Origin of the sequence: Nocardia altamirensis NBRC 108246 (genome assembly GCF_001612685.1) — a bacterium.
In the GTDB taxonomy this organism is placed as follows: Bacteria; Actinomycetota; Actinomycetes; order Mycobacteriales; family Mycobacteriaceae; genus Nocardia; species Nocardia altamirensis.
The window spans coordinates 1-57,671 of the sequence record NZ_BDAY01000042.1 but is presented as its reverse complement, the minus strand read 5'-3'; the positions used below and the strand labels follow the sequence as shown (position 1 = coordinate 57,671).

Annotated in this window: 17 protein-coding genes (1 of these 17 running past the window's edge); 5 read left to right on the top strand and 12 right to left on the bottom strand. The window is 68.5% G+C overall.

Annotated features, from left to right (window positions below):
• From NA11_RS45760 to mftA, 9 genes are all read right to left on the bottom strand, one after another.
• Nucleotides 1-9, bottom strand: partial view of a hypothetical protein gene (locus NA11_RS45760; RefSeq protein WP_167837704.1) — the 5' portion only. Its footprint begins 153 nt before the window's first position; only the first 9 of its 162 coding nucleotides appear in the window; it begins with the start codon at nt 7-9; its stop codon lies off the left edge, out of view.
• Nucleotides 10-145: 136 nt separating this feature from the next.
• Complete coding sequence (locus tag NA11_RS22385; RefSeq protein WP_069163921.1) at nt 146-25,453, bottom strand: non-ribosomal peptide synthetase; 25,308 nt, start codon at nt 25,451-25,453, stop codon at nt 146-148.
• Nucleotides 25,453-28,491 carry a non-ribosomal peptide synthetase gene (locus NA11_RS46705; RefSeq protein ID WP_245746058.1) on the bottom strand — a complete coding sequence of 1,013 codons (3,039 nt, stop codon included), beginning with the start codon at nt 28,489-28,491 and terminating at the stop codon, nt 25,453-25,455. The genes NA11_RS22385 and NA11_RS46705 overlap by 1 nt, the downstream gene beginning before the upstream one ends.
• On the bottom strand, nt 28,488-43,400 hold the full coding sequence (locus tag NA11_RS44010; protein WP_245746056.1) for a non-ribosomal peptide synthetase: 14,913 nt from the start codon (nt 43,398-43,400) through the stop codon (nt 28,488-28,490). Before NA11_RS44010 ends, NA11_RS46705 begins: the two co-directional genes overlap by 4 nt.
• A gap of 487 nt (nt 43,401-43,887) precedes the next feature.
• Nucleotides 43,888-45,243, bottom strand: coding sequence for a GAF domain-containing protein (locus tag NA11_RS22375; protein ID WP_069163920.1), 1,356 nt, complete (start codon nt 45,241-45,243; stop codon nt 43,888-43,890).
• 126 nt (nt 45,244-45,369) lie between these two features.
• Nucleotides 45,370-46,827 carry a mycofactocin dehydrogenase MftG gene (gene mftG / locus NA11_RS22370; protein ID WP_069163963.1) on the bottom strand — a complete coding sequence of 486 codons (1,458 nt, stop codon included), beginning with the start codon at nt 46,825-46,827 and terminating at the stop codon, nt 45,370-45,372.
• Between the two features lie 127 nt (nt 46,828-46,954).
• Nucleotides 46,955-48,355 carry a mycofactocin biosynthesis glycosyltransferase MftF gene (gene mftF / locus NA11_RS22365; RefSeq protein WP_069163962.1) on the bottom strand — a complete coding sequence of 467 codons (1,401 nt, stop codon included), beginning with the start codon at nt 48,353-48,355 and terminating at the stop codon, nt 46,955-46,957.
• A gap of 230 nt (nt 48,356-48,585) precedes the next feature.
• The gene (mftC, locus tag NA11_RS22360; protein ID WP_084654950.1) at nt 48,586-50,151 is read right to left on the bottom strand and encodes a mycofactocin radical SAM maturase; all 1,566 of its coding nucleotides are present in this window, start codon (nt 50,149-50,151) and stop codon (nt 48,586-48,588) included.
• 16 nt (nt 50,152-50,167) lie between these two features.
• Complete coding sequence (mftA, locus tag NA11_RS46350; RefSeq protein WP_069163919.1) at nt 50,168-50,314, bottom strand: mycofactocin precursor MftA; 147 nt, start codon at nt 50,312-50,314, stop codon at nt 50,168-50,170.
• A gap of 267 nt (nt 50,315-50,581) precedes the next feature.
• Here mftA and mftR2 point away from each other — a divergent pair, with 267 nt between their 5' ends.
• Together mftR2 and NA11_RS22345 are read left to right on the top strand one after the other, a co-directional pair.
• Entirely contained in the window at nt 50,582-51,205 is a 624-nt protein-coding gene (gene mftR2, locus NA11_RS22350) for a mycofactocin system transcriptional regulator MftR2 (protein ID WP_084654947.1), read from the top strand.
• Nucleotides 51,206-51,311: 106 nt separating this feature from the next.
• Nucleotides 51,312-52,394 carry a ferredoxin--NADP reductase gene (locus NA11_RS22345; RefSeq protein WP_069163918.1) on the top strand — a complete coding sequence of 361 codons (1,083 nt, stop codon included), beginning with the start codon at nt 51,312-51,314 and terminating at the stop codon, nt 52,392-52,394.
• 40 nt (nt 52,395-52,434) lie between these two features.
• Here NA11_RS22345 and NA11_RS22340 read toward each other — a convergent pair whose 3' ends face one another.
• The 3 genes from NA11_RS22340 to NA11_RS22330 all read right to left on the bottom strand — a co-directional run bounded on the left by NA11_RS22340 (nt 52,435) and on the right by NA11_RS22330 (nt 55,265).
• On the bottom strand, nt 52,435-53,175 hold the full coding sequence (locus NA11_RS22340) for a DNA alkylation repair protein (RefSeq protein ID WP_069163917.1): 741 nt from the start codon (nt 53,173-53,175) through the stop codon (nt 52,435-52,437).
• 19 nt (nt 53,176-53,194) lie between these two features.
• Nucleotides 53,195-53,956 carry a glutamate racemase gene (locus tag NA11_RS22335; protein WP_069163916.1) on the bottom strand — a complete coding sequence of 254 codons (762 nt, stop codon included), beginning with the start codon at nt 53,954-53,956 and terminating at the stop codon, nt 53,195-53,197.
• A 97-nt stretch (nt 53,957-54,053) separates the two neighbouring features.
• Nucleotides 54,054-55,265, bottom strand: coding sequence for an NAD(P)/FAD-dependent oxidoreductase (locus NA11_RS22330; RefSeq protein ID WP_245746054.1), 1,212 nt, complete (start codon nt 55,263-55,265; stop codon nt 54,054-54,056).
• Between the two features lie 155 nt (nt 55,266-55,420).
• On the opposite strand from NA11_RS22330, the gene NA11_RS22325 reads away from it, so the two are divergent.
• From NA11_RS22325 to NA11_RS22315, 3 genes are all read left to right on the top strand, one after another.
• Nucleotides 55,421-55,780, top strand: coding sequence for an SPW repeat domain-containing protein (locus NA11_RS22325; RefSeq protein WP_069163915.1), 360 nt, complete (start codon nt 55,421-55,423; stop codon nt 55,778-55,780).
• A 5-nt stretch (nt 55,781-55,785) separates the two neighbouring features.
• Nucleotides 55,786-56,433 carry a TetR/AcrR family transcriptional regulator gene (locus tag NA11_RS22320; RefSeq protein ID WP_069163958.1) on the top strand — a complete coding sequence of 216 codons (648 nt, stop codon included), beginning with the start codon at nt 55,786-55,788 and terminating at the stop codon, nt 56,431-56,433.
• Nucleotides 56,434-56,523: 90 nt separating this feature from the next.
• Nucleotides 56,524-57,480 carry a type IV toxin-antitoxin system AbiEi family antitoxin domain-containing protein gene (locus NA11_RS22315; protein WP_069163914.1) on the top strand — a complete coding sequence of 319 codons (957 nt, stop codon included), beginning with the start codon at nt 56,524-56,526 and terminating at the stop codon, nt 57,478-57,480.
• Nucleotides 57,481-57,671: the final 191 nt, after the last annotated feature.

Sequence of the window (57,671 nt, the reverse complement as noted above, 5' to 3'; positions counted from 1 at the left end):
ATTCGTCATACGTCCATGATGCACTGGGGCGCAGCGAAGTACGAGTAGGGGGCGGGGTGTGCCGGTCGGCAGGGGGGATGTGAACCGGCACACCCCGCCGATATGGGTGGATTCGGGGGTTCTCCGCACCCTCAGGGGATTTCGGTCACAATTCGCGGCTCCTTGCGCGATCGGCGCCGGTGAGGCGGGCGGTGAGGACGTGGCCGATCCTGGCCAGCGCCGGTTCCGCGGTCATGCGCCAGTGCGAGGCGTGCACCGCGTGGTTGTGCACGGTGCCGTCGACGGCATCCGCCCAGGTCGCCGCCCCTGTCGCACCGGTGGGATCGTCCAGCGCCGCCGTGAAATAGACGAGATTGCCCTTGTACGGCCGCGGTCGGTAGGCCGCGATCAGCCGCAGCGAATTCGCGCCCGCCGCCACCATTCGCCCGAGCCGTTCGGCGCCGAACGAGGCAAAGGGTTCGGGCAATTCGCCCATGCGCCTGGCCAACTGGGCCGGATCGAGGGCGACGTCGGCGGCCTCGGCCCGGTCACCGAGCAGCCCGCCGAGCAGATCGACGACCGGGATCGTCGCCGATGCGTCGACGGTGACCTGCCGCGAGCTGTCCATCATGGCGAGCAGCGCGACATGCTGGCCCTGGTCCTGCAATTGGACCGCGACCGCATGCGCGAGCACGCCGCCGAGCGACCAACCGAGCAAGTGATAGGGCCCTTCGGGCTGGACGGCGCGAATTTCGCGGACGTAGCGGCGGGCCCAGTCCTCGATCGACTCCGGCAGCGCCGCGGCGGAACTCAGCGCGGGCGATTGCAGGCCGTAGACGCCACGCTGCGGGTCGATATGCGCCGCCAGGCCAGCGAAGGACCAGGCGACGCCGCCGACCGGGTGGAGGCAGAACAGGGGCTCGCGCGACCCACCCGCGCGCAACGGCAACATCACCTCGAACGCGGTCGCCACGTCGACTCGCCCCTGACCGGACCGGAATTGGGCGAGTTGCGCGACCAGATCCCGCGGTGTGGGCGAGGAAAACAGCCAGACCACCGGAATCTGCACGCCGAGAGCGGCGGTCAGCCGGGTGGCGAGCCGAGTGGCACGCAGTGAGTTGCCGCCGTGTGCGAAGAAGTTGTCGCCGAGGCCGATCCGCTCGACGCCGAGCGCCTCGGCGAAGGTCGCGCAGACCGTCCGCTCCAGTTCCGTCGCCGGAGCGTGGAATTCACCGGCCCTCGGCTCCGGCTTCGGCAATGCCGCCCGATCGACCTTGCCGTTCGCGTTGCGCGGCAGCGTCTCCAGCTGCCGCAGCACCGCGGGCACCATGTAGCTGGGCAGCAGATCCGCCACCGCACCGCGCACTTTGTCCGTATCGACGGCCGCGGTGGCGGTGAAATACCCCGCAAGGATGGTGTTCTCGTCGCCGGCGCGGTGCGCGACGACGACCGCCTCGGACACCGAGGGGCACGACCGCAGCGCGTGCTCGATCTCGGCGAGCTCGATCCGATAGCCGCGCACCTTCACCTGGAAGTCGCGCCGCTCGACGTATTCCAGCTGTCCATCGGCGCCCCAGCGCACCAGATCGCCGGTGCGGTACATGCGGGTGCCGCCCGCGCCGAACGGATTCGCCACGAACCGTTCGGCGGTCGACGCAGGCCTGCCGTGATACCCGCGGGCCAGCTGGGCGCCGCCGAGGTACAGCTCGCCGGTCACCCCGGCGGGGACCGGATGCAGCCGATCGTCGAGCACGTAGACCTGGCTGCCGGATTCGGGTGTGCCGATGGGCACGACCGCGTGCCTGGTCATCCGCCCGGTCCGATGGCGAGTCACCGACACCGCCGCCTCGGTGGGGCCGTACAGGTTGTCGATCCGGGCGGCGGTGCGCCCGCGCACCCGGCCGACGATGGCGGCGGGCAGCGGCTCACCGATCACGAGCAGCCTGCGCAGCGATTGTGGAAGCCGAGCCGCGGGCACCTCGGCCAGCATCGCGAGCAGCGAGGGCACCAGTGTGACGGTGGTGACCCTGGTGTGCCGGATCAGGTCGAGCAGCTGCGCCGGATCACGGTGCGCACCGTCGGGCGCCAGCACGATCCTGGCTCCGGTCCGTGGCGCCCACCAGAATTCCCACACCGACAGGTCGAAGGCCGCCGACGTCTGGAGCAGGACGGCATCGTCGGCGCCGAGGGTGTACTCCGACTGCATCCAGGCCAGCTGATGCGCGACGGCGGCGTGCGGGACGGCCACGCCCTTCGGGGTGCCGGTGGAGCCGGAGGTGAACAGGACGTAGGCGGCGTTCGCCGGGGTCAGCGGCGTGGTCCGCTCGTCGTCACGCACCTGGCTCGCGTCGATGGCGTCGTCGACCGCCGAGACGTCGAGCAGCACGGCCTTGTTCGCGACCGAGCCGGGCAACATCGGATGCGCCGCCGAGGTCAGCACCAGTTCCGGGCGCGCGGCGGCCAAAACGCGCGTCGTGCGTTCGAGCGGATGCGCCGGTTCGAGCGGCAGGTACGCGCCGCCCGCCGCGACCACCGCGTACATGGCGACGAGCAGCTCGGTGCTGCGCGGGATGGCCAGCGCGACAATCGATTCCGGGCCAACACCGCGGCCGATGAGCACGCGGGCCAGCCGGTGCACGCGAGCCGCGAAGGCGCCGTAGGTGACCGCCGTTTCGCCGTCGACGATCAGCGTCGCGTCCGGCGTGCGCGCGACCTGTGTCTCGAACGCCGAAATCAAAGTTTCCGACGCGAATTCGCGGTCGGAGCGGTTCCAGGTGACGAGCATGCGCTCGGCTTCCGCCGGGTCGAGCACCGGGAGATCGCCGATCGGAACACCCGGCGCGGCACAGATCGCGCCGAGCAACCGATGCAGCCTGCCGCCGAATCCGGCGACGGTGGCTTCGTCGAACAACGCTGTCGCGTAGGTGATCGACGCGGCCATTCCGGCGGGCGTGCCGTCCATGTCGTAGCGGTCGGTGACCACCAGGTGCAGATCGAATTGGGCGACCTCGGTGTCGAAATCCACTGCGGTGGCCGACAATCCCGGCAGCGCGAAGTCGGCCGCCGCTTGATTGTGGAACGAGAAGCCCACCTGGAACAGCGGATGCCGCGCGGTCGACCGCTCCGGATTGAGCACCTCGACCAGGCGCTCGAACGGGACGTCGGCGTTGGCGAACGCGGCGACGTCCGCGGCGCGGACCTGGTCGAGCAGCGCGCGGAAGCCGTCGGCGGCGTCGACCCTGGCCCGCAGCACCAGGGTGTTCACGAACATGCCGACCACGTCGTCGAGTTCGGCGGCGCCGCGACCGGCGACCGGGGTCCCGACGGCGATATCGGTGCTGCCGGAGAGCCGGGCGAGCAGCACCGCGAAGGCGGCGTGCAGCACCATGAACAGCGTGGCGCCCGAGGTCCGGCCCAGCGCGACCAATGCGGCGTGTGTCCCGGCGTCGACGGCGAAATCGACGTGCCCACCGCTGGTGGCGGCGATGGCAGGGCGCGGGCGGTCGGTGGGCACGGCCAACTGGGCGGGCAGCCCGGCCAAAGTGTCGGTCCAGAAACGGAGTTGGCGCGAGACCAGCGAATCCGGGTCGTCCTCGGCGCCGAGCAGGTCGCGCTGCCAGCGGCTGTAGTCGGCGTACTGGACCGCGAGCGGCGTCCATCCCGGGGCGTGCCCCTGCCTGCGGGCGGCGTAGGCCGTCATCACGTCGCGGGCCAACGGCGCCAGCGACGACCCGTCGGCGGCGATGTGGTGCACGACGACCACCAGCACGTGGTCGCGGGACCGCACGTCCGCGTCGGCGGCGATCGGAACGAGCAGCCGCGCCCGCACCGGAACCGTGTCGGTGACATCGAATCCGGCCCCGACGAAGTCCGCGACCGCCGCGGCCAGGTCGTCGGCGGGTACCGCGATCGGCGTGAGCACCGGCGTGCCCGCCGTCTCGATCGGGAGCACGATCTGCACCGGTCCCGCATCGTGTTGCGGGTAGATCGTGCGCAGTACCTCGTGCCGATCGACCACGTCCGCGATCGCCGCGTTGAGTGCGGTGACGTCGAGGTCACCGGTCAGGCGCACGGCGAGTGGGATGTTGTATGCCGTCGACTGACGGTCGAGCCGGTTCAGGAACCACATGCGCTGCTGTGCCAGCGACAGCGGCACCGGGCCTGCGTCGGCACTTCTGGTCGGTAGCGGAACCGACCGTGCCGCACCGGAAGCGGACACGGCGGCCGCCAGTGCGGCGACGGTCGGATGCTCGAACACCACGCGCACGCCGACGCCGACCGCCAGCCTGGCGCCGAGCCGGGCGGCGAGTTGGGTTGCGGTCAGCGAGTTTCCGCCGAGCGCGAAGAAGTCGTCGGCGGCCCCGATCGGAGTGTCGAGGCCGAGCACATCGGCGATGACCTCGGCGACCGCCTGCTCGGCGGCGGTGTGTGGCGCGCGGAAGTCGGCCGTCCGGAAGACGGGCTCCGGCAGCGCCTTCCGATCGAGCTTGCCGACCGGGGTCAGTGGCAGCGCGTCGAGCACCATGACGGCGGCAGGCACCATGTAAGCCGCCAGCGAGCGGGCGGCGAAGGTCCGCAGTGCTTCGCCGTCGACCGCGTGGCCCGGCGCGGCAACCACATAGGAAGCCAGCGAAGTCGTCCCTGTCGCGTCCGGGTGACCGACGGTGACCGCCATCGCGACCGAATCATGGCTCGTGAGAACGGCATCGATCTCGCCGAGTTCGATGCGCAGTCCACGCACCTTCACCTGCTGATCGGCGCGCCCGACATACTGGATGGCGCAGGCCGAGGTCAAGCGCACCAGATCACCGGTGCGATAGAGCCGTCCGCCCGCGGGGCCGTACGGGTCGGCGACGAACCGCTGCGCCGAAAGACCGGGCCGCGCGTGATAGCCACGGGCCAGCCCTGGACCGCGCAGATAGAGCTCGCCGGTGACGCCGATCGGCACCGGCTGCAACCGGCGGTCGAGGAGCACCGCCGACATCCCGTGGATCGGCGTGCCCATATCGAGCGGATCGCCCGGACGGGTGCGCGTGCTGATCGTGGTGATGATGGTGGTCTCGGTCGGCCCGTACGTGTTGTAGAAGCTGCGGCCGGTGCCCCAGCGCCGCACCAGATCCGGGCCGTAGGACTCGCCGCCGACGGTCAACTGACACAGCTCGTCGAGGCCGGTCGGGTCGACCGTCCGCAGCACCGCCGGGGTGAGGAAGGCGTGTGTCACCCGATGCTCGCGCAGCAGGGCGGTCAGCGCGGCGCCGCCGTACACGTCGGCCGGTGCGATCACCAGCGCCGCACCCGCCGACAGCGCGAGCAGTAGTTCCAGCATCGCGGCGTCGAAGCTCGGCGAGGCCACGTGCAGGATGCGGGCGGCAGCGGTGATCTCGTATCGATCATGTTGGGCCCGTGCGACTCCGGCCAGTCCGGCGTGCGTCGCGAGCACGCCCTTCGGAATGCCGGTCGAACCCGAGGTGTAGATCATCCACGCCGGGTTGTGCACGCGCACCGGCCGAATCAGTTCGTTCACGGCGATCGGCGCCGCGCTGGTATGCCGCATTCTGGTCGCGGTCGCGGCGGCGTCGAGCACCAGCCATTCGGCGCTGTCCGGCATAGCCCGGTGCCATTCGGTGGTCGTAAGACCGAGGACTGCACCGGAATCCGACAGCATGTGCCTGATGCGCTCCGCCGGGTACGTCGGGTCGACCGGGACGAACGCGGCACCGGTCTTGGCGACCGCCCACACCGCGAGCACGGATTCGATCGAGCGCGCGATGGCGATGGCGACCACGTCCTCGGCGCCGATGCCATGCCCGATGAGCATCCTGGCCAGCCGGGACGACCGGTCGTCGAGCGCACGGTAGGTCACCGTGGCTTCCGCCGAAATCAGCGCGATGGCCTCAGGATTCATCGCCACTGCGGCAGTCGCCAACGCCGCGAGGGTGCACGGCTCGACCGGATCCGCGCCGCGGCCATCGAGGAGTGCGGTCCGCTCGGCCGGTGCGAGGAGGTCCACCGCCCCGATCGGCAGTTCCGGCGCGGCGGTCACGGTGCCGAGGATTCGGCCGAACCGGCGAAGCAGCGTTGCCGCGGTGGCTTCGTCGAAAAGGTCCGTGGCATAGTCCACCTCGATGGCAAGGTGGCCGTCCGCGTCCGGTGTCGCGGCCACGGTGAACTGCAGATCGAAGCGGGCGACACGCTCGTCGAATTCGACTGCGGAGAGCGTCAGGCCGGGCACCGAGCCATCGATGACCAGATCACCATCGGTGTTCAGATAGCTCAGCGCCACGGTGAAGAGGGGGTGGCGCGCCGAGGAGCGTTCGATGCCGAGTTCGTCGACCACCCGCTCGAAGGGCACGGTCGCATTGGCGAAGGCCGCCAAGTCGACGTCCCTGGTCTGGGCCAGCAGGTCGGCGAACGATCGATCCGGGTCGGGCCGGGTGCGCAGCACCAGGGTGTTGATGAACATGCCGACCATGTCGTCGAGGGCCGCGGCACCGCGCCCGGCCACCGGTGTGCCGATCGCGATGTCATCGGACCCGGACAACCGAGCAAGGAGCACAGTCAGCGCGGCATGGACCACCATGAACGGCGTCACCCGATGCCGCGACGCCAGCTCGGTCAGCCGGGCGGCGACATCGCCGCCGATCCGCGCACGGACACTCGCGCCGCGTGCGGTGGCGACTGCAGGTCGCGGGCGGTCGGCCGGTAGCGCCAGCTCGTCCGGCAAGTCACGCAGCACCTCGGCCCAGTACGAGAGCTCTTCCTGTGCGGTCGATTCCAGTGCCGTCGTCTGCCAGAGCGCGTAATCGGCATACTGCGCGGTGAGTTCCGGCCAATTCGGCGGTGTGTCCAGGAGATGGGATCGGTAGGCGGCGAGCAGGTCTCGCAGCAAGGGGCGCATCGAGTAGCCGTCCGCTGCGATGTGATGCAGCACCACGACCAGCACGTATTCGGTCTCGCCCACACCCAACAGCACTGCGCGGACCGGGACCTCGGCGGTGACATCGAAACCGGCGGCGAGGAATTCGGCAATCCGTGCGGTAAGCGGTCGCCCGGCGAGCTCCTCGACTGCCAGCGGCACCGGAGTCGGGACGGCAGGCAGGATCACTTGGTAGCCGTCGCCGGCGGCGTCGGCAGGGTAGATCGTCCGCAACACCTCGTGGCGGGCAACCACATCGGCGAACGCGGCGTGCATCGCCGCGACATCCATCCGCCCTGCCATGCGCACCGCGACAGGAATGTGGTGGGTGACCGAGCCCGCGTCGAGCCGGTTGAGGAACCACATGCCGCGCTGCACCGGAGCCAGCGGCACGATCGCGGGGCGCGGGCCCGCGATCAGCGGCACCGAATCCGCCACTGCGGCAGCATCGGTAGCGATTCGAGTCGCCAGCGCGGCCACCGTCGGCGCCTCGAAGACCAGCCGGACCGGGACACGTCGGCCGAGCCTGGCACCGAGCCGGGCGAGCACGCGGGTGGCGATCAGCGAATTGCCGCCGAGGTCGAAGAAGTTGTCGTCCGCGCCGATCGGTGCGGTCGCGAGCACCGTCTCGAATGCCTCGGCCACCAGGCGCTCGGCGGGGGTGCGTGGGGCGCGATAGGCGACGCGACCGAAGACAGGTTCCGGCAAGGCCTTCCGGTCCAGCTTTCCGGAAGCATTGAGCGGCAAAGCGTCCAGCACCACGATCGTGGCCGGGACCATGTAGGACGGCAGTGTCTCGGCAACCGCCCGCAATGCATCACCCTCGGCCACACCGGTGTTGGTGGTCACGTAGCCGACCAACTGATCACCAGTAGCCGTGCTGGCCACGCGAGCGGCGGCCGAGATCACGCCGGGAACAGCCGCAAGCGCCGCCTCGATCTCGCCTAGCTCGATGCGCTGCCCGCGGACCTTCACCTGGAAGTCGGTGCGGCCCAAGTACACCAGTTCGGCGGTGGCGTCGCTGGTCTCCCAGCGCACCAGGTCGCCGGTGCGGTACATGCGTGCGCCCGGCGCACCGAACGGGTCGGCCACGAACCGATCCGCAGTCAGATCCGGCCTCCCGTGATAGCCGCGGGCCAGCTGGATACCGGCCAGGTACAGCTCCCCAGCGACACCGGGCAGCGTCGGACGCAGCCGCGCATCGAGCACGTACACCCGGCTGTTCCACTCCGGGTTGCCGATCGGCAGCACCGCGCGACCGGCCAGCCCGGTGACGTCGCGGTGCGTGATGCTCACCGCCGCCTCGGTCGGGCCGTACAGGTTGTGCAGCCGTGCCTCGCTGACCGCGCCGAAAGCCCGCACCGTCTCGGCGGGGAGGGCCTCGCCGATCACGAAGACGGTACGCAGCGACGCGAGCGCGGCACGCGCCGTTGCGGTTTCGAGGTGCCCGAGGAACGCGCCGAGCACGGTGGGCACGAAATCGGTGACCGTGACCCGGTATTCGTCGATCACCTCGGCCAGATAGCCCGGATCGCGATGACCATCCGGCGCGGCGAGCACCAGGGCGGCCCCGATGCGCAGCGGCAGGAAGTAGCCCCACAGCGACACGTCGAACGTGGTGGCCGTCTTCTGCAGGTAGACGTCCTCGGCGGTCAGCCGGTACTCGGACTGCATCCAGGTCATCTGGTTGACGATCGCCGCGTGCGAGACGCTGACGCCCTTGGGTTTTCCGGTGGAGCCGGAGGTGAAGATCACGTACGCCGGGTGCTGCGGACGCAGCGGCGAGATCCGCTCGCGCCCCGCGATCGGGTCGTCGGCGAGGTGGTCCAGCACCAGGTCGTCCACCCGAACGATCGGTCCGGTGTAGCCGATGTCGGTCTGGTCGGCAACGGTGGTCAACAGTGCGGCGGGGTCCGCACTCTGGAGGATGTGCGCGATCCGCTGAACCGGATGGTCCGGATCGACCGGCACATAGGCGCCGCCCGCCTTCAACACCGCGTACATGGCGACGACGAGCTCAGCCGAGCGCCGAATCGACAGTGCCACCAGCGATTCCGGACCGATGCCTGCCGTGATCAGGTGCCGAGCCAGCTGGTTGCTTCGCCGGTCCAGCTCGCCGTAGGTCATCGTTGTCGCGTTCGTGGTGTTGTCCGCGACGGTGATCAGCGCCGGATCATCCGGTGTCGCTGCGGCTTGCGCCTCGAATTCGTCGAGGAGCAGTTCGGCGACGTAGGCGGTGTGCGCGGAGTTGTTCCACTCGGTCACCACCCGGTGCAGTTCACCGGTGTCGAACAGGTCGATGTCGCCGACCACCTGCTCGGGATCGTCGACGACAGCGGCGAGCAGGCGCAGAAAACGGGACCCGAAGTTCGCGACCGTGTCCTCGTTGAAAAGGTCTGTGGCGTAGGTGAATCGGAGGATGCCGTCGGTGACCGTCAGCTGAAGATCGAATCGGGTCGTCTGGTAGTCCAGCTCGTATTCGGCGACCGCGACCCCGGCCATATCCAGCGCGACGTCGGCGAGATTCTGGAAGAACAGCGCGACCTGGAAGAGCGGATGCCTCGCCTCGGACCGCGGCGGATCGAGGGCCTCGACCAGGCGCTCGAACGGCACCTCCGCATGGGCGAAGGCGTCGAGATCGCCCTCGCGCACACGGCGAAGGATCGCGGCGAACGGATCGGCGCCGGGCACCTCGGCACGCAGCACCAGGGTGTTGACGAACATGCCGACCAGATCATCCAGCGCGGCATCGCCGCGGCCCGCGATCGGTGCGCCGATGACGATGTCTTCGGTGCCGGACAGCCGGGCAAGCAGGGTCGCGAGCGCCGCATGCACCACCATGAAGGGGGTCGCGTCGTAGCGAGCGGCGACGTCGGCGATGCCCGCTCTGAGGGCAGGATCCAGGGCGACCGTGGTGCTGGCCGCGCCGTGGGTTGCGATCGCGGGGCGCGGCCGGTCAGTGGGCAACTCGAGCTGGACCGGCAAGGCGCGCAGCGTTTTCCGCCAGTAGCGCAGCTGGCGGGCGGCCACCGACTTCGGATCGTCCTCGGCACCGAGCACCGCTCGATGCCACAGCGTGTAGTCGGCATACTGCACGGGAAGTTCCGCCCAGACCGGTGCCGTCCTGGTGGCCCGAGCCGCATAGGCGGCGGCGATGTCGCGGGCGAGCGGACCCATCGAGAAGCCGTCGGCGGCAATGTGATGCACGACGAGGGCGAGCAGATGCTCCCGGTCCGACCTGCAGACCAGGCCGACGCGCAGCGGCACCGCACTGGTGACATCGAACGGCGTTGCGATGAAGTCCGTCAGTGCCGCAGCGGATTCCAGGCGCTGCAGTGCGGGAACGTGGTCGCGGTCGCGGATGTGCTGGCAGCCGGTGCCGTCGACGTCCGGGTAGACCGTGCGCAGGGTCTCGTGCCTGCCGACGACGTCGGCGACGGCAGCGGTCAACGTCATCGGATCGAGGTAGCCGGTGAGCCGGACCACGACGGCGATGTTGTGCACCGTCTCGGCCGGGTCGAAGCGATTCAGGAACCACATGCGCTGCTGTGCGGGCGACAACGGCACCCGCTCGGTACGAGCCCCCGCGATGAGCGGCGGCCGGTCTCCGGTCCCGATGTGCCGCGCGGCCCGCCGCGCCAACCCGGCGATGGTCGGTGCCTCGAACAGCATCCGCACCGGGATCTCCGCGTCGAACGCGGCGCCGAGCCTGGCCGCGACCTGGGTCGCGATCAGCGAATTGCCGCCGAGCGCGAAGAAATCGTCGTCCGCGCCGATACGCGCGACGCCGAGCAGCTCGCCGATGATGGTCGCCACCATCCGCTCGATGTCGGTGCTCGGCGCGCGGTAGACCGTCGGGCTGAAGACCGGGGCGGGCAATGCGCGACGATCGAGCTTTCCGGAGGCGTTGAGCGGCAACTCGTCCAGTGCGACGAAGGCCGACGGCACCAGGTAGCCGGGCAATGTCGTACTCAGTGCGGCGCGCATGCTGTCGGCGTCTGCCGAATGTCCCTCGGCAGCAACCAGATACGCCACCAGCTGGTTACCGAGCAATTCGTGGGAACGGAGCACGACCACGGTTTGGGCGATCGACGGGAGGGCCGTGAGGGCGGCCTCGATCTCGCCGAGCTCGACCCGCAGCCCGCGCAGTTTGACCTGGAAGTCGGTGCGGCCCAGGTACTCCAGCTCGCCGTCGGTTCGCCAGGCGACGAGATCGCCCGTGCGGTACATCCGCTCGCCCTGCGCACCGAACGGGTTCGCGACGAACCGATCCGCGGTGAGCTCCGGCCTGCCGAGGTACCCCTGCGCCAGCTGCGCGCCTGCCAGATACAGCTCGCCGGGCACTCCGGCGGCGACCGGGTGCATACGCGAATCCAACACCAGCAGTCGAGTATTGAATACCGGCTTCCCGATCGGCACGGCGCCCAGGTCGGCGTCGGTGACCTCGTGCGAAGTCACGTCGACGGCTGCCTCAGTCGGCCCGTACAGGTTGTGCAGCCGAGCTCGCAGCACCTCGCGTGCCCGCTGCGCAGTCGGCGCGGGCAACACCTCGCCCGAGGTAAATACCGTGCGCAGCATGCCGCACTGCGCTGCCATGGGCTCCGCGATGAACAGCGCGAGCATCGCGGGCACGAAATGGACTGCGGTGACCCGTTCTTCGGTGATCAGCCCGGCAAGGTAGGCGGGGTCTCGATGGCCGTCCGGCCTGGCGACCACCAAACGAGCGCCGACCTGCAGCGGCCAGAACAACTCCCACACCGACACATCGAAGGTGGCAGGCGTCTTCTGCAGCACCACATCATCGGCGGCCAGCCGATAGGTCTGCTGCATCCACAGCAGCCGGTTCACGATCGCGGCATGCGTGACCGCGACGCCCTTCGGACGACCGGTCGAGCCGGACGTGAAGATGACGTACGCCATGTGCGCCGGGGTCAGCACGCCGATCCGGTCCACCGCCGTCAACGGCGTGGCCGCGTAGCCGGTCAGGTCGAGCCGATCGATGCGAATCTGCCTGGCCGCAACGGAATCCAGGTCTGCGCCCGCGGTGAGCACACAGACCGGCTTGGCCGTCTCCAGCACGTGTTCGATGCGCTCGGCGGGATGGTCCGGATCGAGCGGTACATACGCGCCACCTGCCATCGTGACTGCGTAGATGCCGGTCACCAGCTCGATCGAGCGTCGCATACCCAGTGCGACAACGGAATCCGGCCCGACGCCCTGGTTTACCAGCCACCGGGCCAGGCGACGCGCCCGCGCCGCGAATTCCGCGTACGACAGGGTGGCGCTCTCGAACGTGATCGCCTGCGCGTCGGGTGCGGCGGCCACCTGCGCCTCGAACAGCGAGACCAGGGTGTGGTCGGGGTCGACCGGATGAGCGGTTGCATTCCACTGCTCGAGCACGAGTGTGCGTTCCGCGGCGCTCAGCAGTTCGATATCGCCGAGCAAGGCAGCAGGGTCCGCCACCACGGTCTCCAGCACCTGCACGAATCGTGTGGCGAACGACTCGGCCGTCCCTCGCTCGAAAAGGTCGGTCGCATAACGCAATACCGCGCGCAGTGCCAGACCGGTCCCGGTCTCGTACTCGGCGAGCTCCATCGCGAGATCGAATTGGGCGATCTGGTTGTCGATCGGATACGGCGAGACCTCGAGCCCCGGCAGGCACAGCACGGTGTCGTCGCCGTGCTCGAAGGTGAGCAGCGCCTGCACGATCGGGGCATGCGCCGGTGAGCGGACCGGATTCAGTGCTTCCACGAGCCGCTCGAAGGGCAGGTCGGCGTGCGCGAAGGCACGGACATCGGCGTCGCGGACGCGGCCGAGGAGCTCGGCGAAGGACATGCCGGGGGCTACCCGGGTCCGCAACACGAGGGTGTTCACGAACATGCCGACCAGATCGTCCAGCGCCGCGTCGGACCGGCCCGCGATCGGGGTGCCGACGGCCACGTCGTCCACGCCGGCCAGCCGGGCCAGCAGCGTGGCGTAGGCGGCGTGGACCACCATGAACGTCGAAACGCCGTGCTTGCGTGCCACACCGACGATCGCACGGGTCAACTCGGCGGAGATCGCGAAGTCGACGGTGGCGCCGCGCCCGGACGCGACGGGCGGGCGCGGACGGTCGGCAGGCAGCTCGAGCACCGGTGCGAGTCCGGCGAGTTCGGCGCGCCAGTGCGCGATCTGACCGGCAAGCACCGATTCCGGGTCGTCGGCGCCGCCGAGGACCTCGTGCTGCCACAGCGTGAAATCGGCGTATTGCACCGGCAGCGGCTGCCATTGCGGCGCAGTGCCTGCGGTGCGCGCGGTGTAAGCCACCATGAGGTCGCGGGCGAGCGGGGCGGTGGAAACGCCATCGGCGGCAATGTGGTGCACCACGACGACCAGCACATAGTCGTCCGGGGCCACACGGAACAGACCAGCCCGCAACGGAATCCGGCTGCGCAGATCGAAGCAGGCTGCGGTGACCGCAAGCACGGACGCAGGGAGGTCGTGCTCGGTCACATCGACTGGGTTCAGGTCCAGAGCATCGACCTCGGACCCGGCCACCACTAGCTGCCTAGGCCCGTCGGAGTCTGCGGGGAACACCGTGCGCAGCGATTCGTGCCGATCGATCACGTCTGCGAGCGCCGCCTGCAATGCCGCCACGTCGAGCGCGCCGGCAAGCCTGATGGTGATCGGGATGTGATAGGCGGCCGAGTCCGGCTCGAGGCGGTTGAGCAGCCACATCCGAGTTTGGGCCAGCGACAGCGGAATCCGATCCGGACGTGCCATGGACACCAACGCGGGCCGGTGCTCCGTAGTGGTCCGGGGCGCGGCGACCAACTTCGCCAGTTCGGCCACGGTCGGCGCCTCGAAGACGGCGCGCACCGACAGTGCGCAATCGAACGCCGCATTGGCCCTGGCGACGAGTCGCATGGCGAGCAACGAGTTGCCGCCACGTGCGAAGAAGTCGTCCTCGGCGCCGATCCGGGTGTCATGACCGATCAGGTCGGTGATCAACGCGGCGAGCACCGACTCTGCCCCCTCCCGCGGTGTCCGGAATGTTACCGTCGCACTGAGGAATTCGACGGCAGGCAGCGCGACACGATCCAGCTTGCCGACCGTGGTCAGCGGCATCTCGTCGAGGATGCTGAGGTGTGCGGGAACCATGTACGCGGGCAAGAGATCCCGCACCTCGGCCAGCACTGCGCCGGAATCCGTCACCGCGCCGGTGACATAGCCGACGAGGCATTCCTGCCCTGCGGTATCGCGCGCGAGCAAGACGGCGGCATTCGTCACGCCGGTGACCCCGGCCAGCGCCGCTTCGATCTCGCCGAGCTCGATCCGTTGACCACGCAGCTTCACCTGGAAGTCGTTGCGGCCCAGATAGACCAGATCACCGTCTCGATTCCAGCGCACCAGATCGCCGGTCCGGTACATCAATCGGCCTGGCACGCCGAACGGGTCGGCGACGAACCGCTGCGCGGTCAGCCCGGAACGGCCGTGGTAGCCGCGGGCCAGCTGATCGCCCGCCAGATACAGCTCGCCGGTGACACCGATCGGCGTCGGCCGCAACCGCGCATCGAGCACGTAAGCACGGGTATTCCAGCAGGGACGCCCGATCGCCACCTCCCGCCCGGAATCCAGGTCGGCGTCGGTGAACTCGTGATAGACGGCGGAAATCGCCGCCTCCGTCGGCCCGTACGCGTTGTGCACCACACCGCCGACGCAGCCGCGGATCGCCGCAAGCAGATCCGGGGTGAGCGCTTCACCGCCGCAATGCAGGTGCCGGAAGGACCGCAGCGCGTCCCCCATGCCTTCACCGATCAGCGCGGCGAGCACCGATGGCACATATTCGGCGATGGTGATGCGATGCTTGCGCAGCAGTCCCGCGAGGTAGGCCAGATCCAGATGCCCACCGGGGCGGGCGATCACCAAGGGCGCGCCGACCGCAATCGGCAGAAAGCACTCCCACACCGACACGTCGAAGGTCAGGGGTGCGCGTTGCAGGATCCGGTCGGCGGCAGTCACCTCGTAGCGGAATTCCAACCAGCGCAGCTGATTCATGATGGCGCGGTGGGTGACGGCCACCCCTTTCGGGCGGCCGGTGGACCCGGAGGTGAACAGCAAATAGGCCGTATTGTCCTGGCGCAGTGACGCAGTGCGCTCTGCGTCGGTCACCGGTCCGTCGGGAATCTCGTAGAGTGCGAGCTCCGCGACCTCGACGATGCGGACTCCGGCGAGCTCAGGCAGCGCCGCGCCGCCCGCGGTCAGCACGAGCACCGGCGCGGCGTCGGCCACGACCTGCGTGATCCGATCGGCCGGGTGCGCAGGATCTATCGGCACATACGCACCGCCTGCTCGGACGATCGCGAACATCGCCACCAGCATGTCGATCGACCGGTGCGCGGTGAGGCCGACGATCGACTCGGGACCGACACCCACCGAAATCAGCCATCGGGCAAGTCGATTGACGCGTGCGGCGAGGTCACCATAGGTGATCGCCGCGTCCTCGTAATGCACGCCGACCACATCATGGCTTGCGTCGACCCTGGCGGTGAGCAGGTCATCCAGCGTTTCCGGCGGCAGCGCGTGAGCGGTGGCGTTGCGTTCAGACAGCAACATGCCGCGCTCGGCCCGCGACATCAACTCGATAGTGCCGACGAGCGTTCGGGTGTCGCGCACCATTGCCCGCAAGACGCGCTCGAACCCGGCGAGGAACCCCGCGGCGGTCTGCTCGTCGAACAAATCGCGCGCATAGTGCAGGTGCACGTCGACACCGGCGGGTGCACCATCGATGTCGTAACGGTCGGTCAGTGTCCAATCCAGGTCGAGCTGGATCGGAGCCGCGCCGACCTCGAGCGCGGCGATGGCCAGCCGGTGCAGTGTGAAGTCGGGCGCGGATTGGTTCTGCAGGGTCAGCGCGACCTGATAGATCGGCGAGTGTGCCTGTGAGCGAACTGGATTCAGTGTCTCGACGAGTTGCTCGAACGGCACCGCCGCATGCTCGAACGCCGCGAGATCGGCAGCGCGGACGGTGGACAGCACCTCGGCCACGGTGGCGGACGGCCGAATCTCCGTGCGCAGCACCACGGTGTTGACGAACATGCCGACGAGCTCGTCCAGCTGCTCGTCGCCTCGGCCTGCCACCGGGGCGCCGATGACGATGTCGGTGGTCGCGGCGTAGCGGCTCAGCACCACCGCCAGCGCGGCATGCAGCACCATGAACGGTGTCACCCGGTGCGTCGCGGCCAAATCTTGGATCGCTTGGTGCAGCCGGCGATCCAGTCGTCCGGTGACGGCGCCACCGTGCTGCGTCGCGATCGCGGGCCGCGGCCGATCCGACGGCAACGTCAACACCTCGGGGATTCCTGCGAGCCGATCCATCCAGTACCGCAGCTGACGGGACAGCACTGAACCGGGATCGGTGGCGGTGCCGAGCGCGTCGCGCTGCCAGACCGCGAAGTCGGCGTACTGGACCGGCAGCGGGCGCCACGCCGGGGCGGCATCCGCGCAGCGCGCGACGTACGCGGTCGCCAGATCACGCGTCAACGGCGCGAAAGACCAGCCGTCGGCGGCGATGTGGTGCACGACGAAGAGCAGAATGTGCACCTGATGTGCGACGTGGTCGCCGTGCACGGTGGCTGATTCACCCTCGTCGAGGCGCAGCAGCCGGACGCGCAGCGGTACCTCGGTCGTGACATCGAAGCCACCGAGTGCGGCGTTCGCGATGAGCTCGGGCAGTTCCGCCGCGTGCACCGATCGGGCCACCGGCTCTACCAGTCTCGTTCCGGCGGGAAGCACCACTTGTGTTGCCGCGCCGTCGTGTTCCGGATAGATGGTCCGCAGGGTCTCGTGCCGCGCGATCACATCGGCGATGGCCGCATCGAGGGCCTGCACATTCAACGCACCGGTGAGCCGCAGCGCGAAGGGGATGTTGTAGCCGCCGCCTGCCGTGTCGAACCGGTTGAGGAACCACATGCGCTGCTGTGCGATGGAGAGCGGCACCGACTCGGGGCGCTCTCGCACGCTGAAAGGTGGCAGCACAGCGGGTTCGGCATCGGCCGCCGAAGACGTGGCGAGCCGCCGCGCCAACTCGCGCACGGTGGACGCGTCGAAGACCGCCCGCACCGGCACCTCGGTGCCGGTCGCCCTGCCGAGCCGAGCGACGAGCTGGGTGGCGATCAGCGAATTTCCGCCGAGGGCGAAGAAGTCGTCGTCCGCCCCGACATCGGCAGTGCCGAGCAGTGCGCGGAATACCTCGGCGACAAGCGTTTCCATCGGTCCGGTCGGTGCCTGGAACACCAGAGGTGCGGCAACCGGTGCGGGCAGGGCAGCTCGGTCCAGCTTTCCTGAGGCATTGACCGGAAGCCGGTCGAGCACCACAAAGCGCTGCGGCACCAGGTATCCCGGCAGGCGCGCGGCCAAGTCGGCACGCACCGAGTCGATCTCGACCGTGCGGTGCGCCACCAGGTAGGCCACCAGCTGATCACCGGTGCCGTGATCGTCCCGAACCAGCACGACAGCGCCCGCGACACCTGGCACGGCAAGCAGCGCCGCCTCGATCTCGCCGAGCTCGATCCGCAGGCCACGGATCTTCACCTGGAAGTCGTTGCGACCCAAGAACTCCAGCTCGCCGTCGGCGTTCCAGGCCACGAGATCGCCGGTGCGGTACATCCGTCCGCCTGCCGGGCCGAACGGGTCGGCCACGAACCGATCGCCGGTCAGATCCGGCCGCCCCCAATAACCTCGCGCGAGTTGCGCACCCGCCAAATACAACTCCCCCGGCACCGATACCGGTACGGGATGCAGCCTCGCGTCGAGCACATAGACCCGGGTGTTCCAGGTCGGCGCCCCGATCGGGACGGTCCTGGTGTCAGCGTCGGAGACCTCGTGGAACAACACCTCGACCGCCGCCTCGGTCGGGCCGTAGCCGTTGTGCACCCGTGCACCGGTCAGCTCCCGCATCCGCTGCGCGGTCGCGGCGGGCAATGCCTCACCGGAACAGAACACCTCACGCAGCGTGGGCGCTTCGACCTCGTCGGCGACGAACGCCGCCAGCATGGCAGGCACGAAATGCGCTGCGGTGATGCGTTCGGTGCGGATCAACTCGGCCAAGTAGGCCGGGTCCTGATGGCCGTCCGGCCTGGCGAGCACCAGCCGGGCGCCGACCTGCAACGGCCAGAAGAACTCCGGCACCGACACATCGAAGGTGGCCGGCGTCTTCTGCAGCAGCACATCGCCGGGGCCGAGCGCCACATACGCCGACTGCATCCAGCGCAGTCGGTTCACGATGCTCGCGTGGCTCACCGCCACCCCCTTCGGCCGTCCGGTGGAGCCGGAGGTGAAGAGCACGTACGCGACGTTCGCCGGCCGCAGCGGCCCACGACGATCGGTGTCGGTCAGCGGAGCGTTCGAGTATCCGGACAGGTCGAGCCGATCGATACGCACCTGCGGCACGGCGGTATTCAGGTCGTCGCCCGACGTGAGCACACACACCGGCGCGGCAGTATCGAGAACGTGTGCGGTGCGCGCGGCAGGATGGTCCGGGTCGAGCGGCACATAACCACCGCCCGCGACGGTCACCGCGTACATGCCGATAACCAGGTCGAGGGATCGGCGCATGCCGAGCGCGACAAGCGAATCCGGACCGACGTCATGAGCGATGAGCCACCGCGCCAACCGGTGCACCTGCCCGGCGAACGCGGCGTAGGACAGACTCGTGCCATCGAACGTGAGCGCTACCGCCTCCGGGGTTCGGGCTACCTGTGCCGTGAACAGTGCTGCCAGTGTGTGGTTTTCCGCCGACAGCCAGTCGGTGTCGTTCCACCGGCGCAGCATCAGCTCACGTTCCGCGTCGGTGAGCAGCTCGATATCGCCCACCCGCACAGCAGGATCGGACGCCACCGCGGTCAGTACCCGGACGAAGCGGTCGACGAACGATTCGATCGTCGCCATGTCGAACAGGTCGACCGCGAAGCGCAGGCTGCTCGCCAGCCCCGCGCTCTCCGCGCGCTCGTTCACCACCAGGTGCAGATCGAATTTCGCGGTGGTGTCCGCGATCTCCATCGGTGCGATCGCGAGCCACGGCACCTCGAACGCGCCTGCACCGGCGGCAGGTTGGGCTTCGCCGAAGCTGAGCATCACCTGGAACAAGGGATGGGCACCGGCATTTCGGTCGACCGGCACCGCGTCGACCAGTCGCTCGAACGGGAGGTCGGCGTTGGCGAATGCCGCCAGATCAGTGTTGCGGACCTGACCGACCAGCTCGGTGAACGTGGCGTCCGCGGCGACCTCCGTCCGCAACACCAGTGTGTTCACGAACATGCCGACCATGGCGTCGAGTTCGCGTGCACCGCGGCCGCCGATCGGCGCGCCGATGACGATATCGGTGCCGCCGCCCAGCCGGGCCAGCGTGGCCGCGAATGCGGCGTGCAGCACCATGAACAGGGTCGCGCCGCCGCGTTGCGCGATGGCACGCAGCCCGGCGACCGTCGCAGGCTCGATCGCGAAATCCACGGCGGCACCGCGATTCGACGGAGTGGCCGGACGCGGCCGGTCGGTCGGCAACGAGCACTGCGCCGGTGCGCCGTCGAGCACATCGCGCCAGAACCGCAGTTGTTGGTGGGCCGGATCGCCGGGACTGTCCTCCGTGCCGAGGAATGCGCGGTGCCACAGGCTGTAATCGGCGTACTGCACCGGCAATTCGGCCCAGTCCGGTTCCTGGCCGATCAACCTGGCGAGGTAGGCGCGGATCAGATCGCGGATCAGCGGCGGCATCGACAACGCGTCGGCGGCGATGTGGTGGACGGCGAACACGAGCACGTATTCGTCGCCTGCGACGCCGCGCGCATCGTCCACCCGGTCGACCAGCAGTAGCGCAACGCGGAAGGGCAGTTCGCCTGCCACATCGAACCCGCCACTGGTGATCGCCGCGACAGCCGCACCGACTGCGGCCCGCTCGACGGCAACCGGTGGGAGCGTGAGACCGATGTCCGCACTGTCCAGGATCGATTGGTACGGACCCGTTTCGGCCGCGGGATACGTGGTGCGCAGCGACTCGTGCCTGGTCACTACATCCAGCACCGCGCGCTCCAGCGCGGCGACGTCGAGGCGTCCGGTCAATCGGAGCACCAACGGCAGGTTGTAGACGCTTGCCGTGCCGTCCTCGGTCTCCAGACGATTGAGAAACCACAGTCGTTGCTGTGCGGGTGACAGCGGTATCCGATCCGGTCGCTGCCATCGCGTCAATGCCGGACGTGCTTCGCCCGCGGTGCTCAACGCGTCGACGGTGGCGGCGAAGGCGGCCACGGTAGGGGCATCGAACAAGGCGCGCAGCGGGATTCGCGCACCGATGGCTTCGCCTGCTCTGGCCGTCACCTGAGTGGCGTCCAGTGAGCTGCCGCCGAGTGCGAAGAAATCGTCGTCGAGGCCGACCCGGTCGACCCGGAGCACCTCGGCGAACACTGCGGCGACGAGCCGCTGCGCCGCATCGACCGGTGCGCGAAAACGCCCGGCCGCCAAGACCGGAACAGGCAGCGCGGCACGGTCCAGCTTTCCGGTGCTGCCGAGCGGGAACTCGGTCAGCTCGATCAGCACGGCAGGCACCATGTAGGACGGAAGTCGCTGGGCTGCGGATGCTTTGACGGCATCGAGGTCGAGTTCCGCGCCCGGTATGCCGATCACATACCCCGCCAGATATTCACCGGTAGTTCCCGTGACGAGTCGAACGGCCGCCTGGCTCACCTCCGGCGCCGCCAGCAACGCCGTCTCGATCTCGGCGAGCTCGATGCGCTGGCCACGCAGCTTCACCTGAAAGTCCGTCCGGCCCAGGTAAACCAGCTCGCCGTCCTGGCTCCAGCGCACCAGGTCGCCGGTGCGGTACATGCGGCGACCGCTCCGCCCGAACGGGTTGGCGACGAAGCGCTCCGCAGTGAGGTCGACCCGGCCGTAGTAGCCGCGGGCGAGCTGATCACCGGCCAGGTACAGCTCGCCTGGCACGCCGATCGCGACCGGCCGCAACCTCGCATCCAGCACATAGACCTGGCAGTTCCACTCCGGCTCGCCGATCGGCACCACTCGCTCGTCCTGGTCGAGCACTTCCCGGTAGGTGACCGAGACCGCCGCCTCGGTGGGGCCGTACAGGTTGTGCACCCCGGCATCGCTCACCGACCGGAACGCGGCAACGGTTTCCGGCGGCAACGCCTCGCCGATGACGAAAACGTCACGGAGCGAATCGAGTTCGCCCGGTACGGCGCGCCCGGCGAAGACCGAGAGCAGTGTCGGCACGAAGTCGGTCAGCGTGACACCGTGGCGGGCAATGGTTTCCGCGAGGTAGCGCGGGTCGCGATGGCCGTCCGGCGCGGCGAGCAGCAGCGTGGCGCCCGACCGCAGCGGCAGGAAGTAGCCCCACAGGGACACGTCGAAGGTGTCGGCAGTCTTCTGCAGGTAGATATCGCCGGTGCGCGGGCGATATTCGGCCTGCATCCACGCCAGTTGATTGGCGATGGCGCGGTGGCTGACCGCAACGCCCTTCGGCGTGCCGGTCGAGCCGGAGGTGAATATCACGTAGGCCGGGTGCTCCGGATGCAGCGGCACGCTGCGCTCCCGATCGGCGATCTTGGCCGCCGAGTATCCGGACAGGTCGAGTTCATCGAGCAGGAACACCGGGACGGCAGCAGGCAGCGCGAAACCGGCGTCCCGCGTGGTGAGCACGCAGCACGGCCGGGCGGTGTCCAGAATGTGCCCGATGCGCTCGGCCGGGTGGGTCGGATCTACCGGAACGTAGGCGCCACCGGCCCTGACCACCGCATACATGGCGACGACCAGCTCGATCGACCGCGGCATCGCCAGCACGACCAGCGATTCCGGGCCGACGCCGGATTCGATGAGCATCCTGGCCATCCGATTGGCCTGATCGGACAGCTCGGCATAGGTCAGTCGCGCCGTATCCGTCGCCAGGGCAACGGCGTTGGGTGTCTTCCTGACCTGGGTGTCGAATCCCTCGTGCAGGAAGCGATCGGCCACCTTGTGTCCGCTGGCATTCCAGCTCGCGGTCACGTAGTCGAACTCGCCCGCATCGAGCAGAGCCAGGTCGCCGACCGGGGTGCGTGGCTCGGCCACCGCCGCGTGCAACAGCCGGAGGAACTTCGCGGCGAACTCGCGCACCGTCGGCGCGTCGAACAGGTCGGTGGCATAGGTGAATTCGGCGCGATACCCCAGGCCCGCGTCCGACACGGTCAGTTGCAGATCGAATTTCGCGAAGCCGGGGTCGAAGTCGACGAGGGCGGTGGTGAGACCGGGCAACGCGGGCGCGGTGGGCGCGAGGTTCTGCATGAACAACGCCACCTGGAACAACGGATGCCTGGCCCGCGACCGCGCCGGGTTCAGCACCTCGACGAGGCGTTCGAACGGGATGTCGGAATTGGCGAACGCACGCAGGTCCCGATCGCGGGCATGGGCGACCAATTCGGCGAAGGTGGCGGCGCCGCTGACGTCGGTGCGCAGCACCAGGGTGTTGACGAACATGCCGACAACGTCGTCCAACGCCGCGTCGCCGCGCCCTGCCACCGGTGCGCCCACCGCGATATCGGTAGTGCCCGATAGTCGGGCCAGCAGCGCGGCCAGTGCCGCGTGCAGCACCATGAAAGGCGTTGCCTGACACCGAGCGGCGACCCGGTCTATCGCGGTCCGCAATGCCTCATCGATGGTGAACTCGTGCGTGGCACCTCGATAGGAGGACGTCGTCGGCCGCCCCCGATCGGCAGGCAGGTCCAATTGGGCAGGGAGGTCGGCCAATTCGGCGCGCCAGAATTCGAGCTGACGACCGGCGGCCGCGGCCGGATCGGCCTCGTCGCCGAGCAGCCGTTGCTGCCAGAGCGCATAGTCCGCGTACTGCACCGGCTGCGGAGCCCAGCCGGGCAGCTGACCGGCCCTCCTTGCGGCGTAGGCGATGCCGAGATCCCGCACCAGCGTGCCGAGCGAGGCGCCGTCGGCGGCGATGTGATGCACGACGAGCACCAGGGTGTGATCCTGTGGCCCGCAACGCAACAGGCGCACGCGAACCGGGATCTCCTCCGCGACATCGAATCCCTGTGTGGCGATCGCCAGCACGGCGGCGGTGAGCCGCTGCTCGGGCACCTCGGTCGGCGCGAGGTCGATGACGGCATGCACCCGGCGAATCAGCTGTGTGGGGCCTGCCACCGTGTGCGGGTAGACGGTACGCAGGACTTCGTGGCGGGCAACCAGATCGGTGATCGCCGCGGACAACGCAGGCACATCGAGTTCACCGCGCACCCGCAGTGCCACCGGAATGTTGTCGACGGCTGCGGTATCGAAGGCGCGGGCGCCCTCGGTGTCCGTGCCGAACCGGTTCAGGAACCACATGCGCCGCTGCGCAGGCGACAGCGGAATTCGGTTCGGCCGCACCTCGGCAACCAGCGGCGGGCGATCGATGCCAGGCCGCGCGGTGGCAGCGACCGCCGCGACCGTTGGCCGGTCGAAGAAGTCGCGGACGTCGACGGTGCCGCCGAGCGCCACCGAGATGCGGGCGATCGCGCGGGTGGCGAGCAGTGAATTTCCGCCGAGCGCAAAGAAGTCGTCGTCGGCGCCGACCCGGTCGAGCCCGAGCAATGCGGCGTAGACGGCGGCGACGGCCAGCTCGGCGTCCGTCTCCGGGGCGCGGTATTCCGCAGCGCCGACCCCGAACTCGGGCTCGGGCAGCCCGCGCCGGTCCAGCTTGCCGTTGGCGTTCAACGGCATCTCGTCGAGCACCGTGAGTACCGAAGGCACCATGTACTCCGGCAGTTCCCGCCGCACCGCGGTCAGCACCGTCGCGACATCGATCGCCGCGGTGCCGACGACATAGCCGACCAGATGATCACCGCTCGGCCGCCGGTGCAGCACGACGGCGGCCTGCGACACGGCACCGTGACGCAGCAGGGCCGCCTCGACCTCGCCCAGCTCGATGCGCAGACCGTGCAGCTTCACTTGGAAGTCGGTGCGCCCCAGGTATTCCAGCTCGTCCGGTGCGCCGTCCGTCCGGCGCACCCAGCGCACGAGGTCGCCGGTCCGGTACATCCGTTCGCCCGCTGGCCCGTCCGGGTTGGCCACGAACCGATCGGCGGTCAAGCCTGGGCGCGCCACATATCCGCGGGCCAGTTGCACGCCGGCGAGGTACAGCTCACCGACCACACCGGCGGGGACCTGACGCAGATTGTCGTCGAGGACAAGCAGTTCGGTGTCGTCGGCAGGAGCGCCGATCGGCACGCCGGTGACATCGTCGGCGGTCACCTCGTGTGCGGTCACGTCGACCGCAGCCTCGGTCGGGCCGTACAGGTTGTGCAGCGTCGCGCCGCTGATATCGCGGAAGGCCGCGGCCGTCGCGGCGGGTAACGCCTCGCCCGACGCGAAGACCAGGCGCAGTGAATCCACCGCGGCCCGCGCCCTCGGCTCCGCGGCGAATACCGCGAGCATCGACGGCACGAAATGGGCTACGGTGACCCGGCTCTCGGCGATCACCTCGGTCAGATAGCCGGGTGATCGATGACCGTCCGGCGCCGCGATGACCAGCCGAGCGCCTACTTGCCACGGCCAGAAGAACTCCCACACCGAGACGTCGAAGGTGAACGGCGTCTTCTGCAGGACGACATCGTCCGCGCGCAGCCGATACCTGCGCTGCCGCCAGCGCAGGTTGGCCAGGATCGATCGGTGCGAGACCGCGACGCCCTTGGGACGGCCGGTGGATCCCGAGGTGAAGATCACGTAGGCGGTGTTGTCCGCGGACACCCGCGGCAACGATTCGTCCGTCGTCGGCGATTCGATGGCGGTGTCCTCGAATTCGTCGATGACGAGCGTGGCCACCTCGTCGGCGAGTCGTGTTCGGTCACCCGTCGTGGTCAGCACCAGGACAGGCCGGGCAACCTCGAGGACATAGGCGATGCGCTCGGCGGGGTGATCGGGATCGATCGGCACATACGCGCCGCCCGCCTTCAGGATCGCGTACATGCCGATCATCAGGTCGAACGAGCGGCGAACCGCGAGGCCGACCATGACATCCGGGCCGACGCCCTGCGAGATCAATTGGCGGGCAAGCGCATTTGCCCTGCCATCGAATTCGGCATAGGTGAGGGTGGCGCCCGCGTATTCCATGGCCACCGCGTCCGGTGTGTGCCGCACCTGCCGCTCGAACTCGGTGACCAGCGTTTCGACCGGAGCGAGATCGGCCGACAACACGGACCCCGCCGCAGCCAGCGCATCGTCGAGCAGTTCCGTCAGCACCGCGCCGAACGCGCCGTCGGCCGACTCGAGCAGCCCGGGTAGCCGATCCGACACCACGACGGGAACCAGGGCCTCGGTGACGCCGCCCATCACCTCGGCGAGCACTGCCAATTCAGCGGCGAGCGCGGTGTAGGTGATGCTCAAACCGTCATGCCGCAGCGCAATCCGCTCAGGGTGCAGCGCGGCGACCGTCTCGATCAGGACGGGCAGGTCTTCGACGCCGTAGGCGCGGCGCAACGCCGCATGCTGCGCGCTGCGGGGCGCCTGGCTGCCGAGCCCGTTGGCGGTGGCCGAATCTGTCTGCGACATCAGCTGTTTCCTTCCGAATCGACTGCCGACGCCAGGTCGGCGAGCACCGCACGCGTTTCGGCGAGCAGGGTCAGCAGCAGCGCCGCGAGACCGCCACCGCCGAGCGCGGCGAGGATGCCGGGCACCAGCCCGGCGAGCGAAACATTCAGCAGGGCTTCCGGTTTAGCCACCGCACCCATGGCCTTGCCGACCGTGGCGAGCTTGGCGTCGAGCTCGCCGTAGGAGACCGTGCGCGCACCGTGCGTGAACGCGACAGCGTCCGGTCTCACGCGTGCGACCGTCGAGATGAGGGCCGGGAGATCCGCGGGGGTGCCGTAGCGCGGCGCGCGTTCGGCGGCGATGCGGATGTCGATCGCGCGGATCGGGATCTCCGGATCCGCGGCCACCACGGTCAGCACCCGAAGCAGGCGTTCGGCGAACGCCCGCACCGTCGCCGCCTCGAAAATGTCGGCGGCATAGCCGAATACGAGGTCGAGTCCGGTGCGCACGCTGTCGCGGCCGAAGCGCTCGACGGCCGTCAGCTGGAGATCGAACTTCGCCTCGTCGAGTGCCAAGTCGAGTGCCTCGACGTCGAGTCCTGGCAGCGCGACGGTGCTACTCGGCAGGTTCTGGAAGGTGAGCAGCACCTGAAACAACGGCGAGGCGGCACCGGATCGCTGGCGGCCGATGGCATCGACTACCTGCTCGAACGGCACGTCCGCGTGCGTGAGCGCGGCCATGTCCCGCGCACGCGCCTGTCGGAGCAGGTCGAGGAAGCCTGCCCGCGGGTCGACCTCGGTGCGTAGCACCACGGTGTTGACGAACATCCCGATCAGGTCGTCGAGCTCGCGCGCACCGCGCCCAGCGACCGGTGCGCCGATGGCGATGTCGGTCGTGGCGGTGAGCTTGGCGAGCAGCACAGCGAACGCGCTGTGCACGACCGTGAACAGCGTGGTGCCGTGCTCGCGGGCGAGGTCGGCAAGCCGCGCGGTGAGCTCGGCATCGACGTCGAATTCGACTGCATCGCAAGGCCTATAGCCGCGTGCGGTACGTCGGCGGTCGGTCGGGAGCGCGAGCAGATCGGGGCTGCCTGCCAGTTCCCGCCGCCAATAGTCGAGCTGGCGGGCGGCCAGGCTGGTCGGGTCATCCGTCGATCCGAGTAGCTCGTGTTGCCAGGCACTGTAATCCGAGTACTGGATTTCGAGCGGCAGCCAGTCGGGCGTATGGCCGGCCGAGCGAGCGACGTAGGCACGCATCAGATCACGCGTCATCGGACCCACCGAGTAGCCGTCGGCGCTGATGTGGTGCAGCACTACCACGAGGACGTGCTCGGCCGTGTCCACCGCGAAGAGGCGGGCCCGTACTGGTGGTGCCGTCGTGATATCGAATCCGGTGGACACGAATTCGCCGATGCGCCCGGCAATCTCGGCCTGTGTGACGGCCACCGGGGCAAGTGCGAGGGGCAGCGCGGTCGCCGGTAGGACCTCTTGGACTGGACCGTCGGCCGTGTCCGGGTACCGGGTGCGCAGTGTTTCGTGCCGGTCGAGGATATCCGTGAGCGCCGCCGTCAATGCGGCGATGTCCAGCGCACCCGTGAGGCGCAATGCCACGGGGATGTTGTACGCCGCGGAATCCGGTGCCAGCCGGTTCACCACCCACATCCGTTGCTGCGCAGGCGACAACGCCGCCGGGGTGGTTTCGGTCCGGCGCAACAGCGCGGGACGAGCCTCGGCGCGATCCATGGCCGCGAGGTGCTCGGCGAGTGCACCGACCGTCGGCGCCGCGAACACCGCGGAGACCGGCACGTGCGTGCCGAGCGACGCACTCAACCGGGCGGCCATCCGGGTAGCCAGCAAGGAATTGCCGCCGAGCGCGAAGAAGTCGTCCGCCAGACCTGGCGCACTGTCCAACCCTGGTGCCGCAGTGTCGATCACCTCGGCAAAGGCGGACGCGACCAACTTCTCCAGCTCAGTCACCGGAGCGACAAAGGCAGCGGCGGCGAACACCGGGTCAGGCAAGCGCGCACGATCGACCTTGCCATGGGCGTTGAGCGGCAGCGACTCCAGCACGACCACCGCGGCGGGCACCATGTAGGCAGGTAGCTCGGTCGCTAGGGCCGTGCGCAGCGCTGCGGCACATTCGGTGTGCTCGTTCGCCGTTCGCCGCGGCATCGCGACATAGGCGACGAGGCGGGCGCCGGACTGTTCGTCCGCAACGGCCACCGCGACGGCGGACCGCACGCCCTCGTGCCGCAGCAGCGCGGTCTCCACCTCGCCGAGCTCGATCCGGAAGCCGCCGATCTGCACCTGGAAATCGGCGCGCGCCAGGTAGTCGAGCGTGCCGTCCGGCAGCCAGCGCACGATGTCGCCGGTGCGGTACATCCGGCCGGAGGCGAAGGGGTCGGCCACGAATCGGTCGGCGGTGAGCGCCGGTCGGCCCTGGTATCCGCGCGCCAACTGCGCACCAGCCAAATACAACTCGCCGGAAACACCCACCGGCACCGGTCGCAGCCGCCGATCGAGCACGTAGCCACTGCTGTTCCAGGCGAGCGCACCGATCGGCACTGTCGGTCCAGCGTCCGCACCCACCGGGAATGCCGTGATCGATACCGCCGTCTCGGTGGGACCGTAGAGATTGAACAGCCGAGCCGACGTCCGGCGCCGGAACTCGAGCGCCGTCGCCGGTGACAGCGCCTCACCGATGGCGAGCACCTGGCGCAGCGAATCCGGCAGCGGGGCATCGGGTGTCGCGGCCAGGAGCATGCCGATCAGCGACGGCACCGCGTGCAGTGTCGTGACGCGGTGGCGCTCGAGCACCGCGCGCAACCGATCCGGGTCGCGTTCGACGCCCGGCTCGGTGACGATCAATCGGCCGCCGGTCACCAAGGGAGACCAGAACTCCCACACAGACAGGTCGAAGGTAGCCGGAGTCTTCAGCAGCACCTGATCGTCCGGCCCGAGCGCGAACCGTGCACGCAGCCAGGCGAGTTGGTGCACGACCGCCGAGTGCGGGACGGTGACCCCCTTGGGCAGGCCGGTCGAGCCGGAGGTGAAGATCACGTACGCCGGATGTTCGGGACGCAGCCGCCCGCGCCGCTCGCCGTCGCCGCGTAGCCGGCGTCCGCTCGGTCGACTTCTACTGTGGGAACTCCTGTTTCGATCGGCACACCGTCGCGAGACGTGGTGAGCACGACCACCGGGGCCGCTGTCGCTATGACGTGCGCGATGCGGTCCACCGGATGATCGGGGTCGATCGGCACATAAGCACCGCCGGCGCGGACCACGGCATACATAGCGACAACCAGATCGATAGACCGCCGCATCGCGAGTACCACGGTCGTTTCCGGGCCGACACCTGTGGCGATCAGCAAGCGCGCCAACCGATTCACCTGCGCGTCGAACTCCCGATAGGCAATCTCCCTACCGGTAGCCGCGTCTGCGAGCGCTACCGCATCCGGCGTCCGGGCCACCTGCGTATCGATCAAATCGGCGAGCGTCGCAGGCTCGACCGGATGCGCAGTGTCGTTCCACTGGCGCAGAATTCGATCCCGGTCGCCGCCGAGCACATCGATGTGACCGACGGCGTCGTCGGGCCGGGCGACCGCGGCCTCGAGCACGAGCCGGAGTTGGTCTGCGATCCGCCGCGCCGTCGGTGCCGCGAACAGGTCGGTGGCGTAGCCGAGGGTCAGATCGATGCCGTCGGGCATCCCGTCGAGGCGGTATCGATCGACAGCGAACAGATGCAGGTCGAATTGCGCCACCGCACTGTCGAATTCGATCTCCTCGAGCTCGAGGCCGGGTAGTCGGAGCTCGTCCCGCTCGTGGTTCTGGAACGAGTAGCCGACCTGGAACAGCGGATGACGGGCCGTCGAGCGTTCCGGATTCAGCACCTCGACCAAGCGCTCGAACGGCACGTCCGCGTGCGCGAACGCCGCGACGTCGGCGGCCCGCACTCGGCGCAGCATGGCACCGAACGACTCGTCGTCGCTGACCTCGGTCCGCAACACCAGGGTGTTGACGAACATCCCGATGACGCCATCGAGTTCGGCCACGCCGCGTCCCGCGATCGGCGTGCCGACCGCGATATCCGAGGAACCCGACAGCCGGGCGAGCAATACCGAGAAGGCCGCGTGCACCACCATGAACAACGTCGCACCGTGCTGCCTGCCGAGCGTCACGAGCGCGGCGTGCTGCGCGGCATCCAGTGCGAATCGCACTTTCGCGCCGTGCATGCTCTGCCGGACCGGGCGTGGCCGGTCGGTGGGCAGGGCCAGCTGGTCCGGCAGTCCGGCGAGCGTCGCCCGCCAGAACCGGAGCTGTTGCGCACCAAGTGATCCGGCGTCGTCGTCGGCACCTAGCAAGGCACGCTGCCACAGGGCGTAATCGGCGTATTGCACGGCCAGTGGCGACCAGTCAGGCGCGCTATCGGCCGATCGCGCCGTGTAGGCGACCATCAGGTCACGCACGAACGGGACGATCGACGAGCCGTCGGCGGCGATGTGGTGCAGTACCGCGGCGAGCACGAAGTCGCTCGGCTCGGCAGCGCCGCTGATCCGGAAGAGGCGAAGTCGTACTGGCACTTCGGCGGTCACATCGAAAGGTGTGCTGACGAAGTCACGGATCCGGTCCTGTAGTTCGGCTTCCGAGACATGCACCGGCCACAGCGCAGGCACTGCCGCGGCCGCTGGCTGGATCACTTGCACCGGCGCACCGTCGAGTTCGGGGTATCGAGTGCGCAGCGACTCGTGCCTGCCGATCACGTCGCCGATCGCGGCCTGCAACGCCGCGACCGCGAGCCCGCCGGACACCCGCAATGCCCATGGAATGTGGTAAGCGACCGAGTTTCGATCGAATCGGTTCAGGAACCACATCCGTTGCTGCGCGGGCGACAGCGGGATCCCGTCCGGGCGTGCGCCTGCCACCAATACCGGACGTGCGTCGTCGTGGCTCGCGGACACCAGTGCCGCGAGGTCGGCGACGCATGGCGCGTCGAAAATCGCACGGACGCTGACTGTTCGCCCCAGCGCGGCCCCGATGCGCGCGGCCACCTTGGCCGCCAGCAACGAGCTCCCGCCGAGGACGAAGAAGTCGTCATCCGCACCCACCGGCGTGTCCGCCCCGAGCACCTCGCCGAAGATGGCGGCGATGAGCTGCTCGGCCATCGTGTCGGGCCTGCGATAGACGGCTGACTCGAAGACCGGCGCAGGCAGGGCGGCCTGGTCGAGTTTCCCGTTGACCGTCAACGGGATTCGTGCGACAGGCACGATCGCGGCAGGCACCATGTGTTCCGGCAGCCGACGCTCGAGCGCATGACGCAGCCCTGCGATGTCGACAGAGCCTGCGGCAGGGACCGCGTAGGCGACGATGCGCGGTTCGTCCACCAGGTCGGCGCGGACCACGACGACCGCCTCGCGCACCGCAGGATCGTCGAGCAGCGCCGCTTCGATCTCGCCGAGTTCGATCCGGAAGCCACGCAGGTTGACCTGCTGATCCGCCCGGCCGAGATATTCCAGATCACCGTCAGGTGTCCAGCGGGCGAGGTCACCGGACCGATAGGCGGGCGCACCGTCCGTCGCGTAGGGGTCTGCAACGAATCGGCTCGCGGTCAGCGCTGGTCGATTCAGGTAGCCGCGGGCGAGTTGCCCACCGGAGACATAGATTTCGCCGGGCACGCCGACCGGTACCGGCCGCAGCCGGTCGTCGAGCACGCGGACGATCAATCCCGGCAGGGCACCACCGATTACGCTCGCGGTCCCGGTGGTCGCGTCGAGGGGACGGTAGGAGACGTGCACCGTGGTCTCGGTGATCCCGTACATGTTCACCAGGCGCGGACCGTCGGGGTACCGGTCGAACCATCCGGCGAGGCGCTGCGGCTCCAGGGCTTCGCCACCGAAAATCACGTGCCGTAAAGCGAATTCGGCGGCATGCTGCGCGGTGCGGTCGGCGGCGATCAGCTGATAGAAGGCCGACGGTGTCTGATTGAGCACAGTGACCCGCTCGGCGACCAGCAGTTCCAGGAACTGCTGCGGGGAGCGCGAGGTGTAGTAGTCGACCACGACGAGCCTGCCGCCGTGCAACAGCGCGCCCCACAGCTCCCACACCGAGAAGTCGAAGGCGTAGGAGTGGAACAGCGTCCACACGTCCGAGGGCCCGAAGCCGAAGTGCGGTTGCGCGTTGTCCAGCAACCGCAGCACGTTGTGCTGAGGCACCACAACGCCTTTGGGTTTACCGGTCGAGCCGGAGGTGTAGATGACGTACGCCGTGTCAGCGCCATCCAGTGGCGCGCGCCGGTCGGCGTCGGTGATCGGTGCACCATCGATAGCGGCGGCGTCCATCGCGTCGACGTCGAGGACCGGGCCGCCGAACCAGCCGGGTGCCAACTCGGTCGCGGCGCTGGTGACCGCGCAGATCGGCCTGGCGTCGTCCAGGATGTACTCGATGCGGTCGGCCGGATAGGCCGGGTCGATCGGCAGGTAGCCACCACCCGCCTTGACTACCGCGAGCAGCGCGACCACCAACTCGACCGACCGGGGCAGCGCCACCGCGACCAGTGTTTCCGGGCCGACACCGGCGGCGATGAGACGGCGGGCCACCCGGTTGGACCACGCGTCGAGTTCGGCGTAGCTCACCGTGCGCCCGGCCGCCGTGACCGCGATCGCGCCCGGATCGACCGCGGCCGCCTTGGTGAACCGATCCGCGAGGGTGCCCGGCGTACCGGCCCGGTCGGCGCCGGTGCTCGCCCATTCGTACAGCGCCCGATGCTGTTCCTCGGCGCTGAGTAGTTGGATGTCGCCGAGCACCACGGTCGGATCGGCGGCGACGGCGGCCAGCACCTGGGTGAACCGGCGGCCTAGCACCGCGATCGTCTCCGGATCGAAAAGATCGGTGGCGTAGGTGATCTCGATGTCCATGCCGTCGGCGCGGCCGTCCCGGTCGTTCGCCTCGAGCACGGTGAACTGGAGATCGAATTTGGCGGCGGCCGCGTCGATCAGGCAGGACTGCACGTGCAGATCGGCAATCTCGCACGGCGCCAGCGCAAAGTTCTGAAAGGTCAGCGCCACCTGGAACAGGGGGTGCCGGTGCTTGGCGCGCGTCGGCGCGAGCACCTCCACCAGGTGATCGAACGGCACCTCCGCATGCGACAGCGCGTCGATGTCCTGGTCGCGGACGGCGTCGAGGACGGTCTCGAACCGGGCCCTGGAGTCGACGGTGGTGCGCAGCACCACCGTGTTCACGAACATGCCGACGAGATGATCCAGCGCGGCATCCCCGCGACCGGCCACCGGGGTGCCGATGGCGATATCGCTGCTGCCCGACAACCGCGCCAGCAGCACCACCAGCGCGGCGTGCACGGTGCTGAAAAGGGTGGTCTCGCGCTTGCGCGCCAATTCGCCCAGCTCGCTGTGCAAGTCGGAGTCGACACGCAACCGATGGGTCGCGCCACGATACGACGTCACCGCCGGGCGCGGTCGATCGGCGGGGAGATCGAGCTGATCAGGTAGGCCGTCGAGCGCATGCCGCCAGAAGTCGAGTTGCCGGTCCACATCGGCGAAATCCCGCTGCCACAGGGTGTAATCGGCGTACTGGACCGGCAGGGCGGACCAGCTGGGCACCCCTCCGGACCGCCGTGCCGTGTACGCGGCCATCAGGTCACGCGCCAACGGCCCGAGCGACCATCCGTCCGCGGCAATGTGATGAACGACCAGTGCGAGCACGTGCTCGGTATCGGAGACCGCGAACAGCACTGCCCGCACCGGTGTTTCCCTGGTCAAGTCGAAGATGGTCGCGGCAAGCTCGGAGAGTCGTTCGGCCAGTTCACTTTCGGTGACGTGCCGCACGGCCAAGGCCGGAACCGACTGCGCCACCGGCACGATCGCCTGTTCAGGACCGTCGGGGCCATCCGGGTAGACGGTGCGCAGGGTCTCGTGCCGGTGCACCACGTCGACGAAGGCCGCCGCCAGCGCGGCGATGTCGAGCGGTCCCGACAATCGAAGGGCGACAGGGATGTTGTCGACGGCGTCGCCGGGACCGTCCTGCTCGTCGGCCAGATAGCGATTGAGGAACCACATGCGCTGTTGCGCGGGCGCAAGCGGGATCCGCTCCGGACGCGATCGCGGGTGCAGCACCGCGCGACCGCCACGACCTTGCGCGGCCTCCGCGTGCTCGGCGAGCGCCGCCACCGTCGGCGCATCGAACAGCGATCGGACTGCCAGCTGCGCGTCAACGGCCGCGCCGAGCCGCGCCACCACCTGGGTCGCAGTCAGCGAATTGCCGCCCAGCGCGAAGAAGTCGTCGTCCAGACCGACCCGCGCCACACCGAGGATGTCGGTGTAGAGGGCGGCGACGATCCGCTGTACCGGGGTGAGCGGTGCACGGAACTCGGCGGACTCGAACACCGGTGGCGGCAACGCTGGACGATCCAGTTTGCCGGAGGCATTCACCGGGAGCTCGTCGAGCACAACGAACGCGGTCGGCACCATGTACGCGGGTAAGCGCTTGGCCAGGTCGTCACGCACCACGTCGAGATCCAGTGCGGCACTGGGTACGACATACGCGACCAGGTGTTCGCCCGCCGCAGTGTCGGCGCGCAGCACAACGACGGCGTGCGCGATCGACGGCATCGCGGCGAGTGCGGCCTCGACGTCGCCGAGCTCGATCCGCAGCCCACGCAGCTTCACCTGGAAGTCGGTGCGGCCCAAGTACTCCAGCTCACCGTGCGCGTTCCAGGTGACCAGGTCACCGGTGCGGTACATGCGCTCGCCCGCACCGAACGGGTTGGCCACGAATCGGTCACCGGTGAGGTCAGGGCGACCGACATACCCCCGCGCCAGCTGTCTGCCCGCCAAGTACAGCTCACCGACGACGCAGGCCGGGACTGGTTGCAGGCGCGAATCCAGCACGTACACCTGGGTGTTGAATACCGGGACGCCGATCGGCACGGTTCCCGAGTCGGTGTCGACGACCTCGTGGAAGGTCACATCGACCGCGGCTTCGGTCGGGCCGTACAAGTTGTGCACTGCGGCGTCGGTCACCGCGCGCAACCTGCGCGCAGATTCATAGGGCAGCGCTTCCCCCGAGGAGAAGACCAAGCGCAACGAATCACACTGTACTGCTGCGGACTCCGCCTTCCCCGCAGCGTCGGTCAGCGCATTCGTGAAGGCCGCGAGCATGGACGGCACGAAATGGATGACGGTGATCTGCTCGCGGGCGACGAGGTCCGCGAGATAGGCCGGGTCGCGATGACCATCCGGCCGCGCGACCACCAGCCGCGCGCCGACCTGCAAGGGCCAGAAGAACTCCCACACGGAGACGTCGAAGGTCGCCGGTGTCTTCTGCAGCACCGCATCGGCGTCGCTCAGCCCGTACTCGGCTTGCATCCACGCGAGGCGATTGACGATGGCGGCATGCGAGACCGCAACACCTTTCGGACGGCCGGTCGAACCGGACGTGAAGATCACGTACGCGGTGTTCGACGGACGCAGCGGCGCACGCCTCTCCGAGTCGGTCACCGGGCCGTCCGGGTAGCCGCACAGATCGAGCTCGTCGAGCACGAGCTCGGCGAAGTCGCCGAGCGGTCGGTGGGAATCCCGCGACGTCGTCAACACACAGACAGGAGAGGCGGTTTCGAGCACGGCGCGCGTGCGATCGACCGGATGATCCGGGTCCAAGGGCACATAGGCACCGCCTGCCACGCTCACCGCGTACATCCCGATCACCAGCTCCATCGATCGGCGCAGGCCGAGCGCCACCGGCGAGTCCGGCCCGACCCCAACGGAAATGAGCAGGCGCGCCAACCGGTTCACGCGCGCCGAGAATTCGGCGTAGGTCAGCTGGGCATCGCTCGTCACCGCAACCGCGTCCGGTGTCCGAGCAACCTGCACCTCGAACATCGACGACAGGGTCGCCGAGCACGCCGGCGCCGACAGCAACGCGTCCAGGTCGACCGACGTGGCGTTCCAGCTGCGCAGCAGCAGAGTTCGCTCCGCAGCGGTCAGCAGGTCGATGTCGCCGACCACGACCGTCGGATCGGCGACGACCACATCGAGCACCAGCCGCAACCGAGTCGCGAATGCCTCGACCGTCGCCGCATCGAAAAGATCGGTCGCGTATTCGAAGACCGCGGCGATACCGTCGGCAGACTCGGCCAAGGTCAGCTGCAGATCGAATTTGGCGGTGTTCGTGTCGATGTCGAGCTGCGTCGCTTCGAGACCCGCGAGTTCGATGGTCGTCCGCGCGGTGTGCTGGAAGTCGAGCATCACTTGGAACAGCGGGTGTCGCGCCGCGGTGCGCGGCGGCCGCAGCACCTCGACCAGCCGCTCGAACGGGACCTCGGCATGGGCGAAGGCGGCGAGATCGCCGGCACGCACCGCGGCGACCAGCGCGTCGAACGGCAGCTCCTGGCGTATCTCGGCGCGCAGCACGAGCGTGTTGACGAACATGCCGACCAGCTCGTCCAGCGCCTGTGCACCGCGTCCGGCCACGGGCGTGCCGAGCGCAATATCGCGCTGCCCGGACAGTTTCGCCAGCAGCGTCGCGAATGCCGCGTGACAGACCATGAACAGTGATGCGTTCGCCGCTGCCGCGATCTCGCGCAGCCGCCGGTGCGTTCGACCTTCGATGGTGAAGCCGTAGCGAGCGCCGCGCCCCGACATGCTGGCGGGTCGGGGCCGGTCTGCAGGCAATGCCAGCACATCAGGAAACCCGGCCAGCTCGGCTGACCAGTACTGAATCTGCCTGGCCAGCAACGACTCCGGATCATCCTCGACGCCAAGCGTCGCACGTTGCCACAGGGTGTAGTCGGCATACTGCACCGACAGCGGCGCCCAGTCCGGCGCGACACCGTCCCGTCGGGCCGCGTACGCCCGCATCAGATCCCGGGTCAGCGGCGCAAGCGACCATCCGTCGGCGCTGAGATGATGCATGGCGACAACCAGCACGTGCTCGTCGAAGTCGGTGCGCAACAGGGTGAGCCGAACCGGTGGCGCCAGCTCTACCTGGAACGGGATGGCCGCCTCGACGTCGAGCCGAGCACGGAGCTGCCCCGCCTCGACGGGCTCGGGATCCAGCACCACCGCCAGGTCCGACACCGCCCACACCAGCTGGCACGGAACACCCTCGGTAGCAGGGTAACTGGTACGTAACACCTCGTGCCGCGCAAAGACATCGGTGACCGCGGCAACCAGCACCGAGTGGTCGAGTGCACCGCGCAGCCGCACCGCGGCGACCAGATTGTTCGCCACCGAATCGGTATCGAACTGCTGGATGAACCACATCCGCTGCTGCGCGTAGGACAACGGAATCCGCTCCGGTCGTTCCGCCGCAACGAGATCCGCACGAGCGGTGCCGTCACCCGCGGCGTCCAACCGCGCAGCGAGCCCGCCGACAATCGGATGCTCGAAGAGCGTCCGCACCGGCACCTCGATATCGAGCGCCCCCGCGATCCGCGCCGCGATCTGCGTCGCCACCAACGAATTACCGCCGAGCGCAAAGAAGTCGTCGTCCAGCCCGACGCGATCGACCCCGAGCACTCTCCCGAACACCTCGGCAACAATCCGTTCGACCCGCGTGCCCGGCTCCCGAAACACCCCGGCGACAAGCACCGGATCCGGCAACCTCCGCCGATCCAACTTCCCTGCACCACTCAAAGGCATTGCCGCCAAAGGCACGTATGCCGTCGGCACCATGTACGAAGGCAGCACCGCACGCAAGCGCTCCGCGAGCCGCGCGCCGAGTTCAGGCGATGTCCGCCCGACCGCCTGCGTGCCGCCCTGGCAAGTCGCCGCGGCCGCATCTCGCCCGACCGGTTGTACGGCGCCATGTTCCACCACATAGGCGACGAGGAGTTCTCCTGCGGGATGGGCGAATACGCGGACGGCCGCCGCAAGCACCTCATCCAGCGCGAGCAACGCGGCCTCGATGTCTCCCAGTTCGATCCGCTGACCGCGCACCTTCACCTGAAAGTCGGCGCGCCCCAGATACTCCAGCTCATCGGTGCGGGTGTGGCGGACCAGGTCGCCGGTGCGATACATCCGGGCACCGGGCGGGCCGAACGGGTTTGCGACGAAGCGTTCGGCGCTCAGGTCGGCGCGGCCGTGATAGCCGCGTGCTACCTGGATCCCGGACAGATACAGCTCGCCGACCATGGTGTCGGGCACCGGGCGTAGCCGCTGGTCGAGCACCAGCGCGTGGCCCGCGAGCACCGGGCGACCGATCGGCACCGGTCCTCGACTGGCCTCCGCAATGGGCGCGTGGGTGGCATGCACCGTGAATTCCGTTGGCCCGTACAGGTTGTGTAACGATGCCCGGCTGACCGCACGGAATGCCGCTGCCGCCTCGCCGGTCATTGCCTCGCCCGCGACCAACACGGTGCGCAGCGACGTGATGGCGCGGGGCGAGACGGCGGTCGCGAACACAGTCAGCATCGACGGCACGAACGACGTCATGGTGACCCCTTGCGCGGCAATGGTGTCCGCGAGGTAAGCGGTGTCCTTGTGCCCGTCGTGCTCGGCGATCACCACGCGGGCGCCACGCATCAGCGGAGCGAACAGCTCCCACACCGACACGTCGAAGGTCGCCGGGGTCTTGAACAGCACCACGTCGCGTGGTCCGATGCCGTACTCACCCGCGATCCACGCGACCTGATTGACCACCGAGGCATGCGATACCGCAACGCCTTTCGGCTCTCCGGTAGAACCGGACGTGAAGAGGACATAGGCAGTGTTCGCCGAGCGGAGCGGCCCCCGACGTTCCCGGTCCCGGATCGGCACGCTCGAGTAGGCGGCATCGTCGACAGCATCGATCGTGAGAACCGCCCCGCCCGGCACCGACCCGATGTCGCCGGTCGCCGACCCGACTCCGTCCACGACGTCGACATCAAGCGCCCAGCCATCCGCGGATCGGGTCAACACGCAGATCGGTTGCGCCGAAGACACGATGTGTGCCAGTCGCACGGACGGCTGATCCGGATCGACCGGAACGTACGCGGCTCCGGCGGCGAGCACGGCGTAAGCCGCGACGACGAGCTCGAGCGAGCGCCGCATGCCGAGCACGACCCGGTCTTCCGGGCCGACACCCGCCCGGATCAACCGGCGGGCAAGCCGATTGACGTCGGCCGACAATTCCGCGTATGTCCGCGTCCGGTCGCCGTCGACGACCGCGATGGCGTGCGGCGTGCGCCGCACTTGCGCTTCGAACGCGGCGAGCAGGATGCCGTCGTTCGCCCGACGGGGGTCGCGCCCGCGTTCGACGGCCCGGCGCGTGCCCGCGGCGTCGAGCAGCGGGAGGTCCGCGACCACAAGGTCGATGTCGTCGATGATCGCGCGCAGGAACCGGAGGAACCATTGGGCGTAGTCGGCAATGGTTGCTTCGTCGAACAGATCCGTGGCGTAGGTGAACTCCGCGTTGATCCCCGCCGATGCCGGACCTTCCCCGAGTCCGGCACCGGCGAAGTCGTGCGTGACCGCCGAGCCCGCGCTGACCGTAGGGCTATCAGTGACCGTCAGCTGGAGGTCGAACTTGGTCACTCCGGTATCCAGCGTACTGGTGCCTGCCGACAAACCGGGCAGTTCGAACTCGATTGGTTCGGCATTGTCGTAGGCGAGCATCACCTGAAACAGCGGATGCCGTGCTTGCGAGCGTGGCGGATTGATGGCCTCGACTAGCTGCTCGAATGGCAATTCGGCATGTCCGAGGGCGGCCAGGTCGGCTTCGCGCACCCGAGCGAGCAGCGCCGCGAATGTGGCGTTGCGGTCGACCGGGGTGCGCAGCACGAGCGTGTTCACGAACATCCCGACGAGGTCGTCGAGCGCGCGGTCACCGCGACCGGCGACGGGGGTGCCGATCACGATGTCGGAGCTGCCGGACAGCCGCGCAAGCAAGGCCGCCAGCGCGGCGTGCAGCACCATGAACGTCGAAACCCCGTTGCCGCGTGCGACGGTCGCGATGCCGGTGCGCACCTGTGCGGGGAGCTCGAAACCGAATACCGCGCCACGTCCGGACGCGACGGCGGGCCGTGGTCGATCGGTGGGCAACTCGAGCTGATCCGGGGCGTCGGCCAAAGCCTGGGTCCAGTACGACAATTGGCCGGACAGCTGCGCCGCAGGATCGGTCGACGACCCGAGCAGCTCGCGCTGCCACAGGCTGTAGTCGGCGTATTGCACCGGTAGCGGTGTCCACTCCGGCGCCACATCGCGCAGGCGCGCCTGATACGCCGTCATCACGTCCCGGGCCAGCACCCGCAGCGAAAGACCGTCGGCGGCAATGTGATGCAGGACGAGTGCCAAGGCGCAGGTGCCGTCGTTCACCGCGAATATGCGGGCCCGAATCGGGATCTCGCTGGTCAGGTCGAACCCGAGGCCCGCGAAGGCGGCGAGCTCCGCCGCGAGGTCGTCGGCCCCGATGGACTCGGGTGCGCCACCGGCCGCCGCGACCGACAGCACCACCTGCCGCGCGGCGGCACCGGTGGCCTCGCCCGGCAGCAGCGCGGGAAATATCGTGCGCAGCACCTCATGCCGGACCACGACGTCATCGAGCGCGCGGCGCAGCGCACCGAGATCGACGGCGCCGCGCAGGCGCACCACGAACGGCATGTTGTAGGCCGCGCCCGCCTGCTCGAATCGATTCAGGAACCAGATCCGCTGCTGGGCAGGCGAGAGCGGAACCAGCGGCGGCCGTGGCCGCACCCGCAGCTGCGCGACCATGGGCGCGCCGCCGGCTCCGTCCGCCTGCTCGATCAGTTCGGCGAGTTCGGCCACCGTTGTGGCGGTGAACAATTCGCGAACGCCGAGCAGGCAGCCAAGGTCGGCGCCGAGCCGGGCGGCGACCTGCGTCGCCACCAAGCTGTTGCCACCGAGTGCGAAGAAATCGTCGTCCCTGCCGACCCGCTCGCGACCGAGTACCTCGCCGAACACCCGCGCGACCGCCTGTTCGGTCGGCGTCGTCGGTGCTCGATACGCGGCGGCAGCCCGGACGGGAGCGGGCAGCGCGGAGCGGTCCAGCTTGCCGGAGGCGGTCACCGGCAGCGCGTCGAGCACCACGTAGGCCGCGGGCACCATATAGCTCGGCAGCGCACGCGCGGCGGCCGACCGCAGCTGCGCGGCCCGCACACTGTCCGGCTCTGACTCGACGACGTAGGCGACCAGCTGCTCGCCGACACCGGCGTCGTCGCGCACCAGGACCACTGCCCTGACCACGGAATCGACCGCGCCGAGCACGGATTCGATCTCGCCGAGCTCGATGCGCAACCCGCGCAGCTTCACTTGGAAGTCGGTGCGGCCCAGGTACTCGAGCACACCGTCGGTCGGCCGACTCGGCGTCAGGCCCGCACTGCTCGTCGAATCGCTGCGCGAGGCCGGAACCCACCGCACCAGATCTCCGGTGCGGTACATGCGCGCGTGCGCCCCGTCGGGACCACCGAAAGGGTTCGCGACGAACCGCGCCGCGGTCAACCCGGAGCGGGCCAGATAACCCCGGGCGAGCTGTACCCCCGACAGATACAGCTCACCCGGTGCCCCGACCGCTACCGGACGTAGCCGCGAATCGAGCACATACAACCGGGTATTGAACACCGGCGCGCCGATCGGCACCGAGAGGGTATCGGTGTCGGCCACTTCATGAAAGGTGACATCGACCGCGGCCTCGGTAGGACCGTACAGATTGTGCAGCCGCGCACCGGTCAACACCCGCAGTCGCTGGGCGAGTGAGGCGGGCAATGCCTCGCCGGAGGCGAAGACCGAGCGCAGCGATGTGCGGCGCGCGAAGTCGTGATTCGCCAGGAACGCCTCGAGCATGGACGGCACGAAATGCACAGTGGTGACGCCGTACTCGGCGATGACGCCGCGCAGGTAGCCGGGGTCACGATGCCCGTCGGGCGCGGCGAGCACCAGCGTCGCCCCGATCTGCAACGGCCAGAAGAATTCCCAGACGGAGACATCGAAGGTGGCCGGAGTCTTTTGCAAGACAACGTCTTCGGCGCTCAACCGGTACGTCTCCTGCATCCACACCAGCCGGTTGACAATCGCCTCGTTGGTGACGGCAACGCCCTTGGGCAACCCGGTGGATCCAGAGGTGAAGATCACATAGGCCGGGTGCTCCGGTCGCAACGTGACCGTGCGCTCATGATCGGACACCCGGTCAGCGCCATAGTCCCCCGCGATCCGGTCGACGGGCACCGCCGCGATCCCCGCGAGCTCCGGCAACTCGGCTGCCACAGCGGTCAGCACACACAGCGGGCGCGCGGTGCCGAGGATGTGTGCGATGCGGTCGGCCGGATGATCCGGATCCAGCGGCAGATAGGCGCCGCCGGCCGCGAGGATCGCATAGATCGCGATGACCAGCTCGGGCGAACGCCGCAGGTGCACCGCGACCACGGTCTCCGGTCCGACCCCACGCGAAATCAGCTGCCTGGCAAGTCGATTGCTCCGCACCGACAGTTCGGCATAGGTCAGATCCTCGGCGCCTGCGCATCGCAGCGCGATCGACCGAGGAGTGCGCGCCGCCTGCGCTTCGAACAGCGCGATCAGCGTCGCCGAGGCACCCCGGTCCGACACCACCGCATCCACGTCGAACGCGGTGGCATTCCACATCTTGGTGCTGACCTCGAGCTCAAGCTCGGTGGTGACCGCGACGGTGCGCACCGGGGTCGCGGCATCGGCAGCGAGCAGCCGCTCCAGATATTCGACGAAACGCGTGTGGTGCCGCGCGATGTCATCGGCGCTGTAGAGGTTCGGGTTCGCCTCGAAATCCACGTGCACGCTGTCGCGTTCGCCGTAGTAGACATTGAGGCCGAGATCCTCGACCGGCCCGGTCGACAGCACGTGGTAGTAGCCGACCGTCTCGCCGAGGGTCAGGTCGTTGCGGAACAGCATGATGTTGGCGAGCGGACCGAACAGCGTCCGCTGAGTCGGCCGGTCGCCGAACTCCGCGTCGCGCCTGATGTCCTCGTGCCGGAAGCGCTGGTGCCGCAACGCACCTGCCACCGCCACCCGCGTCGCCCGCAGCAGCTCACCCCACGTGGCCGCGCCGACCGGCAGCCGCAGCGGCACGATATTCGACAGCATGCCCGCCGAGCGCCGCAGCGCCGCCGTGGTGCGCGCGGTCACCGGCAGGCTGAGCACCGCCTCGTCCCGATCGGTCAGGCCGCCGAGATATCCGGCGAACGCGGCGAGCAATACCACCGCCGGTGTCGAATCCTGGCTGGCGGCAAGGAGGTTCAGCCGGTCGACGAGCGCATCGGGCAGCGCGGCCCCGGCGATCAGGTTGTTCGCCGCCCGCGCCGCGGTGCGCCCGTCGAGGCTGGTGACGCCGTCCAGCCCGGCCACCTGCTCGGCCCAGTGCGCACGGTCGGTCGCGTACCGTGCGCTGTCGCGGTAGCCGAGCTCGTCGCTCAGCAGCGCGGTCAACGTGCTCGGTCGCACCGCGGCGGGTTCGGTGCCACGCATCCGCGCGGTGTAGCGCTCGGCCACCCGCATGGTGTTGGTCAGCGCGCCGTACCCATCGAGCACGATGTGATGGGACCGCAGGTACCAGAAGAATCTGCGCTCAGCCACCCGCAGCACCGCGCCGGCGAACAGGCGATCGGCAATCAGGTCCACCGGCGCGCTCGCGTCCGAGCGCATCCACTCGTGCGCCGCCGCAACCGGATCGGGCTGAGTGCGCAGGTCGATCAGCGGAATGTCCACCGACAGGCCCCGATCGACGCATTGGTAGGGCACCCCACCGGAGGCGCCGAGCCGGACGAGCACCGATTCGTACTCGCGGGCGGCCTCGACCGTGACCTGCTGCAGCACCGCCACCTCCAGCTCACCCCGCACGTCGACGTACTGCGCGATGTTGATCGGCACCGCCGGATCGAGCTGCTGCGCGTACCAGATTCCGAGCTGCGCGGGCGTGAGCGGAAAGGTCTGCGGCGTCGGCGCCGCGACGGCCTCCGGCGGCCGCGCACCGAACCCACCCAACTCCGTACCGGGCACCAGAGCCTCCTAGATCGGCGAAACAAAAGCTGGCCGAGCGCATTTGGGCAGCACGAATAAGCCGCTGCGGCAGGGTTTTCCGCCCTGCCGCATGGCATCGACCACCACAGGCGATTCGGCGAGGCGGGTGACGCGACGGCGTCACCACGCGAGATCCGACAGATGTGCGTTGAACGGGGATCGGCGACCCGGCATGGTCACCGCCGTGGCGAGCGCCGCGCCCACCGACGGCTCTGCCTAGCTCTTGATCGGTCCTCCAACTTCATTGCCGCGCAGCGGGCGCCGCGGCTATGTCAGCTACGTCACACGGAGCTGATCCGTGCATTGCGAACATTAGGCCCTTAGTTAATAAAAAGGAACTTTTTCCCCTAAAAACTTCTGGACGCTTGACCAGTGCAGCTACCTGGGCCGAAGCTACGACGCAGAGCGGGGCGCGCGACCACTTTACTGTCGCGTATGTGAGCTACCACACTTTTGGAAGTGCAGACTATGAGCGGGAACGTTGCATCCACGTTGCATCGGCGCCGAGCCGCCGATCGAGCACCCGAATCTTGGCCTCGATCTGCGCATATAGCGGCGATTCACGGTCGACCGTCGCCCGGTACGCGGCCCATGCCGCGGCGTCGTCGCGCCCTGCCGCGCCCGCCGTCCACCGCCGAAGCAGTGCGGCGTCCCCCGAGCTCAACATCGCAGTCCGCAGCCGCACCCGCAGCTCGTCGCGAATGTCGATAATTCCCGGCGCGGTCGAGCGCGGCAGCACCGGTCCGGCATAGAGCCGTAATGCCGCATCGACATCACCGGAGTCGAGCGCGGCGCGCAGCGCCTCCACATCTGTTGCGATATGGACACGCAAACGGTAAGGGCGCGAGCCGAATACCGTCGGACCGACGACGGCACGCAGCCGCGACACCGCGGCGCGGATGGTGCCGTTGTCCAGATCCGTATCGTCGAGCAACAACGCGAGATGATCGGCGCCGAGCCCCTCCGGGTGCTCGGTGAGCAACAGCAGGATTTCGGAATGCCGCTGCGACAACGCAATCCGATCGCCCGCGATGCTCAGTTGCGGCTGCCCGAGGCCGAGCACGTCGAGCCCGAGCCTGCCGGACGCGTCCACGGGCTGCCCGCCGGGCGAGCCGTGCCGACTCGACCGCATCGCGGCCAGCAGCAGATCCATCTCCGCGGCCGCCGCGGCCGCCTTCACCAACGCGAGGATCTCGGGCTGGGCGACCCGCACACCGCCGGCGATCATCAGCACGCCGACCAGCCTGCCGTCCGGATCATGCACGGGCGCAGCGGCTCCGGTGATCTGATGCATCCGATGCAGGAAGTGTTCCGGGCCGTGGATCCAGGCGGGCCGCCCGGTGCGGACCACGAGGCCGACCGCGTTCGTCCCGATGCGGCGCTCACTGAGATCGTCGCCTGCCCGCAGGCCGATCTCGGCCGCGGCGCCCACCTGGTCCGGGTTGCCCTGCACCGAGAGCACGCGACCGAACTGGTCGGCGACCACGACGATCAAACCCGTTCCGGCAGTGTCCTGTACGAGAAGCTTGTCGATCAGCGGCATCAGCGCGGCAGTTGGATGCGCCTCGCGGTAGCGATGCAGATCGGCGCCACGCAGGCCGCGTCCGTCCAGCGGCTCCATCGGGTCGACGCCGCCGCGCACACTGCGCAGCCAGGATTCGAGCACAGCCGGGCGCAACAATCCGGCAAGCTGGGTAAGCTGATCGCCACCCGCGCCGAGGTGGCCGTGGGCCTGCGCGGCATAGGATTCGAGCGCGCCGAGTTGCGTTCCCGGCTCGACGCCGTGCTGTGGGGGCCGCCCACCTGCAATGTTGCTGACCATTTGCCTTTCTTTCCGCCCCAAACTGTACCGGCGCGTATCTCGCGACAAGGGCGGATGTCCGGGTTTGTCCGCCAGGTCACACCGTGTTTGCACCACGCACAAATGTGACCTATTCGTCTTTCGCTTTCATCGGACGGGAAAGCCCGCCACGTTTTCCGCAATCATCACCGTGGTCGCTTGCGGGCCTCGGCTCAACGGCACCGGAACGACGGAAAGATCGACCACCGACAAACCGTCGACTCCGTGCACTCGACACAACTCGTCCACCACCGCGCGGTCGTCGTTGGCAGGTCCCATCCGACAGGTTCCGGATAAATGTTGCGAGGTTGCCAGATTCGCGTGCAGCCAGTCGTCGGCCGCGTGCGGCGGTCCCGGCATCGGGTCAGTGCATGCCGTCGCGCCCATCTTCCGGATGATCTCCGTCGCCGTCGCCACCGCGGCGCGTAGCCGCGTCCGATCGTGCTCTGCGGCGAGGTACCGGTACTCGATAGCAGGCGGCACCGCGGGGTCGGCCGACCGCAGGCGCAGCACGCCTGCGGACTCGGGTCGCATCAATGCCACACCGAGTCGCCACTGGCCCGGGGTGAAAGGGACCGTATACGGTCGAATTTCGATGTCGTCGATGGTCAACACGTATTCCAGGGGAACAGCGGCGCACTCGGGCACCGATAATCGGTATTCGAGGCCGATTTCCGGATGATCGGTGCACCAGCCACCGACGGGTGCGGGATGCACTATCGGAATATCGAGCGCCCGAAGATGTTCAGCGGGACCGATTCCGGAACGCTGCAGTATCGCGGCGGATTCGATCGCGCCCGCGCTCAACACGATCCGGTCGGCCGAGAAGGTTTCCACTCTGCCGTCGCGGAGCACCTCGACACCGACCGCATCGGTGCCGCGGAAAAGGATGCGCACTACCGATACCGAACCGTGCACAGCGAGATTCGGCCGTGCCGCAACCGGGAGCAGGTAGCAGGCCGCCGTGCTCACTCGCCTGCCCGCCTCGGTATTGCACGGCACCAGACCGACACCGTCGCCGGTGCCATCGGGTGCGTTCATATCGGCGACCGCCGGAAAGCCTTCGACCGCACAGGCGGCGGCGAACTCGGCGCTCACGGGAGCCGGATTTGCGGTGCGGCGCACCGGAATCGGGCCGGACTGCCCGTGCCACGGCTGTGCACCGAAATCGCGGTCATTTTCCGAGCGGCGGTACGCGGGCAGCACGGCATCCGACGACCAGCACCGCGACGATTCCACCGCCGCTGCCCACGCCGCGAAATCCGCGCCGGTTGCCCGCACGAAATAACTACCATTGACCGCGCTCGATCCACCGAACACCTTGCCGCGCACGATATTTGTCGTACCGCCACGGTCGGTGAGGCGAACCGGGTAGTGCCACAACCACGACGCGTCTGCCGCCAGCGGCAGGCGGGTGGCATCGCGCAGTGCCGCCGGAATTGCGTCCGGCGTGGTCCACAACGGACCGGCTTCCAGCAGCCGCACGGTGTGGTTCGGATCCTCGCTCAGCCGCGCCGCGAGCACACAACCCGCGGTGCCGCCGCCGACGATGAGCGTGTCGGTCATCCGAACCTCAACCTTCAGGCCGCCACTGCCGGGGACGGCTCCCACTGAGGAATCGACAACCCACGCAACGGAATAAGACGAACACCGAGATGGCGAGCAACCCGAAACCGTACAACCAGGTGGGCCATCAGTGTGACGGCGCAGTAGGTTTCAGCGATTCGACGCTGCGCGCACGGAAGGCGCCGAGCCACAGGCCGGTGCCGTAGGCGATGTCGTCGAGCCGCTTGTACGCCACGTACCGCACCGGATCCAGGCCACCCGCATCGCGATGGGTGAACCAGTCCGCCAGCCCGTCCGCGACGGCCATGGTGATCGCGATGCGCCGAATTCGCTTGGAGGCCACCATCGCCAGCAACGTCACGGGCCAGTAATGCCTGCACATCGCCGACGCCAGCCGCCACAGACCGGCGAAGAATCCGCGGGCCAGATAGATCGCGGCGATCCGCGTCGGATTGTCCAGCTCCGCGAAGACCCGCCGTAGTCGGACCAGCGCGGTGGCCAAGGTGATCAACCCGCCGAACAGTCCCCACTTCGACAGGGTGGCGAACAGGAACGCGGCGAGCATGGTCCACGAGGGCAGCGACAGCGGCGAGACCATGCCGGGGTGACGTGCACCGAGCGGCGCTGCGCCGGTGCCGTAGAACAGCTTTCGGCCGAACCAGGCGCGGAACGACACCCGGTGATCGTGCGCGACATGGGCGGCGGGCTCGTAGCGCAGGCGCCAGCCTGCCTGCTCGAGCCGCCAGCACAGATCGACGTCCTCGGCGACCTGCATCGACTCGTCGAACCCGTCCAGTTCGAGCAGGGCACGGCGGCGCACGAGCAGCGCGGCGCTCGGCACGTAGGACACCAGCCCGTGCGACTGCACGGCGGCCTCACGCCTGCCCAGATCCAACGAGGAGCGCGTGTGCTCGTAGCGGGCGAGTGCGTTGGACTCCGGGTCGAGCGCGACGATCCTCGGGGCAACCAGCGCCACCTCCGGGTCGCTGAAATGTCCGAGCATCACCTCGAGCCAGCCACTGCGCGGCACCACGTCCGAATCCAGGAACGCGACGAAGTCTGTTGTCGCAGCCTTCAATCCGGCGTTGCGCGCGGCGGCGGGCCCTTGCTTCTCGTCCTGGCGCAGCACGGTCACCCGGCAGCGGGTGCCGCGGTCGCGCGGGATCTGCACCGGCTGATCCGAACCGTCGTCGACCACGATGACGTTGTGTCCGCGCAGCGCGGCGAGCAACCTGGCGAGCCCGTCGGCGTTGTTGTGCAACGGCACGATGACCGTCACGTCATCGGGCGACGGAAGCAGGCGGGGACGCGGATTGGCTACTCCGGAGTCGAGCAGCCGTCTGGCAACGGTCGCGGATTTCGGACCGGTCACCTCGAGGTACCCGTCGCCGATCATCTCGGCGGCCTCCGGGGCAAGTCGCAGCAACCGTGCGGGGGAACCGCCGATCAGCACCCGCCCTCCGGAGTATGCGCGTACCCGTGGATCAATCCGCACCCCGAATCCGTCGGGCAGGCGATCATGGCGCATTCCTGGCATGCTAGGCGGAGATTCGCGCATTAGCATCATCGGTCCGGTTAAAAGGACAGAATTCCGCACGAATCCGTCCCGCCGAGTGATGTGACACTCGTTGCAGTGCACGATGACGCGCGACCGCGCGGCCGAATTCAGCATCCGGCAACGCGGCGGCAATCGGCCGGTCGCAACCGGCGGACCCCCGCCGCGCGGCAGGCAGCAGACGACTGGCTATCGCCATGGCATCACGCGAACGGACTCTCATCACAGGCCCGCGCAGGCGGACGTTCAGGTGGAAAAACGCTCGGGCGCGTCACGGACAGGGTCAGCGGCACCGGACCGGGTTTGCGCGCGGCCGCCCGCGGCGTTGCCCGCCGGGAGTGATCGACCGAGGAGCGCGGGATCATCCGCGCGGTGTCGGCCAGCGCCGCCTCGCCATAGCCCTGCACGCATTCGGGATCAGGACCGTCGGCAGGCAGACCCGTGAAGAACTTCGCCGCCATGCAGCCACCACGGCACGCGTCGTAGTGACTGCACGACGCGCACGCGCCGCCGCCGCTCGGCTCCCGCAACTCGGCGAAGAGCTCCGACTCCTGCCACACGGCGCGAAAACCACCGTCCGCCACCACGTTTCCGGCATGGAACCGGTCGTGGATGGCGAACGGACAGGCGTACACATCGCCAAGCGGATCGACAAGACAGACCACCCGGCCCGCGCCACACATGTTCAAACCGGGTAGCGCCTGACCGAACGCGGACAAGTGAAAGAACGAGTCGCCGGTCAGCACGCCCTCGCCGTTGCGCAGCAGCCAGTCGTAGAGCACCCGCTGCTGCTCCTGGGTCGGATGCAGGTCGTCCCACACGTCCGCACCGCGACCCGAGGGCCGCAGTCTGGTCAATCGCAAGGTGGCGCCGTACCTTTCGGCGATGGCACGGAACTCGTCGAGCTGGCCGATGTTGTGTCTGGTCGCCACGACGGAGATCTTCGCGTCCTTGAACCCTGCCGCCGCAAGGTTTTCCAGCGCACGGATGGCCATGTCGTAGGAACCGGGACCACGCACCGCGTCGTTCACCGCGGCGTCGGCGCCGTCCAGCGAGATCTGGACGTCGACGTAGTCGCTGGCGGCCAGCCGGGCGGCGACCTCGGGGGTGATCCGAACTCCGTTGGTGGAGAACTTCACTCCGACGTGATGCGCCGTCGCATAGTCGACCAGCTCCCAGAAGTCCGGGCGCACTGTGGGTTCGCCGCCGCCGATGTTCACGTAGAACACCTGCATGCGCTCGAACTCGTCGATCAGCGCCTTGCACTGCTCGGTGCTCAGCTCCCGTGGATCGCGCCTACCGGAGGAGGACAGGCAGTGCACACAGGACAGATTGCAGGCGTAGGTCAACTCCCAGGTCAGGCAAATCGGTGCGGCGAGACCGGTTTCGAACCGATCGACCAGTCGGACCGCCGCGTCGGACGGCGGGACCACCCCCGCCGTCGACGGCGCCGGAGCCGCGCTCGATCGCGCGGGCTCGGCGGCGGGCGCCAACGGGGCATCGGTCGGCGCACCGACGATCATGTCTGAATCGACCAGCTGTGTCAGCGCTTTCACATAGAGCGCGGAATTTTCGTCGGAAACGCCCGCTGCCCGCAATGCGGTGCGCGCGGACGGGTGTGCTGGCAGCGACCGCACGATCTCGACGATCCGCGGGCTCTTCAGGAAGGAGAGCTTGCGGGTGCCGAAGTGGTAAAGCAGCGCGCCGAACGGTTCGGGCCGCAGCGCCACCCGCGGATGGAGTTGCCATCGGGTATCGAGATCGAGCATGGTCTCTCCCGCCTTGTCAGTAGACGCCGCACATGCCGTCGATGGACACCTCTTCGATGAGGGTCTCCTCGACCAGCGGTGCGGATTCCTGTGTCGTCTCGACTGTGCCGACCGTTCCCGAGTTGTCGGTGTCGGTGTGTGCGGTGGCTCCGTATTCCGGCATGTGTACCTCCGAGCGAGCGATCCGTGGCCGCGGCCACCCGATGTAGCCGCGATCACACGATAACGTCATTCGCTGACAAAATGGAACATGTTCCACTAAGCGGGACGGTCGCCGGCCGATCTTGCTGGTCGCCGCCGTCGCGCCCACTTCTCTGCACGGCGAACCGGCCGACGGCGACGCCCTCTAGACTTCGGATGGAAAGTTGCTGAACAGACGTGACGGGCGACACGCGCCCGCGGTGGTAGAGGTGGCATGGGAGTCGGACGGATGCAGACGAGCGGGGGCGGCAATACTCTGTCGGAGTCCGAGATCGTCGAGGCTGCTTTGCGGGTGGTCCGCGAAGACGGTGTGGAGAAGTTGTCGATGCGGCGACTGTCCCGCGAACTCGGCGTCTCGCCGATGGCGCCGTACTACTACGTCGCCGACAAGCGGGAGTTACTCGACCTCGTCGCCACCGCCGCGCTGACCGGAGTACGCACGCCACCACCGGAATCCGGCCCGTGGCAGCATCGGCTGCGCGATCTGATCGATCAGATCGACGACAAGCTGCGCAAGCATCCAGGCCTCGGCGACGTGCTGATCGAGCAGATGCTCGGCAAACAACTCGATCTGATCGCGGCCATCATGGAGATCCTGTTCGAGGCCGGGTTCACCGAGCGCAACGTGCTCGCCGCGTACGCGACGATCCACACCTACCTGTTCGGCCGCAGCCGGGTGAACCCGCGCGATCGCGCGCCGCTGTCGGATGTCGCACTCCCGGACGCCGTCGAACGCGCCACCAAGTACATGGCGGACCTGCGCGGAAAGTACGCATACGACTTCGGCATGGAGGTGTTGGTCGCGGGCCTCGAGGCCCAGCTTGTCCGGCAGCCGAAGTCCGACGTACGATGAAACTGAAACACGTTCTAGTTTTGGCGGTACCCGGTTGTCCTGAGCGACGGGCCGCCTGCGCCTGGTTCGAGAGGACGACATGAACGCAGTATCGCGAAGCGATGCGATGGGGGGTGGTGGTCGGGCGACGAGTGGGCCCACAGTCGAGGTGCCGCATGGCTCGCGTTCGGTCGTGCTGCGGGTAGCCGCGGTCATCACCGAGACGATCGATACCTGCTCGCTGGTCTTCGACATCCCCGACGAGCTGCACGATCGCTTCCGCTATCAGCCGGGCCAGTTCCTGACGCTGCGCATCCCGAGCGAGCTGACCGGCTCGGTGGCCAGGTGCTATTCGCTCGCCAGCTCGCCGTACACCGACGATCGGCCGAAGGTCACCATCAAGCGGACGGTCGGCGGCTACGGCTCGAACTGGGTGTGCGACAACGTGAAACCGGGCGACTCGCTCGAAGTACTGCCGCCCTCAGGTGTTTTCACGCCGAAGGATCTCGACGCCGACCTGTTGCTGTTCGGCGCGGGCAGCGGCATCACGCCGGTGATGTCGATCCTCAAGTCGGCGCTCGCCCGCGGCAACGGCCGAGTCGTGCTGGTGTACGCCAATCGCGACCACGAATCGGTGATCTTCGCGGCCGAGCTGCGTGAGCTGGCGGACAAGCATCCGCAGCGGTTGACCGTCATCCACTGGCTCGAATATCTGCAAGGCTTGCCGACCGCGGACGCGTTGGCCACCCTGGTCACCCCGTACCAGGAGTTCGAGGCGTTCATGTGCGGGCCGAAGCCGTTCATGGATCGCGTGCACGACGCACTCGGCCAGCTCGGCGTGCCACGCGCGCGCACCCATGCCGAGGTGTTCAATTCCCTTGCGGGAGATCCGTTCGCGGATCAGGCGCCGGTCGAGGTGTCCGACGAGGAAGCGGCCGACGCGGCCACCGTCGAGGTGGAACTCGACGGCGAGGTGCACGAGCTGAGCTGGCCGCGCAAGCAGACCCTGGTCGACATCATGCTGGCCAAGGGTCTCGACGTGCCGTACTCCTGCCAGGAGGGCGAATGCGGGTCGTGTGCCTGCACGGTGCTCGAGGGCAAGGTCGAGATGGACAACGCCGAGATCCTCGACCCGGAGGACATCGAGAACGGCTATATCCTCGGCTGCCAGGCACATCCGGTGACGGACCACCTGAAAATCCAGTTCTGAAGCGGTGTCTCGTCCAGGAACGACCTTCCTGGACGGGGCACTAGCGCGCTCGGTAGTCGGCGCGAACCACGGCGTCCAAGTGCTCGGTGGCATAGCTCAGCGCGGTACGGCCGAGCTGCGCCGCGTGCTTGTCGAGGAAGCCGGTCAGCAGGCGCTGATCGATCCGCTTCCCGACCTCGCGCAGCATCCAACCCAGCGCCTTCTGGATGAGGTCGCGGTGGTCGTCGAGCAGTCGCTCGGACAGTGCGAAAGTCGTTGTGGCGTCGCCGTTCTTGATGAACGCGAAGGTGGAGAGCAAGGCAACCCTGCGCTCCCACAGCGAGTCGGCGGCAGCGAGCTCGAACAACAGGTCGCGGGGTTTGTCGGCCAGCCATGGGCCGATTATGTTCTCGGCGGAGGCGTCGACCAGGTCCCAGTTGTTCACCCTGCCGCGGCGCACGGCGGCCAGATAGAGATCAACCATGGCGGCACGCGCCTCGTCGTCGAAGGTGCGTGGCTTGGAGGCGGCGGCGAACTTGGCGTTGAGGATGATCAGCCCGGCGAACCGATCCTCGTGCACGGCGCTGTCGAGCAGCGCGTCGATCTCGATGAGCGGCAGTGCCGCAAAGCGTTTCGCGATGCCGCGAGTCATCGGCACGCGCACGCCGAGGAAGACATCGCCCTCGCCGTACTCCCCTGGCCCGGTTTTGAAGAACCGCTGCAGATGGATCGCGTCCTTGGCATCGGCGACCGCCGCCAGGGCGGCCTGCACGTCGGCGGCGGTCTGCGCGAGTTCGTTCATCGAACGGCTCCTTAGCGATTCAGCCTTGGGCTCCGAGGATTCGACCTGATTCGAAGGTGGCGGCGCTGGCAGGCAACGCGCCAGGCCGTCCGCTGTTACGCACCAGCACTTCTCCGTTGCCGGGGTTCGGCCTGCCGAGTGCGTCCATGCGCCGGATGGTTTGTGCGGCAACGGCTTGCGCGCTGTCGAAGAGGCGGACACCGTCAGGCAGGGCGGCGACGATGGAGTCGATCACCAAGGGGTAGTGCGTACAACCGAGGACAACGCCCTCGACGTCGTCCGGGGTCTGCTCGACCGCGCGGGCGATGGATTCGCGGGCGCCGACCAGGTCGCCCCGATCGATCGCATCGGCCAGGCCGTGACAGGCCACGCCGACAACGTCCGCGTCGCCGCCGAACTTGGCGATCAGATCCGCCTGATACCGGCTTGCCGTCGTCGCTGCGGTGGCCCACACCGCCACCGACCGGCAGACGGCCGCGGCGGGCTTGATCGCGGGCACGGTGCCGACCACCGGCACGTCCGGCCCCACCTCGGCGCGCACGTGCTCCAGTGCGGTGACGCTCGCGGTATTACAGGGAATCACGATGACTTCCGCGCCGAGATCGATCGACATCCGCGCCGCCCGCACCACCCGTTCGATCGTCCACTGCTCCGGCTTCGGCCCCCACGGCGCGCCATCCGGGTCCAATTGCAGCAGCAAATCCACGTCTGGCCGCAGCTTGCGCAGCCAGGCGGATGTGGGTAGCAATCCGAGACCCGAATCGATGAGCGCGACGATCACATCGACAACCGTATTACAGCGCTCCGACGCGATTTGCGCGGTAGCGCCCGGACCGGCCGCCGGGCACCGCGCGGGCCCGGCGAACGACGTCGGTGAGTCAGCTCGGAGTGAGCAGTTCCGCGACCGGCGCGCCCGCGGCGATCTTCGCCCTGGTCTTCATGACCTGAGCCGTGGTGCCCGCGCCGACGACGCCGGTCAGCGTGCCGTCCTGCGAGTAGTAGGCGAGGAATTTGCGGCCGTCGTCGGTGACCAGATGGACGTCGTCGGTCGCGGCGGGAGTGCCGAGCGCCTGAATCTTGACGTCGTACTGGTCGCTCCAGAAGTACGGGACGCGGGCGACAGTCGGTGCGGCCGCGCCGAGCAGGGCGCAGGCGGTGAGCCGTGCCTGTTCGCCCGCGTTGGTCCAGTGTTCGACCCGCTTGCGGTGACCGGTCTGGTGCAGCCAGGCGGCCACATCACCCACGGCCCAGACTCGGTCGGCCGAGGTGCGGCCCACCTCGTCGGCCAGGACGCCACCGCCTGCCGCCGGGTCGGCGAGGGCAATGCCGGAGTCGGCGAGCCATTCGGTCACCGGACGCGATCCGACGCCGATCACTACCAGGTCGGCGGCCACCTCGGCACCGTCGGACAGGCGGGCGCCGCGGACCCGGTCGCCCTCGGCGAGAAGCGTGTCCAAGCCGGTGCCGCACCGCAGATCGACGCCTGCGGCCGTGTGCATCCTGGCAACGAGCGCGCCGATCTCCGCGCCGAGCACCGAGGCGAGCGGCGTCGGCTGGGGTTCGACCAGGATCACCTCGACGCCGCGGGTGCGGAAGCTGGCCGCGAGCTCGCAGCCGATGAAGCCTGCGCCGACCACGAGTGCGGTTGCGGCATCGGCCAATTCGGCGCGCAGGGCGGTGGCGTCGGCGTGGCCGCGCAGCACGTGCACGCCGCGCAGCTCCGGCAGGCCCGGCAGGCGGCGCGGGCGCAGGCCGGTCGCGATGATCAGCTGGTCGTAGTCGAGCGTGCTGCCGTCCGCGAGCTTCAGCTGCCGCGCCGCGGTGTCGACGCCGACGGCCTCGGTGCCGAGCCGCAGGTCGATCTGCTTCTCCGCGAAGAACTCCGGCGGACGCAGCGTGGTGTCGTCGGTTTCGCCGCGGACGAATTGCTTGGACAGCGGCGGCCGGTCGTAGGGCGGCCTGGACTCGTCGCCCAGCAGGATCAGCGGACCCGCATAGCCTGCGCGGCGCAGTTCCTCGGCGGTACGCAGGCCGGCGAGCCCGGCGCCGGCGATCACGATCGGCGCGGGGTCTGTTGGTGAAGGCGACACAGAGCTCACCCTAACGTTTGCTTGGTTCGGCGCCAGAGTGAGGCCGGTCACTCGGCGATCGCCGTGCAATCGTAGCCATACCGATATTGATCGGGCGGTCAATCAGGTCTATACCGAAAGGCAGGACACATTTCCTGAGCCCTAGGAGGCACATCATGTTCACCGAAAGTCGCGCACAAGATTTACTGGCCGTCGTGCTCGGCGTCTTCGCCGCGCTGTCACCGCTGTGGGTGGAAACCACCGACAAGGCGATGTGGTCACTGATCGTGCTCGGCGTCCTCATCGCGCTCACCGGTCTCGCCCAGATGTACCGGCCCGCCATGGGAGCCACCGCCGACTACGCGATGGGCCTGTTCGGTCTGCTGCTCTTCATTTCCCCGTGGGCCATGGACTTCACCGAATACCGGGGCGCATCCTGGACCGCATGGGTAGTCGGGGTAGTGACGGCGGTAGTCGCGGTAGCGGCACTGCCGGCGGTGTCGGGACGTCTGCACAACATGGCGCCGCACCACTGATGCAGATGCCGAAACCCGGTCGGCAACGGCCGGGAAAGGAACCGCGAGCCGGGCGTCGCCGTAGCGCGAAAGTGGACGGCGACGCCCGCCAGCTCATTCTCGACTCCGCCGAAAAGCTCTTCGCGGCACAGGGATTCGACGCCACCGCGACGGCGGCCATCGCTGGCGCCGCCGGTGTGCCGAAAGGTCTTGTCTTCTATTATTTTCCGACCAAGGATTCGATACTGTCGGCGCTGATGGCGGAGCGGGTGCCCGCGCAGCCGATCGAGGACATCGGCACCGTTGTCGCGCCAGGCGATCCGGCCGCCAGTCTCGTCGCGCTCGACGCCGCGCTCAACCTGCGCGATCACCATTCCTCCGTGCTGCGCGTCATCATGTGGCGCGAGGCCGATACCCATCCCGACGTGCGCCGCCAACTACGCCATCTGCGTGACCAATTGCTCGACGTCACCGCGCGGGTGTTGCAGGCGAGCGCGCCGAACCCGGTCCGTCCCGGCACCCTGAGCGCCTGCGCCGCCGCCTGGGTCTCCGCGATGTTCGCGATCGCGAGCACCGATCGGCTGCACGCCCTCGACGGCGTGCCCATCCCCACCGCCGAGGAACTGCTCAACGTCGCCCAGGTGGTCGCCGCCGGGATGACGCAACTCGGTTAGGGCCTTCCCCAGTTATCCACAGGGTGCGTGTTGTGCACACTCGCTGACGCGGGGCTGTTTTCGCGCTCGGTAGGCAGGCACGCTCGGGGCATGGACGCACCTCACCTGATCTCTCGGCGCCAGGCGCTCGCTTCGGGGCTGTCCGACCGGGAACTGCAGCGCCGCTGCGAGTCCGGACAATGGCGACGGATTCGACCTGGGCGCTATCTCGATGCGCCGGAACCGGACCCCACACCCGAAGGGCGACATGTGCTGCTCGCCGTCGCGACGTGCGATGCGATGTCCGTTGAACCCGTGCTGAGCCACTGTTCCGCGCTGGTATTCCACGGAATACCCACCTGGACTATCCCTTTGGACCGGGTGCACCTGACGCACAGTCGAACAAACGGTGGGCGAATCCACAAGCAACTCGTCGTCCATGCAGCGCACCTGGAACCGGACGAGATCACCATCGTCAACGACCTCCGAGTCACCACCCCGCCCAGGACCGTTTTGGACATCGCACGCTCCATGGATTTCGAGCAGGCGGTCGTCATCGGCGACAACGCACTGCACCTGGGGCTCACGACCACCAACGAACTGCGGGAACACCTGGAGCGGGCACGCCAGCGCAGAGGAGCCCGAAAAGCCGCGCACGCCATTGCATTCCTGGACGGCCGCAGCGAAAGCATCGGCGAGTCCCTGAGCCGAATAGCCATCCAACGAGGTGGGTTACCGGCACCCGAGTTGCAGGCGCGGGTCTTCACCGATGCGGAAATATGCGTCGGCCGAGTCGACTTCCTCTTCGCCGAACTCGGTGTGATCGGTGAATTCGACGGAGCGGTCGAGTGCCGGAGCGAATTGCGCGGCGTGCACCTGCCGGAACAGGTTGTCACGGCGGAGAAGAACCGCGAGGAACAGTTGCGCTCTCTCGGCTGGACGGTGGTCCGCTGGAGCTGGACCGACTTGGACGATCCCACCCGCCTGGCCAGAAAAGTCCACGCCGCCGCAGCAATCGCGGCTCGCACCCGCCGCTCCGGAAGATGGATCCCCAGTCCGAAGCCGTAAGCATCGACCACGCGGCCGATTTCACCGTCTTTCGGCTTTGGGCTAGTAGGCCTCGGGTTGACGGGAGAGAAATGGTTGTTGGCCCGTTGACGGGAGAGAAATGGTTGTTGCCCCATCGACGGGAGTGAAATGGTTGATCAACTTCATCGACGGGAGTCCAATGGTTGCAACACGCCGTGCGACACGCACCA

Excerpts from the sequence above, each read along its gene's own strand:
- NA11_RS22340 (WP_069163917.1), bottom strand. The coding sequence starts at position 53,175 with ATGAACGAACTCGCGCAGACCGCCGCCGACGTGCAGGCCGCCCTGGCG.
- mftC (WP_084654950.1), bottom strand. The coding sequence starts at position 50,151 with ATGCTCGATCTCGATACCCGATGGCAACTCCATCCGCGGGTGGCGCTG.
- mftA (WP_069163919.1), bottom strand. The coding sequence starts at position 50,314 with ATGCCGGAATACGGAGCCACCGCACACACCGACACCGACAACTCGGGA.
- NA11_RS22320 (WP_069163958.1), top strand. The coding sequence starts at position 55,786 with ATGCCGAAACCCGGTCGGCAACGGCCGGGAAAGGAACCGCGAGCCGGG.
- NA11_RS22325 (WP_069163915.1), top strand. The coding sequence starts at position 55,421 with ATGTTCACCGAAAGTCGCGCACAAGATTTACTGGCCGTCGTGCTCGGC.
- NA11_RS22345 (WP_069163918.1), top strand. The coding sequence starts at position 51,312 with ATGGGGGGTGGTGGTCGGGCGACGAGTGGGCCCACAGTCGAGGTGCCG.
- NA11_RS22315 (WP_069163914.1), top strand. The coding sequence starts at position 56,524 with ATGGACGCACCTCACCTGATCTCTCGGCGCCAGGCGCTCGCTTCGGGG.
- NA11_RS22385 (WP_069163921.1), bottom strand. The coding sequence starts at position 25,453 with ATGTCGCAGACAGATTCGGCCACCGCCAACGGGCTCGGCAGCCAGGCG.
- NA11_RS22375 (WP_069163920.1), bottom strand. The coding sequence starts at position 45,243 with ATGGTCAGCAACATTGCAGGTGGGCGGCCCCCACAGCACGGCGTCGAG.
- mftF (WP_069163962.1), bottom strand. The coding sequence starts at position 48,355 with ATGCGCCATGATCGCCTGCCCGACGGATTCGGGGTGCGGATTGATCCA.
- mftG (WP_069163963.1), bottom strand. The coding sequence starts at position 46,827 with ATGACCGACACGCTCATCGTCGGCGGCGGCACCGCGGGTTGTGTGCTC.
- mftR2 (WP_084654947.1), top strand. The coding sequence starts at position 50,582 with ATGCAGACGAGCGGGGGCGGCAATACTCTGTCGGAGTCCGAGATCGTC.